Origin of the sequence: uncultured Shimia sp. (assembly GCF_947498095.1) — a bacterium.
In the GTDB taxonomy this organism is placed as follows: Bacteria; Pseudomonadota; Alphaproteobacteria; order Rhodobacterales; family Rhodobacteraceae; genus Shimia.
Genome location: NZ_CANMJE010000005.1, coordinates 114712 through 169749 on the forward strand (window position 1 = coordinate 114712; position 55038 = coordinate 169749).

General features: G+C 57.3%; 60 protein-coding genes and 1 pseudogene (2 of these 61 cut by a window edge). 25 read left to right on the top strand and 36 right to left on the bottom strand.

Translation table 11 applies throughout. From position 1 onward, the window contains the following. Positions 1-731: the 3' portion of a bifunctional sulfate adenylyltransferase/adenylylsulfate kinase gene (locus tag Q0932_RS10705; RefSeq protein WP_299352268.1), read on the top strand. It extends 1345 nt beyond the left edge of the window; only the last 731 of its 2076 coding nucleotides appear in the window; its start codon lies beyond the left edge, outside the window; it ends in the stop codon at positions 729-731. Between the two features lie 78 nt (positions 732-809). Here Q0932_RS10705 and Q0932_RS10710 read toward each other — a convergent pair whose 3' ends face one another. Beyond that, the gene (locus Q0932_RS10710) at positions 810-1037 is read right to left on the bottom strand and encodes a DUF1150 family protein (RefSeq protein WP_299352271.1); all 228 of its coding nucleotides are present in this window, start codon (positions 1035-1037) and stop codon (positions 810-812) included. Positions 1038-1040: 3 nt separating this feature from the next. Next, positions 1041-1454: an Hsp20 family protein gene (locus tag Q0932_RS10715; RefSeq protein ID WP_299352273.1), complete on the bottom strand. Its 414-nt coding sequence runs from the start codon at positions 1452-1454 to the stop codon at positions 1041-1043. A gap of 161 nt (positions 1455-1615) precedes the next feature. On the opposite strand from Q0932_RS10715, the gene Q0932_RS10720 reads away from it, so the two are divergent. The 3 genes from Q0932_RS10720 to Q0932_RS10730 all read left to right on the top strand — a co-directional run bounded on the left by Q0932_RS10720 (position 1616) and on the right by Q0932_RS10730 (position 3493). Then, on the top strand, positions 1616-1840 hold the full coding sequence (locus Q0932_RS10720) for a DUF465 domain-containing protein (protein WP_299352651.1): 225 nt from the start codon (positions 1616-1618) through the stop codon (positions 1838-1840). Between the two features lie 95 nt (positions 1841-1935). Continuing rightward, positions 1936-2424 (top strand): 5-(carboxyamino)imidazole ribonucleotide mutase, encoded by a 489-nt coding sequence (purE, locus tag Q0932_RS10725; RefSeq protein ID WP_299352276.1) that lies wholly within the window; start codon positions 1936-1938, stop codon positions 2422-2424. Further along, the gene (locus tag Q0932_RS10730) at positions 2417-3493 is read left to right on the top strand and encodes a 5-(carboxyamino)imidazole ribonucleotide synthase (protein ID WP_299352279.1); all 1077 of its coding nucleotides are present in this window, start codon (positions 2417-2419) and stop codon (positions 3491-3493) included. The genes purE and Q0932_RS10730 overlap by 8 nt, the downstream gene beginning before the upstream one ends. A gap of 77 nt (positions 3494-3570) precedes the next feature. On the opposite strand, the gene Q0932_RS10735 is transcribed toward Q0932_RS10730, so the two are convergent. The 9 genes from Q0932_RS10735 to Q0932_RS10775 form a co-directional block, all read right to left on the bottom strand. After that, a complete protein-coding gene (locus Q0932_RS10735; RefSeq protein WP_299352282.1) occupies positions 3571-4710 on the bottom strand; it encodes an alpha-D-ribose 1-methylphosphonate 5-triphosphate diphosphatase in 1140 nt (379 codons plus the stop codon). Beyond that, complete coding sequence (locus Q0932_RS10740) at positions 4691-5425, bottom strand: alpha/beta hydrolase (protein WP_299352285.1); 735 nt, start codon at positions 5423-5425, stop codon at positions 4691-4693. Before Q0932_RS10740 ends, Q0932_RS10735 begins: the two co-directional genes overlap by 20 nt. 170 nt (positions 5426-5595) lie before the next feature. Continuing rightward, a complete protein-coding gene (locus tag Q0932_RS10745; RefSeq protein WP_299352288.1) occupies positions 5596-6063 on the bottom strand; it encodes an N-acetyltransferase in 468 nt (155 codons plus the stop codon). 36 nt (positions 6064-6099) lie between these two features. Continuing rightward, positions 6100-6930, bottom strand: a complete 831-nt coding sequence (locus Q0932_RS10750; protein ID WP_299352291.1) for a DMT family transporter — start codon at positions 6928-6930, stop codon at positions 6100-6102. Between the two features lie 61 nt (positions 6931-6991). Then, positions 6992-8257 carry a hypothetical protein gene (locus Q0932_RS10755; protein ID WP_299352293.1) on the bottom strand — a complete coding sequence of 422 codons (1266 nt, stop codon included), beginning with the start codon at positions 8255-8257 and terminating at the stop codon, positions 6992-6994. A 119-nt stretch (positions 8258-8376) separates the two neighbouring features. Next, positions 8377-10023, bottom strand: a complete 1647-nt coding sequence (gene groL / locus Q0932_RS10760) for a chaperonin GroEL (RefSeq protein ID WP_299352296.1) — start codon at positions 10021-10023, stop codon at positions 8377-8379. A 38-nt stretch (positions 10024-10061) separates the two neighbouring features. Beyond that, the gene (locus Q0932_RS10765; RefSeq protein ID WP_299352299.1) at positions 10062-10349 is read right to left on the bottom strand and encodes a co-chaperone GroES; all 288 of its coding nucleotides are present in this window, start codon (positions 10347-10349) and stop codon (positions 10062-10064) included. Positions 10350-10495: 146 nt separating this feature from the next. Continuing rightward, positions 10496-11269, bottom strand: coding sequence for a potassium channel family protein (locus Q0932_RS10770; RefSeq protein ID WP_299352302.1), 774 nt, complete (start codon positions 11267-11269; stop codon positions 10496-10498). Further along, the gene (locus tag Q0932_RS10775; protein ID WP_299352654.1) at positions 11269-11931 is read right to left on the bottom strand and encodes a DUF2161 family putative PD-(D/E)XK-type phosphodiesterase; all 663 of its coding nucleotides are present in this window, start codon (positions 11929-11931) and stop codon (positions 11269-11271) included. Before Q0932_RS10775 ends, Q0932_RS10770 begins: the two co-directional genes overlap by 1 nt. 97 nt (positions 11932-12028) lie before the next feature. On the opposite strand from Q0932_RS10775, the gene Q0932_RS10780 reads away from it, so the two are divergent. Both Q0932_RS10780 and Q0932_RS10785 read left to right on the top strand, forming a co-directional pair. Then, entirely contained in the window at positions 12029-13036 is a 1008-nt protein-coding gene (locus Q0932_RS10780) for a TraB/GumN family protein (protein ID WP_299352305.1), read from the top strand. A gap of 144 nt (positions 13037-13180) precedes the next feature. After that, the gene (locus Q0932_RS10785; RefSeq protein ID WP_299352308.1) at positions 13181-14095 is read left to right on the top strand and encodes a manganese-dependent inorganic pyrophosphatase; all 915 of its coding nucleotides are present in this window, start codon (positions 13181-13183) and stop codon (positions 14093-14095) included. A 47-nt stretch (positions 14096-14142) separates the two neighbouring features. Here Q0932_RS10785 and Q0932_RS10790 read toward each other — a convergent pair whose 3' ends face one another. Both Q0932_RS10790 and Q0932_RS10795 read right to left on the bottom strand, forming a co-directional pair. Next, positions 14143-15039 carry an alpha/beta fold hydrolase gene (locus Q0932_RS10790; RefSeq protein ID WP_299352311.1) on the bottom strand — a complete coding sequence of 299 codons (897 nt, stop codon included), beginning with the start codon at positions 15037-15039 and terminating at the stop codon, positions 14143-14145. Further along, positions 15036-15494: a MarR family transcriptional regulator gene (locus tag Q0932_RS10795; protein WP_299352314.1), complete on the bottom strand. Its 459-nt coding sequence runs from the start codon at positions 15492-15494 to the stop codon at positions 15036-15038. Before Q0932_RS10795 ends, Q0932_RS10790 begins: the two co-directional genes overlap by 4 nt. 164 nt (positions 15495-15658) lie before the next feature. On the opposite strand from Q0932_RS10795, the gene Q0932_RS10800 reads away from it, so the two are divergent. Both Q0932_RS10800 and Q0932_RS10805 read left to right on the top strand, forming a co-directional pair. Further along, a complete protein-coding gene (locus Q0932_RS10800; RefSeq protein WP_299352317.1) occupies positions 15659-16534 on the top strand; it encodes a TIGR01459 family HAD-type hydrolase in 876 nt (291 codons plus the stop codon). A gap of 102 nt (positions 16535-16636) precedes the next feature. Continuing rightward, positions 16637-17080: a MaoC family dehydratase gene (locus Q0932_RS10805; protein ID WP_299352320.1), complete on the top strand. Its 444-nt coding sequence runs from the start codon at positions 16637-16639 to the stop codon at positions 17078-17080. 64 nt (positions 17081-17144) lie between these two features. Here the strand turns inward: Q0932_RS10805 and Q0932_RS10810 are convergent, their stop codons facing one another. Continuing rightward, on the bottom strand, positions 17145-17915 hold the full coding sequence (locus tag Q0932_RS10810) for a nuclear transport factor 2 family protein (protein ID WP_299352323.1): 771 nt from the start codon (positions 17913-17915) through the stop codon (positions 17145-17147). Positions 17916-18010: 95 nt separating this feature from the next. Here Q0932_RS10810 and Q0932_RS10815 point away from each other — a divergent pair, with 95 nt between their 5' ends. From Q0932_RS10815 to Q0932_RS10845, 7 genes and pseudogenes are all read left to right on the top strand, one after another. Next, the gene (locus Q0932_RS10815) at positions 18011-18379 is read left to right on the top strand and encodes a helix-turn-helix domain-containing protein (RefSeq protein ID WP_299352326.1); all 369 of its coding nucleotides are present in this window, start codon (positions 18011-18013) and stop codon (positions 18377-18379) included. 137 nt (positions 18380-18516) lie between these two features. Then, on the top strand, positions 18517-19467 hold the full coding sequence (locus Q0932_RS10820; RefSeq protein WP_299352328.1) for a hypothetical protein: 951 nt from the start codon (positions 18517-18519) through the stop codon (positions 19465-19467). Beyond that, a pseudogene (locus tag Q0932_RS10825) lies at positions 19406-20038 on the top strand (NAD-dependent epimerase/dehydratase family protein); the annotation flags it as partial. The gene Q0932_RS10820 and the pseudogene Q0932_RS10825, both read left to right, overlap by 62 nt. Before the next feature lie 21 nt (positions 20039-20059). Continuing rightward, positions 20060-20323 (top strand): hypothetical protein, encoded by a 264-nt coding sequence (locus Q0932_RS10830; RefSeq protein WP_299352676.1) that lies wholly within the window; start codon positions 20060-20062, stop codon positions 20321-20323. 72 nt (positions 20324-20395) lie between these two features. Next, a complete protein-coding gene (locus tag Q0932_RS10835; RefSeq protein ID WP_299352331.1) occupies positions 20396-21328 on the top strand; it encodes a bifunctional riboflavin kinase/FAD synthetase in 933 nt (310 codons plus the stop codon). Next, entirely contained in the window at positions 21325-21801 is a 477-nt protein-coding gene (locus Q0932_RS10840; RefSeq protein WP_299352333.1) for a YcgN family cysteine cluster protein, read from the top strand. Before Q0932_RS10835 ends, Q0932_RS10840 begins: the two co-directional genes overlap by 4 nt. Continuing rightward, complete coding sequence (locus tag Q0932_RS10845) at positions 21801-22847, top strand: beta-eliminating lyase-related protein (protein WP_299352336.1); 1047 nt, start codon at positions 21801-21803, stop codon at positions 22845-22847. The genes Q0932_RS10840 and Q0932_RS10845 overlap by 1 nt, the downstream gene beginning before the upstream one ends. A gap of 82 nt (positions 22848-22929) precedes the next feature. Here Q0932_RS10845 and Q0932_RS10850 read toward each other — a convergent pair whose 3' ends face one another. Continuing rightward, positions 22930-23709: an alpha/beta hydrolase gene (locus Q0932_RS10850; RefSeq protein ID WP_299352339.1), complete on the bottom strand. Its 780-nt coding sequence runs from the start codon at positions 23707-23709 to the stop codon at positions 22930-22932. A gap of 20 nt (positions 23710-23729) precedes the next feature. Then, entirely contained in the window at positions 23730-24329 is a 600-nt protein-coding gene (locus Q0932_RS10855; protein WP_299352342.1) for a 2-hydroxychromene-2-carboxylate isomerase, read from the bottom strand. 116 nt (positions 24330-24445) lie between these two features. Between Q0932_RS10855 and Q0932_RS10860 the strand changes: the two genes are divergently transcribed. Continuing rightward, on the top strand, positions 24446-25465 hold the full coding sequence (locus tag Q0932_RS10860) for a ribose-phosphate pyrophosphokinase (RefSeq protein ID WP_299352345.1): 1020 nt from the start codon (positions 24446-24448) through the stop codon (positions 25463-25465). A 65-nt stretch (positions 25466-25530) separates the two neighbouring features. Here the strand turns inward: Q0932_RS10860 and Q0932_RS10865 are convergent, their stop codons facing one another. The 7 genes from Q0932_RS10865 to Q0932_RS10895 form a co-directional block, all read right to left on the bottom strand. Next, positions 25531-25881, bottom strand: coding sequence for an H-type lectin domain-containing protein (locus Q0932_RS10865; protein ID WP_299352348.1), 351 nt, complete (start codon positions 25879-25881; stop codon positions 25531-25533). Between the two features lie 155 nt (positions 25882-26036). Beyond that, positions 26037-26435: a F0F1 ATP synthase subunit epsilon gene (locus tag Q0932_RS10870; protein ID WP_299352351.1), complete on the bottom strand. Its 399-nt coding sequence runs from the start codon at positions 26433-26435 to the stop codon at positions 26037-26039. 11 nt (positions 26436-26446) lie between these two features. Continuing rightward, on the bottom strand, positions 26447-27871 hold the full coding sequence (gene atpD / locus Q0932_RS10875) for a F0F1 ATP synthase subunit beta (protein WP_299352355.1): 1425 nt from the start codon (positions 27869-27871) through the stop codon (positions 26447-26449). Positions 27872-27887: 16 nt separating this feature from the next. After that, positions 27888-28763 carry a F0F1 ATP synthase subunit gamma gene (locus Q0932_RS10880; protein ID WP_299352358.1) on the bottom strand — a complete coding sequence of 292 codons (876 nt, stop codon included), beginning with the start codon at positions 28761-28763 and terminating at the stop codon, positions 27888-27890. A gap of 12 nt (positions 28764-28775) precedes the next feature. Beyond that, complete coding sequence (gene atpA, locus Q0932_RS10885; RefSeq protein ID WP_299352360.1) at positions 28776-30314, bottom strand: F0F1 ATP synthase subunit alpha; 1539 nt, start codon at positions 30312-30314, stop codon at positions 28776-28778. Then, complete coding sequence (locus Q0932_RS10890) at positions 30314-30874, bottom strand: F0F1 ATP synthase subunit delta (RefSeq protein ID WP_299352363.1); 561 nt, start codon at positions 30872-30874, stop codon at positions 30314-30316. The genes atpA and Q0932_RS10890 overlap by 1 nt, the downstream gene beginning before the upstream one ends. A gap of 351 nt (positions 30875-31225) precedes the next feature. Continuing rightward, positions 31226-31966, bottom strand: coding sequence for a methyltransferase domain-containing protein (locus tag Q0932_RS10895; protein ID WP_299352657.1), 741 nt, complete (start codon positions 31964-31966; stop codon positions 31226-31228). A 61-nt stretch (positions 31967-32027) separates the two neighbouring features. On the opposite strand from Q0932_RS10895, the gene gloB reads away from it, so the two are divergent. The 3 genes from gloB to Q0932_RS10910 all read left to right on the top strand — a co-directional run bounded on the left by gloB (position 32028) and on the right by Q0932_RS10910 (position 36255). Further along, on the top strand, positions 32028-32795 hold the full coding sequence (gloB, locus tag Q0932_RS10900; protein WP_299352366.1) for a hydroxyacylglutathione hydrolase: 768 nt from the start codon (positions 32028-32030) through the stop codon (positions 32793-32795). Between the two features lie 167 nt (positions 32796-32962). Beyond that, complete coding sequence (gene clpA / locus Q0932_RS10905; RefSeq protein ID WP_299352369.1) at positions 32963-35287, top strand: ATP-dependent Clp protease ATP-binding subunit ClpA; 2325 nt, start codon at positions 32963-32965, stop codon at positions 35285-35287. Beyond that, positions 35287-36255, top strand: coding sequence for a M23 family metallopeptidase (locus Q0932_RS10910; RefSeq protein ID WP_299352372.1), 969 nt, complete (start codon positions 35287-35289; stop codon positions 36253-36255). The genes clpA and Q0932_RS10910 overlap by 1 nt, the downstream gene beginning before the upstream one ends. On the opposite strand, the gene Q0932_RS10915 is transcribed toward Q0932_RS10910, so the two are convergent. From Q0932_RS10915 to Q0932_RS10925, 3 genes are all read right to left on the bottom strand, one after another. After that, entirely contained in the window at positions 36256-38193 is a 1938-nt protein-coding gene (locus Q0932_RS10915; protein ID WP_299352375.1) for a peptidoglycan -binding protein, read from the bottom strand. A gap of 2 nt (positions 38194-38195) precedes the next feature. Beyond that, the gene (locus Q0932_RS10920) at positions 38196-39416 is read right to left on the bottom strand and encodes a biopolymer transporter ExbB (protein WP_299352378.1); all 1221 of its coding nucleotides are present in this window, start codon (positions 39414-39416) and stop codon (positions 38196-38198) included. A gap of 87 nt (positions 39417-39503) precedes the next feature. Beyond that, positions 39504-40043, bottom strand: a complete 540-nt coding sequence (locus Q0932_RS10925; RefSeq protein WP_299352381.1) for a gamma-glutamylcyclotransferase — start codon at positions 40041-40043, stop codon at positions 39504-39506. 66 nt (positions 40044-40109) lie between these two features. On the opposite strand from Q0932_RS10925, the gene Q0932_RS10930 reads away from it, so the two are divergent. Beyond that, positions 40110-41105, top strand: a complete 996-nt coding sequence (locus tag Q0932_RS10930) for a DUF2125 domain-containing protein (RefSeq protein ID WP_299352384.1) — start codon at positions 40110-40112, stop codon at positions 41103-41105. Here Q0932_RS10930 and Q0932_RS10935 read toward each other — a convergent pair. From Q0932_RS10935 to hisC, 3 genes are read right to left on the bottom strand one after another with little or no spacing between them, the layout of a single operon-like run. Beyond that, the gene (locus tag Q0932_RS10935; protein WP_366141410.1) at positions 41102-41959 is read right to left on the bottom strand and encodes an extensin family protein; all 858 of its coding nucleotides are present in this window, start codon (positions 41957-41959) and stop codon (positions 41102-41104) included. The two genes, Q0932_RS10930 and Q0932_RS10935, sit on opposite strands and share 4 nt — an antisense overlap. Continuing rightward, the gene (locus tag Q0932_RS10940; RefSeq protein WP_299352387.1) at positions 41956-42882 is read right to left on the bottom strand and encodes a prephenate/arogenate dehydrogenase family protein; all 927 of its coding nucleotides are present in this window, start codon (positions 42880-42882) and stop codon (positions 41956-41958) included. The genes Q0932_RS10935 and Q0932_RS10940 overlap by 4 nt, the downstream gene beginning before the upstream one ends. Further along, positions 42879-43964, bottom strand: coding sequence for a histidinol-phosphate transaminase (gene hisC / locus Q0932_RS10945; RefSeq protein WP_299352390.1), 1086 nt, complete (start codon positions 43962-43964; stop codon positions 42879-42881). Before hisC ends, Q0932_RS10940 begins: the two co-directional genes overlap by 4 nt. 218 nt (positions 43965-44182) lie before the next feature. Between hisC and Q0932_RS10950 the strand changes: the two genes are divergently transcribed. The 3 genes from Q0932_RS10950 (at position 44183) to Q0932_RS10960 (ending at position 45907) form a co-directional block, all read left to right on the top strand. Further along, on the top strand, positions 44183-44482 hold the full coding sequence (locus tag Q0932_RS10950) for a hypothetical protein (RefSeq protein ID WP_299352393.1): 300 nt from the start codon (positions 44183-44185) through the stop codon (positions 44480-44482). A 3-nt stretch (positions 44483-44485) separates the two neighbouring features. Beyond that, positions 44486-44872 (top strand): AMP-binding protein, encoded by a 387-nt coding sequence (locus Q0932_RS10955; protein ID WP_299352396.1) that lies wholly within the window; start codon positions 44486-44488, stop codon positions 44870-44872. A 138-nt stretch (positions 44873-45010) separates the two neighbouring features. After that, positions 45011-45907 carry an AMP-binding protein gene (locus Q0932_RS10960; protein ID WP_299352399.1) on the top strand — a complete coding sequence of 299 codons (897 nt, stop codon included), beginning with the start codon at positions 45011-45013 and terminating at the stop codon, positions 45905-45907. Positions 45908-45981: 74 nt separating this feature from the next. On the opposite strand, the gene Q0932_RS10965 is transcribed toward Q0932_RS10960, so the two are convergent. From Q0932_RS10965 to Q0932_RS10980, 4 genes are all read right to left on the bottom strand, one after another. Then, positions 45982-46509, bottom strand: coding sequence for a porin family protein (locus Q0932_RS10965; protein WP_299352402.1), 528 nt, complete (start codon positions 46507-46509; stop codon positions 45982-45984). A 204-nt stretch (positions 46510-46713) separates the two neighbouring features. Then, positions 46714-47334 (bottom strand): 30S ribosomal protein S4, encoded by a 621-nt coding sequence (gene rpsD / locus Q0932_RS10970; RefSeq protein WP_299352405.1) that lies wholly within the window; start codon positions 47332-47334, stop codon positions 46714-46716. 295 nt (positions 47335-47629) lie between these two features. Continuing rightward, positions 47630-48691 carry a Hint domain-containing protein gene (locus Q0932_RS10975; RefSeq protein WP_299352408.1) on the bottom strand — a complete coding sequence of 354 codons (1062 nt, stop codon included), beginning with the start codon at positions 48689-48691 and terminating at the stop codon, positions 47630-47632. Positions 48692-48916: 225 nt separating this feature from the next. After that, positions 48917-51196: an adenosylcobalamin-dependent ribonucleoside-diphosphate reductase gene (locus tag Q0932_RS10980; protein WP_299352410.1), complete on the bottom strand. Its 2280-nt coding sequence runs from the start codon at positions 51194-51196 to the stop codon at positions 48917-48919. 175 nt (positions 51197-51371) lie between these two features. Here Q0932_RS10980 and Q0932_RS10985 point away from each other — a divergent pair, with 175 nt between their 5' ends. Together Q0932_RS10985 and Q0932_RS10990 are read left to right on the top strand one after the other, a co-directional pair. Then, positions 51372-51803 (top strand): DUF1489 domain-containing protein, encoded by a 432-nt coding sequence (locus Q0932_RS10985; protein WP_299352413.1) that lies wholly within the window; start codon positions 51372-51374, stop codon positions 51801-51803. Positions 51804-51913: 110 nt separating this feature from the next. Continuing rightward, on the top strand, positions 51914-52372 hold the full coding sequence (locus Q0932_RS10990) for a cupin domain-containing protein (RefSeq protein ID WP_299352416.1): 459 nt from the start codon (positions 51914-51916) through the stop codon (positions 52370-52372). A 3-nt stretch (positions 52373-52375) separates the two neighbouring features. On the opposite strand, the gene hisG is transcribed toward Q0932_RS10990, so the two are convergent. The 3 genes in view from hisG to hisS are tightly spaced (each overlapping or abutting the next) and all read right to left on the bottom strand, a layout consistent with a single transcriptional unit that may run on beyond the window. Further along, a complete protein-coding gene (gene hisG / locus Q0932_RS10995; protein ID WP_299352419.1) occupies positions 52376-53065 on the bottom strand; it encodes an ATP phosphoribosyltransferase in 690 nt (229 codons plus the stop codon). After that, the gene (locus Q0932_RS11000; RefSeq protein WP_299352422.1) at positions 53062-54147 is read right to left on the bottom strand and encodes an ATP phosphoribosyltransferase regulatory subunit; all 1086 of its coding nucleotides are present in this window, start codon (positions 54145-54147) and stop codon (positions 53062-53064) included. The genes hisG and Q0932_RS11000 overlap by 4 nt, the downstream gene beginning before the upstream one ends. Further along, on the bottom strand, positions 54147-55038 hold the 3' portion of the coding sequence (gene hisS, locus Q0932_RS11005; protein WP_299352425.1) for a histidine--tRNA ligase. The gene runs 599 nt beyond the window's last position; the window shows 892 of its 1491 coding nt (coding positions 600-1491); the start codon falls outside the window, past its right edge; the stop codon is at positions 54147-54149. The genes Q0932_RS11000 and hisS overlap by 1 nt, the downstream gene beginning before the upstream one ends.

The window sequence follows — 55038 nt, forward strand, 5'->3', positions numbered from 1 at the left end:
ATATGGTCTGGGTGCAGGAACGCGCGCAATACGAGCCGATGGACGAGATCAAGGACAAGGATGACGTCACCATCCTGAACATCTCGGGCACCGAACTGCGCCGCCGTCTGGCCGAAGGTCTGGAAATCCCCGAGTGGTTCTCGTTCCCCGAAGTGGTCAAGGAACTGCGTAAGACCAAGCCGCCGCGTTCAAAGCAAGGCTTTACCGTGTTCTTCACCGGCTTCTCTGGGTCGGGCAAGTCCACCATCGCCAACGCTTTGATGGTCAAGCTGATGGAGATGGGCGGTCGCCCGGTGACATTGCTGGATGGGGACATCGTTCGTAAGAACTTGTCGAGCGAGCTGGGCTTTTCGAAAGAGCACCGCGATCTCAACATTCGCCGCATCGGTTATGTGGCCTCTGAGATCACTAAGAACGGCGGTATCGCCATCTGTGCGCCAATTGCGCCCTATGCAACGACCCGCCGTGCCGTTCGCGAAGACATTGAGCAATTTGGTGCCTTCATTGAAGTCCACGTTGCGACTTCAATCGAAGAGTGCGAGCGCCGCGATCGCAAAGGCCTTTATAAGTTGGCCCGCGAAGGTAAAATCAAAGAGTTTACTGGCATTTCAGACCCTTATGATGTGCCTGCCGATCCAGAGCTGCGGGTTGAAACCGAAAATGTCGAAGTCGACAACTGCGCGCATCAGGTCATCCTGAAGCTCGAGAGCATGGGGCTTATCGCTGGGTAATGCGCTCAGAAAACCAAACAAAAAGGCCGCTCAATCGGGCGGCCTTTTTCGTTCTGTTACGATCAGTTCAACGCAAGGTCAGTGAACGGTCACAGGGTCAAAATCATGTTCGCGGGCAAGAATAAACGCCAACGTGCGTTCTTTGACCAACGCAAGCCGCTCACCGTCTGCACGATGGACAGCATAGAGCGTTTTGGTGCCTTCAACCTGATCCTGTACGTCTTGCGGCAGATCCGAGACTGCGACCTCACGCACATAGACGATGCGGTTTTCCGTTTCAGGACCGAAATCATAGGGTGCATGCATCTCTTATCCTTTCTTTATCTCAATCGTTTGCACGACCGTTTCAGGCCGCGAGCGCGTCAGGTCGACATGCAACAGGCCATTTTCCATAACCGCCTCACCGACATCGACTCCATCTGCCAGAACAAAGGAGCGCTGAAACTGGCGCGCCGCGATTCCACGGTGCAAAAAGATCCGGTCGGCACTGTCATCTTGCTGACGGCCTCGGATCACCAGCTGGCGGTCTTCAACGGTGATCGACAGGTCTTCTTCGCGAAATCCGGCCACGGCCAAAGTAATGCGATAAGAATGGTCAGAGGTTTGTTCGATATTGAATGGGGGATACCCTTCGTTGCCCGATTTCGCGGTGCGTTCCAGAAGGCGTTCCAGTTGCTCAAAGCCCAGCATATGCGGGTAAGAGCCCAAAGTCAGTTTTGTCATCGACACGTCCTTGGCTTAAGCGACAGTCCATTTGTGGGCCCCGTTCTGGCGACCCGCTCATTTAGGAATATGGGAAAGACCTTGTCCGAGTGCAAGAGCTTTGCATGACGCGTCGCGACTCGCTATCTTTGAAGAAAGAGTCGTTAAGGAACAAAGCCAAAATGAATGCCCCACGCGACCTGTCGATGAAGACCGATGAAGTTCTGCGGGTAGAGCTTGAAGTTTTCAAGCAAGAACACCGTGATCTCGACGACGCGATCCGCGCGTTAGTCGAGCGCGCAACAGGTGATCAATTGACGATTCAGCGCCTAAAAAAGCAAAAGCTTCGCCTCAAGGACATGATCGCCCTGATCGAAGACCGCCTGACCCCGGATATCATCGCCTGAGCACGGCATTCCCCTGAAAAACAAAGCCACCGCGCCGCATTGCGGAAATTTTGCAATGCTCTATAAACCGGGCTTCAGTTCTGGCAGAGGCAAACATGACAGACATAAAAGTTGGCATCATTATGGGCAGTCAGTCTGACTGGCCCACCATGAAACTGGCAGCGGATATCCTGGACGAACTGGGCATTGCCTATGAGTCTAAGATCGTGTCGGCGCATCGTACGCCTGACCGCCTCTGGACTTACGGCAAGGAGGCCGCAGGGCGCGGTTTACAGGTGATCATTGCTGGCGCAGGCGGTTCCGCACATCTGCCCGGCATGATGGCCTCAAAAACCCGCATCCCCGTCGTTGGCGTACCGGTCCAAACGCGCGCCTTGTCGGGTGTTGATAGCCTCTATTCCATCGTGCAGATGCCCAAGGGCTTTCCTGTTGCCACAATGGCCATTGGTGCAGCCGGGGCTTCCAACGCTGGCCTGATGGCAGCAGGCATTCTTGCGTTGCAGGACCCTGACCTTGCAGAGCGGTTGGATGCCTGGCGCGATACCCTGTCTGCTTCAATCCCGGATGAGCCCCAAGATGACTGATATGCTTGCTCCCGGCGCGACGATTGGCATTCTGGGCGGCGGCCAATTGGGTCGCATGCTCTCGGTTGCGGCCTCGCGCATTGGCTATGTGACGCACATCTTTGAGCCCGGTGCCAATCCACCCGCCGGACAGGTCGCAGATCGCGTTACAACCGCGTCCTATGATGACGAGGCCGCGCTAAAGGCTTTTGCCGCGACAGTGGATGTCATCACCTACGAATTTGAGAACATTCCGACATCCGCGCTCGACATCCTCGAAGCGCATCGCCCAATCCGTCCCGGCCGCGAAGCCTTGCGGGTCAGCCAAGACCGTTTGGTCGAAAAAGAGTTTCTGCAAGGCCTGGGTCTGAAAACGGCCCCCTTTGCCGACATAAAAAATCGCGATGATCTGGCGGCGGCAGTTGAAACCATCGGCACGCCTTCGATCCTCAAGACCCGGCGTTTTGGCTATGACGGCAAAGGCCAGTCGCGCTTGAAGTCATCTGACGACATCGACACCGCGATGGCCGATATGTCGGGAGCTCCTGCCATTCTCGAAGGGTTCATCGACTTCACCCACGAGGTGTCGGTCATTGCGGCACGCGGCCTGACCGGCGAAGTCGCCTGTTTTGACCCCGGTGAAAACATCCACCGCGACGGCATCCTGCACACAACCACGGTGCCTGCGACCCTGACCGCAGCCCAACGTATGGACGCCGTTTTGCTGGCCGCCCGCATTCTGAACGAACTGGATTACGTCGGTGTCCTCGGCGTCGAACTGTTCGTGACCCCGCAAGGATTGATCGTGAACGAGATTGCCCCGCGTGTGCACAACTCGGGTCACTGGACGCAAAATGGCTGTGCCATCGACCAGTTCGAACAGCATATCCGCGCCGTAACCGGCCTGCCCCTTGGCGACGGCAAACGCCAGAATGATGTCGTGATGGAGAACCTGATCGGCGCCGATATGGACCGCGTGCCGGACATCCTGAGCGAACCCGCTAGCGCCTTGCACCTTTACGGCAAGGCCGAGGTTAAACCGGGCCGCAAAATGGGCCACGTGAACCGCATCCAGCTCAAAACCGTCTGAGCCTTCATTTGGCAAAAAATTCCCTCGGGGGCGAAGTGCCCCTAGGGGCAAGATGGGGCACAAAGCCCCCTAACGCGCTACTGTGCTGCCAAAAAGCGCGCGGCAACCTCACCAGCCATGTGACTGATCCGGCCGCCACAAATCGTGGCGCCGATGCGACCGGTTTCAGGCTCCATGACCACAAGATCAGCTCGCAGACCCGGCACCAATTGCCCCCGATCACCCAATCCCAGAATGCGTGCAGGAGTTTCCGAAACCAGCTTCCAGGCCCCGGCAAAATCAAGCACGCCCTCTGCCACGAGCCGCATCATCGCCTGCCGAATGGCCGGATAGTGGTAGTCAGACGCCAACGCATCGCCAACTCCTGCCTGCAACAACTCTGCCGCACTGACATTGCCGGAATGCGATCCGCCCCGCACAACGTTCGGCGCGCCCAGAACGACCGGATCACCCGCCTCATGGGCCGCCTGTGCTGCAGCTTTCGTTTCCGGAAACTCGGACATCTTCACGCCAATGCTGCGCCATGCGAGGCGGGCTTCGGCTGTTCGATCATCATGGCTGCCCAACAAGACGCGCTTGGCCGCCAAACGTGTGGCTAGCTTTGAGACGGCCTCGGGCACTTCATCAGACCGGCGGTGCAAGTCTTGCAGGAAGGCTAAATGCGCATCGGGACTGCGACCACTTTTAAGTGCCTGTCCTGTCAGACGCGGCGGTCGCTTGCCCTTGGAAAGGGCATCATGCGGCACATGATCGTTGAACACCACAACCCGAGCCCCGCTCTCAGCGACCAGCGCTTCAAAGCGGTCGTAGTCGTCCAAAAGATGGGTCTCAAACCGCAGCTGTAAATGCATGTCTGTCAGCAAGGACGCTCGCGCCTCGGCTAGCGCCATACAAAACCGCTCGGCAAAGTCCCGGCCACGCATGCCGCCTTCCCAACTGAAGAATTGCGCCAGCATGGCGGTCGTGATGCCATTGGCCGCCAGTTCGGCATCCACCGACATCAGCCCCTGCCCCAAGTCACGCATCACCCCTCGCCTTGGGGCGATATGGCGCTCAAAGCCATCACCATGCATGTCGATGATGCCGGGCAAAACGCGATATCCTGACAAATCCACCACAGGCCCACCAGATTGCTCTGCGATCACGCCACCAACCAGCGACACAGGCCGCTGGTCGAATCCCTCGGGGTATAGAACCTCAGCGCCCTTCAGTTTCAACGTCTGTCTCGCCGAATTTCACAATGTCAGAAAAGCTCATTTTTCCGTGGAAGTGGCCGTGCCGCAAAAAGTAAAGCGACTCGGCGATGACTTCGGGATTGTTCATCATAAAAGTATGCGTCACCGGTCGCACCAGATGATCCCGCATGCCCTGAGCTTTGGTCGAATTCACCGAGACCTTACCGTCATCATCTCCATCGATCAGGGCTGAATAAAACGGATTAAGTGACCGGTTTCCGGCAATGACGCCCAGCTCGAAATCAACAGGTGGCAAATGAGATGGCAACCCATCGGTACCCAACTGCGATCCAGCCGGACCGTTGATCCACTCAAAAGCCTCGATTTCACCCAGAACATCCACCAGTTCACTGCCCTGATTGGGTGGCCCAAGCATTACAACACGACCCATGTTGTCAGGTTTGTTGTCCCCCAACCAGGCGCGCAAGAGGATGCCACCCATCGAATGCGTGATGAAGTGTACTGTCTGATCTCCACAAGATTCGATCGCTTCAGGTAATGTGGGATCAATCAGTTCTTCAACTGATTCCTTGGTCGACGCGTATCCGGGGCGTACAACATCAAAGCCTTCGTTCTCCAACGCGGCTTCCATCAAAACAAAGGATTGTTCTGTTCGGGCCAGACCATGAAGCAGCACAACGCAATCAGCCAAAGCCGGTAGGGGAAAAATCAAAAGGGCTACAGTCAGTAGGCGCATGCCGTGCACATAAGTTGGATTGAGCCATGTGAAAAGAGGTCACCTCTCCACGTCACTTGGCATCGGCTTGTTCTCGCAAGGCAATCTTGCCAGTCACAGCGTCTTTTAAGGGCAAAATTGTTCTACCTGTCAACACCGATGAATCTAGAGGCCCAAACGCTCCACTTTTGTTATGACATGAAGGGCTCTGCATAGTTTAGGGTTTGCTCGGACGGTGGCTGTGTCCCCTCTGGTAGGTATAAGCCCGTATGCTCTACAGGGAATGGCGATGTAAGCGCACCGGTTTGCTCAAACACAAACCCAAAACGGCTGTAATAGTGGCGGTCTCCCAAAACCACGACGGGCGCATTGGCATAGTCCAACGCCATCTGGCATAGCACGCTGCCGATGCCTTTGCCTTGTTGCTTTGGGTCGGCGCAGAGTGGCGCCAATGCCAGCCAGCCCTTGGGGGCCTGCAGACGGGACAGGGCAACGTGGCCAAGGATCTTCTTGCGCGATTCCGCCACAAGTTCGAGGGCCATGTCCCCAGTCTCACGCAAGGCTTGCACCAGATCAGCCTCATCCGGCTGACCAAAGGCGCGTGTGAGCAGATCGCGCACGGCGCGGCCGTCAGAGTTCGTATATCCACGGATGATCATGGCGCGACCTTAGGTTTCGCAGACCGCGCCGACAAGTCAGGTTTTGCGCAAGGATATGACCACTCCGGCGATGACCAACGTGGCAGCCAAGGCAAATCGCAGTGTCAAAGCTTCGTTCAGGAAGACCATGCCCCCAGCCAGAGCAATAACCGGCACGCTGAGTTGCGCCACTGCAGCCCGGCTGGCGCCCAGCTCTGGCAGGATGCGATACCAGAGAGCGTATCCCAATCCAGACGTGACCACACCCGACAGAATAGCCAAGGAAGCGCCATAGGCAGGTACCGAGAGATCGCCGGACACGGCGGTCAACACGAGACCAACAGGAGCCGCCAAAATGAAGTTCATCGCCGTGGCCTGCAGCGGGTCTTTTGCGCCGCGCCCCAACAGTGAGTAGATCCCCCACCCGACACCGGCAAATGCCATTGCCAGCACGTGCAAACCCGAGGCCGTCGTGCCATCGACTGGCCACAACAGCCAGGCCAGCCCCCCCATCGCTAGGACCGCTCCGATCCAACGTGTAACGGGCATCGCGTCGCGAGACAGTAGTGCCCCGGCGAACATCGTCACTTGTACGACACCAAACAGAATGAGCGCACCAAATCCCGGGTCCAGCACGTCATACGCCAGCGAAAAGCCAAAGAGATAGGTCAATAATGCGGCGACCGCCCAAACACGCCCCCGCCCACCCAGCGCAAAGCCGCGCCGTTGCAGCAAAACCAACAGCGCCAGCGCAAAGGCGCCACTCACCAATCGGATAACGCCAAAAGACACGACATCCATATCCCCCGACGCCAAAGCCATCCGGTTCAGCACCGAGTTGGCGGCAAAGGCAATCATGGTAAGAACGGTCAGAAGGAAAAGGCGCATAAAGCTCTTTGACACGGCAGGTTTTGCGCCACAACGCACAATACTGTCAGGGCGGTCAGGCTCAGTGCAAATCTACACCCTTGGCAGATCCATTCGCCCGGGTGACAATCCACAAGTTCAGGCGCCAAATACCCCACGCCAGTGGGATCGCAGCCAGACCGCCTATGACATAGGCCAAGGGTTCACTGTAAAAACTCTCGAAAACCTGCGTGTATCCGTGAATGCCCGCAAAAGTCAGCGCCGTATTGAACAAGCCGCGCCGATTCCCGTGCGTAGACCACGCAATAATAACTGCTAGGGCCATGGCCCAAATGATCGCATAGACCTGTTCAGACACAATCAAGGTTGTTCCCCGGAACGCCTCTTGTGCTGCGCTCCAGTCTTCCCAACTCATGTCCCGACTTCGTCTCCATGAACCCGGGCCCCAAATGGTCTCTCCGACCACATCACCCCAGATCGACCCGACCAACGCACAGAGATTGGCCACAATGAACGCCATCACCGCCAGAACGACCGCATGGCGCGAAGACCGCTCTGGCAGGCGCAACGCAAGCCAAAGACAGAGACCTATCAGCGCTGACATCTGCAAGATCGACAGGGTCGCTTCCGGGGAATAGAAAACATAGGCCGCGGTAAAATAGTAAGTTCCGGTATCCAGAACCTGCGCAAATGGTGCAATCGCCAGCGCAGTCACCAACCTGACATCTGTCACCCAACCTGCTGCAATCAACGCGCCAGTGACATAGAGGTAGAACAAACTCATCAAGGGGCCGGAGATTTGTTCCTGATGAAGAAGAAAACCGACACCAAAGATATGCATGGCAACCCCCATCAAAAGAATTGCCCCAGTCACAAACCGCGTTGATGTCGCCTTGAATACGTAGCTTGCGCCGGTGATCACGGCGATCAGCGCGCCCAACAGGGCCATGCCCAGTCCCGCAACCGGCTCATATTTGTCCAGCAACTCGACACTGGCACCACCGATGAGCATTCCGGCCCCTATCAGGGTCGAAGCGTTACCGAACATCCGAAACATCTCGCCACCGCGAAACAGGATAAACAAGCCAAGCCCCAGCGCGATACCCCCACTCACCGCAACGGCCAGTGCGCTTGCCAGAAAAAGGATGAGGCCCGCGGTGGCCGCGACGATGCCAGAGCATAAAAGGGCATTGATTGCGAGCTGAACCATGCTGTCACGCGCGCGCGCTTCAATCTCTGCGGCTTGTGACGCGGTGATAATCCCGTCTGCAACCAGTTTATCGGTATCGGCTATGGCCTGCATGATCGTACCCACTTCGTCACTTCGACAAAGTTCTACATCAAACATCTGAGCAGCGCGAGAAAATCAACCAGAAGGCGGCATCGTATCTGCTGGCAAGCCTACTGTTTCAACAAAAAGGGGCCGCCCAAAGGCGACCCCAAATTCTTCCGGATGGAAGGCGTGACTTACATCATGCCGCCCATGCCGCCCATGCCGCCCATGTCGGGCATGCCGCCAGCAGCACCGCCGTCTTTGGCAGGCTTGTCAGCAACCATGGCTTCGGTGGTGATCAAGAGACCTGCAACCGAGGCAGCATCTTCCAGAGCGGTGCGAACCACTTTGGCCGGGTCGATCACGCCGAACGAGAACATGTCGCCATACTCTTCGGTCTGAGCGTTAAAACCGAACGATGCGTCGTCGCTTTCGCGGACTTTGCCTGCAACCACAGCACCGTCAACACCGGCGTTCTCAGCGATCTGGCGCAGAGGCGCTTCGATGGCTTTGCGAACGATGGTGATACCGGCGTTTTGGTCAGCATTGGCGCCTTCCAGCGATTCCAGTGCTTTGCCAGCCTGAACCAGAGCAACACCACCACCAACGATGACGCCTTCTTGGACGGCTGCGCGCGTGGCGTTCAGAGCATCGTCAACACGATCTTTACGCTCTTTCACTTCCACTTCGGTCATGCCGCCAACACGGATCACGGCAACACCGCCTGCCAGTTTGGCAACACGTTCTTGCAGCTTCTCACGGTCGTAGTCAGAGGTGGTTTCTTCGATCTGGGTGCGGATCTGAGCAACACGTGCTTCGATCTCGGCCTTCTCGCCATTGCCGTCCACGATGGTGGTTTCGTCTTTGGTGATCTCGATTTTCTTGGCGGTGCCGAGCATGTCCATGGTGACATTCTCGAGCTTCATGCCCAGATCTTCCGAGATAACCTGACCACCGGTCAGGATCGCGATGTCTTGCAGCATGGCTTTGCGGCGATCTCCGAAACCAGGTGCTTTGACAGCTGCGATTTTCAGGCCGCCGCGCAGTTTGTTGACAACCAGAGTTGCCAGCGCTTCGCCTTCGACGTCTTCAGCAATGATCAGCAGTGGCTTTTGCGACTGGATCACCGACTCGAGCAGTGGAACCATCGACTGCAGCGACGAGAGTTTTTTCTCGTGCAGCAGGATCATGCAGTCTTCGAGATCTGCAATCATCTTGTCAGCGTTGGTGACAAAGTAAGGCGACAGGTAACCGCGGTCGAACTGCATGCCTTCAACAACATCAGTCTGAGTTTCCAGACCTTTGTTCTCTTCAACAGTGATAACGCCTTCGTTGCCAACCTTCTGCATCGCGCCAGCAATTTGCTCGCCGATTTCAGTTTCGCCGTTGGACGAGATGGTGCCAACCTGTGCAACTTCAGCGCTGTCTTTAACTTCGCGTGCTGCGGCTTTGATGGCCTCAACAACATTCGAGGTCGCCAGATCGATACCGCGCTTGAGATCCATTGGGTTCAGGCCCGCTGCAACCTGCTTCAGACCTTCGCGAACGATCGCTTGGGCCAGAACGGTGGCAGTGGTGGTGCCGTCGCCGGCTTCGTCATTGGTGCGGCTGGCGACTTCTTTCACCATTTGCGCGCCCATGTTTTCGAACTTGTCTTCCAGTTCGATTTCTTTCGCAACCGAGACACCGTCTTTGGTGATACGTGGTGCGCCGAACGACTTGTCGAGGACCACGTTGCGACCTTTGGGGCCCAGGGTCACTTTTACAGCGTCGGCCAGAACGTTCACGCCACGCAGCATTGCGTTGCGGGCATCTGTGTCAAACTTGACGTCTTTTGCCATTTTGTTTGCTCCTATTCAGTAGATGTTCTTGGCGACAATCAGGCAATGATGCCCATGATGTCGGATTCTTTCATGATCAGCAGCTCTTCACCGTCGATGGTGATTTCGGTGCCAGACCACTTGCCAAACAGGACTTTGTCGCCTGCTTTGACGTCCAGTGCGATGCGATCGCCGTCGTCGTCACGCAGACCTGCGCCAACAGAAACGATCTCGCCTTCGGCGGGTTTTTCTTTTGCGCTATCGGGGATGATAAGGCCGCCTGCGGTTTTTTCTTCGCTTTCGGTGCGACGAACCACAACACGGTCGTGCAGAGGTGTAAATGCCATTGTCTAGGTTTCCCTAACTAGTTGTCTCCCTGACTCCTCAGCGGAGTCGTTATCACTCCCTACCGGCGAGTGCTAACAGCGCATAGCTAGAGAGTCCAAAACCCCGAGTCAACCAAGTGATAAGAAAAAATGAAATCAGGCGTGGATCAGGTGGCGCCGCCGGTTTCAATATGCACCACGGCACCACAGTGTTTGCAATGAACCGCGTCCGCATCATGACGCTCCAACCCGCAAGTTTTACAGAGATGCCGCACTTTGGACGGCATCACGATGGTTCGGGCCAGATGTACAAACAACGAGACACCAACGACCATGATCATTACGGCTGCCACCTTGCCGGTAATTGAAGTGGGCGTGATGTCCCCATACCCTGTCGTGGTGAGCGTCGTCACCGTGAAGTACAATGAGTCCACATAGCCTTCGATGCCGGATTCAACCTTGGCAAACAGGGTATAAACCGCGGATGTCGTGGTAAAGACGAACACCAACAAATTCAAACTGGCAACAATGGCATCCTCCCGGAGCCGGAAAAAGCTGCTCGAAGCCCGCAGATCCTGTAACAGATAAAACGAGTGCGCCAATCTAAGACCCCGCAGGATCCGTAAAAACGAGAGATCGACAGGTACAAACTGGTTAAGAAAGATCGCGAACAGCACGATCGCGTCCGCCCATACATAAATTCTCGACAGGTGCGCGCGCTTGTCCGGTGCAATCCACAGCCGCGCCAGGAAATCCAGCAGAATTACCATGGCGATGACTGCATTGATCGAACGGATCGTTTCGTTGGTTGGATAGATTGTGACGACAATAAAGTAGCTGATGGTCACAATATCAAAGGCAAACAACAGGTAGCGAAACCAGATCGAGCGCTTTGACGGCCCGGTGTAAAGGTCATTGATGGCTGTTTTGAAACCACTCATTAGGCACCACCTTGGCTGATTGCTGTCCGTCCCTGTGGACTCAGATCATAAACCCCAGTTTCGACTTTTTGAAACCACCCAAGATGGTCCTGGCGCATCATACGCGTCGCTTGAGCAACGCTTGAGCCCCTGGCGACAGCCGCCCCTTTAGACGGACCATGCTTGGCAAGGTAGGCCGCGCACCGCAGCATTTCCTGTTTGTAAGCGGTGGTGATCTGGCCGCAAGTGCCGCCTAGGTTAGGATCACCCTGCCGCCTATCAAACTCCTTGAGAAGCGCACCCTTGCGGGGCTTCGACTTTCGCGGACGGAACTCAACCGGATCACAATGAACCTGCACGTAACCATCCTTGAGCCGCACGGACAACACCCCGACGCCAAGCCGTTTGCACAAACCCACATTGCCTTTGAACGTTCGCCAGCCGCTTTTGCCTGCCCATCGTGGCACGGCGACATAGACCCAGTCCGACACACGTTGACGCGCCACAGCCTGTTGTAACAGGGTCAATGAAAACCCCGTCTTCAACTCGACGATCACTGGCTCTTCACCAGCCCGTCGCGCGACCACGTCTGCGGCTCCGACCTCAGCCTTAACCTCAAAGCCCTGATCTTCCAGCCACGCCTTTACCGGCGGGTACAGATCGGTTTCCTGTATCTTGCCCATATCCATGCATACCCTTTTGGCATGGGCCTGTGAATCCCTGCTTGCACCGGGCCGTTCCACATGTAACGCAAGAACAAATCTCAAAGGGAGAATACCGATGTGGCGCTTGATCGTCTGCCTGATTGTCACGGTGTCAGCGACCGCAGGTTGGGGCAATTGCACAGGGCCATCGACTTTCGACGCCCTGCCCGCTGCCGATCAGATGGCTCTGAAACAAAGCGCCGAGGAGGTCCCGCATGCCTCTGGTCTCTTGTGGCAGGTTGAGAAAAACGGTGTCACCTCGGTCCTTGTGGGCACGCTGCACTTTCCTGATCCACGCCTGAACGCCATCCGTACCCGTGTCGCGCCGCTCATGCGCGAAACTAAAAACCTGTTTCTGGAAATGACCCTTGCCGATGAGGGTAAATTCCAAAAACGCCTCACGTCAGATTCCTCTCTGTTCCTCATCAACGAAGGCCCCAGCCTGATTGACCGACTGGGGGAAGAGAACTGGGAGCAAGTCACAACCGCCCTAGAGCCATTGGGACTGCCGGGCTTTTCCGTGTCGCGCTACCAACCGTGGTTTCTGGGCCTGAATCTCTCGACCCCCCTTTGTGTATTGCAAGCTGCGCAAAGTGGTCGTTTGGGGTTAGACCGACGATTGGAACAAGAGGCCGTGGCTTTGGGCCTGCCGACGCGTTCCCTAGACACAGTTGATGGCATAATCTCAGCCTTGGCCTCCGATCCTCTGGACGTTCAAGTCACCCAATTGGAAGACGCCATCGAGGCAGGCTTGCTGGGGCAAGATCCAGACCCACAGACCATCATCGACCTCTATTTCAAAGAGCAGACTCAGCTGATTTGGACTTACGAGTCCTTTAAGGCCCGCAACACCGCGACCCAAAGCGGCATGGATGCAGACAAAGTGATTGCCCACCTGCAAAAGGTCGAACAGGATTTGGTGACCTCACGCAACCATTCATGGATGACTGTTCTGACCGAGGAACTGGCCCGCGCACCCTCGACGGTCGCTGTCGGGGCGCTGCACCTGCCCGGTGAAAACGGATTGCTATCTCTCTTAATGGCCGAGGGCTTCACAGTCTCACGCCTGGAACTGACACCCTAAAAGGGTGAATTGCTGCATCGCAGCAACAAATCACCACATAGAGAATGACTCCTCGTCGCAGGCACTCGGCCAAGGCGTGACAAGCCAAGCGCAGCCGCCTATAAGGCGCGCAAATCCGAATAACCCGTGCAAGGAACCGCAGTCATGACCACCCTCGTTTTTGGACATAAATCTCCCGACACAGACTCCACCGGGTCACCAATCATCTGGGCCTGGTATTTGAACGAAGTTCTGGGCAACAAAGCCGAAGCCGTTTTGCTGGGTGAGCCTAACACCGAAGCGGCATGGATGCTGCAACGCTGGGACCTGCCCAAGCCCCGCATCATCGCGGACGTCGAAGACGATCAGGCTTGTGTCATTGTTGACACCAACAACCCTGCCGAACTGCCCGCCAACATCAACGGCGCCGACGTGCAAGCCATCATCGACCACCACAAGCTGGTTGGCGGTCTGGAAACCAAAGGTCCGATCGACATCACCATCCGTCCCGTGGCCTGCACCGCAACCATCATGCACGATCTGATGGGCGATCTGGACATGCCGGAAGCCATCAAAGGCGCGATGCTGACCTGCATCCTCTCAGATACGCTGGAATACCGCTCGCCCACCACCACCGAGCACGACAAAGCCGTGGCAGAGAAACTGGCCGCCGATCTGGGTGTAAACGTTGGCGAATACGCCGCCGAAATGTTCGCCGCCAAATCGGACGTCTCGTCATTCTCGGATGCCGAACTCTTGCGCATGGATTCGAAAGAATACGAAGTCGACGGCACCAAGTTCCGCGTGTCGGTTCTGGAAACCACCGCTCCGGCCATCGTGCTGGACCGCAAGGCCTCGCTGATGGACAGCATGACTTCGGTTGCGACCGAAGACGGTGTCGATCAGGTGCTGCTGTTCGTCGTCGACATCCTGAACGAAGAAGCCACTCTGCTCGTGCCCAACGATCTGGTGAAAACCGTCGCGGCCAAGTCGTTTGACGCCTCGGTCGACGGAGACAGCGTTGTCCTGCCCGGTGTGATGTCACGCAAAAAGCAGATCATCCCGAACCTCAAGGTCTGATCTGCCCCTCAGAATGTGTTGCAAGGCGGCCCTCGTGGCCGCCTTTTTCATGTCTCTCGGTCAATCTTTTGTTGGTTTTCAGTTAGATGGCCGTCGACCAGCCAGCCCCACAACTCATCCCACAAAGGTTCCAAACCTCGACGAAACGCTCCGGCATGACCAATGCTGCGCTGACCATAGTCCGCAGGGCGGCGGTCGATCAAAGTCGCAGGAGCCGCTGGGTACCATGACAGCACGTCTCGCGCGGCCTGCTTGGTCGCGATCCCGTCATCGCTGAACACCCAGGACGCCATCGGCACCGACAGCGTGTCAAACTGGTGCGGCCAGCGACCTTCCGCCAGTTCTAGCAGCAAATATGACCGGCGCGAGCTCCAGCGGCGCCACAAGCGGAATACTCCTTCCGGCAACGGCTCCCAACTCAGGCCCAATGGCTTGAAATACCCCCAGCGCCATAGTGAAAACGACCCAAGGAGCCACCAGAAATACATCTCAAGTGGCCATTGCAAGGGTTTGTGTACGCCCCAGTACCCGCTGCCCACACAGACCAGAGCATTGCGCGCGATCTTATCCGCGTTTGGCATAAAGCCCGTAAACTGCCCACCGACGCTGTGTCCCAAATGGGTTAACGGCAAACCGGGCGCTGCCTCGGCCAGAACCTCGAGTGCGGCAGCCATGTCAAACCGGCCCCAATCAGGGTATTCGATGCCCGAGGTCGCAAGGTTCTCGGACCCCGAGTCCCCGATGCCGCGATAGTCAAAGGTCAGCACCACAGCCCCACGCGCGGCCAGATCAGCGGCGATATGGCGGTAGAAACGGCGTGGAAAGCCGGTGCCGGCGGTGATCATCACGGCAATTCTAGGGTCGCGGCCCCGAAAAAGATCACCCGTGAGCTCCCAGCCATCTTCGGCGACAAAGGTCATGGTGTCTGATGTCACATCGGTCATCGCGCACGACCCTGTTGGGCGGCGTCTTCGATGATTGCCTCGGCATTATCGGCCACATGCGACAGGAATCGCCCAATCACCTCTTGCTCGGCGCTGTCAAACGGCGCCAGCAAAGCCCGGTTGGCCCCCTGCACCAGCGGGGCAAGACTTTGCGCCGCTTCCCGTCCACGCGGCGTGGCAAAGACCAGAACTCCCCTACCATCTGTGGGGTCAGTTTCACGCCGCACCAAGCCGCTTGCGCTCATGCGGTCGATCAGCCCGCTCAGGCTGGACTTTCCGAGCGAGAGGGTGCGGGCAAGGTCCGTTACTGTAGCGCCCTCCCCTGATTTCAACAGGAACAACACGCCCTGCTGTACCATTGAAAGACCATGGTCTTGCCGGGTGCGCCGATCCGATGCTCGGGTCAGGGCTGCATGCGCTTTGTGAATCAGAAAGAAAATACGCGGTTGCGCCATGAGATCATCTCTTGTTTGAGAATTTAGTTCGTATACGAACCTTTTTAATCCGACAACGGTGACGTGGGGTCGTCGTCCCGAACCGTCGCGCCTGTCTTTTTACTGGCAACCGTCTGCGGCCTTTGCCATACCCGGCACAACCTTTGCCTATGCAGGACTGCGCAATGACCCAGATCGTCACCCACCTCCATGAAATCTCAGACGGCTATCAGGCCTTGTTCGTGGACCTTTGGGGCTGCGTTCACAATGGCGTTCAGGCCTTCCCCGACGCAGTGACAGCGCTTCAGGCCTATAGAAAACGCGGCGGGATCGTCGTTTTGGTCACCAATTCTCCCAAGCCGCGCGCTGGGGTTGCCGTTCAGCTAGAAACTTTTGGCGTACCCAAAGATGCCTATGACACCATTGCGACCTCCGGCGATTCAGCACGTGCTGCGATGTTCACAGGAGCAGTGGGCGAAAAGGTTTACTTCATGGGCGAGTGGCGCCGCGACGAAGATTTTTTCAAACCGCTGGAAGTGATCGCAAACCCAGTCGAGATCACCCGCGTACCTTTGCAAGAGGCTGAGGGCATCATTTGTTGCGGCCCTTTCGATCCGATGGCCGATCCATCCGTCAACCGGTCGGATTTTCTGTATGCCAAAACCAAGGGCATGAAGCTCTTGTGCGCCAACCCCGACATCGTGGTGGACCGGGGCGAAACCCGCGAATGGTGCGCTGGGGCGTTGGCCAAACTCTATACCGAGATGGGGGGAGAGAGCCTCTATTTTGGCAAACCCCATCCGCCAATCTACGATCTGGCCCGCCGCCGCCTGATGGCTTTGGGCATGGACATCCCTGACAGCGCGATTCTGGCCATCGGCGATGGCGTGTTGACGGACATCGCAGGCGCCGTGGGGGAGGATATCGATTCCCTCTTCATTTCCGGCGGTCTGGCAGCATCGGAAACAAAAACTGGCTACAGCCCGGACCCTGACGCCCTAAGTAATTACCTTTCAAAAGAAAATTCCTCTCCGACCTTCACGATTGGCCAGTTGCGCTGACAAATTAGGGCTTGATTTTCTGCAGTTGCAAAGTAATAAAGTTGCCGAACGCCCAGCTTGGGTATCGTAAAGTTGCTCAGTCACTGTATGCCGGAGGGTATAATGTTGGATAACATGCCACGCGGAACGATCTGCATCGAAGATATCGAGATGGGGATGTCGCGCCATTTGCGTAAGATTGTAACCGACGAAGACATCCGCATGTTCGCCGAAGTTTCGACCGACCATAACCCGGTTCATATGGATGAGGACTATGCCAACGACACGATTTTTCAGGGCCGCATCGCACATGGCATGCTAACCGCCGGACTGATTTCCGCCGTCATCGGAGAACAGCTTCCGGGCCACGGCACAGTCTACATGGGCCAAACCCTGAAATTTCTGGCGCCGGTCCGCCCCGGAGACATGGTCTATGCCGAGGTCAAAGTGATCGACATCGACCACGCCAAACGTCGGGTCAGGCTCGAGTGTCACTGTGCCGTGGACGGTAAAAAAGTTCTGATCGGTGAGGCCACTGTGCTGGCACCCTCACGCAAGTTCGACTGACGCCGACCCGCAATTCCAATTCACAGGCCGCCCCGCTGGGCGGCCTTTTCTTTAGGCGACTGGATCAGAACTTACCGTTGTCATGCGCCATCTCAGCCGGGATCGCCGACACCGTGTCCCAGTGCTCCACGATTTTGCCGTTCTCAACCCGGAACAGGTCAAAAAACGCAGTAGGTACATCGCCCAGCACGCCTTCTGACGCCGTGAAGACAAAGTTGCCTTCGGCCACAACCATATGAGTGGCGTCATAGCGCATGGTCAGACCCTGCTCTTGCATCATCGCCAGCGCAGCACCCAACCCCTCCAAGCCATCAGCGATCTGGGGATTGTGCTGAAGATAGGTGTCGGACGAGACATAGGTCGCGATGTTCTGCGGCGCCTTGCCATGCAGAACATCCGTGACAAAAGACTGCACCAGCGCTTTGTTCTCGGCGGTCTTGTCCAAATCCGTGATCTCGGTTGCGCCATCAACCATGCTGCGCCCTGACGGGTTCGGTTGCGCCAGCGGCTGCAGGTTGTCCCAATGCTCAATCACCTTGCCGTTTTTCACGCGGAACACGTCAAAGGCGACCATGTGCTCTCCTCCAAAGGCCTGCGCATTGCCAAATGTCGTGTGCAAGACCACCAGATCCCCTTCGGCGATCACCCGATGCGTGGTCGCGGTCACCCCATTGGCCTTCAGAACCGGGATAAAGCTCAGGATGGCTTCGGCCCCGGTGGGAATGGCCGGGTTGTGTTGAATATAGCCGGGGTCCAGCAACTCCCGAGCTGCGTCGGGGTCAAATTGGACAAAGATCGCGCTTACGGCGTTCAGGACGATTTCTTTCACGGACATGCGAATGCTCCTTTTCGAATCACGTTGTAAATCACATGAGCAAGAGGTATTCATTTCATACCAAGTATCAATTACGCACCTAAAAGGAACCTGGTATGCTCAAGGTAACCGCCCTCACCAAGGAGGAGGCCGAGAACTGCCCGATCCGCAGCGTTTTGGCCAAGGTCACTGGTAAATGGCAGTTGCTAATCCTGCTGACACTGTCGAACGAACCGTACCGTTTTGGTGCGCTGAAACGCATGATCGGCGACATCACCCAAAGGGTCCTGACCGAAAATCTGCGCACGTTGGAAAACGATGGCCACCTGACGCGCACGGTCCACGCAGGCCCACCGATTGCCGTGACCTATGCCCTGACAGAACAAGGCCACGACCTGATCGGTGTGCTGAAGCCCTTGGCCAAATGGGCGGCTGACAACTATTCGGCCATACAACAGGTGCGTGAAGCAGGTAAATCAACCTGAAACACAAGATTTCTCTGACATCCTGCCGATCAAACCTTGCAGGTGACGTAACCCTGCCTTGTTCTTCACCGTGCCGCTGCCTAGTGTTGTTCAAGACCGCCCGACTGATGGTGTCATTTTCAGATCAAGGCGAGTAAATGCCCCCCGAAAGAGTGTCCGTTCTGCGCGAGTTCGAGATGATCGAACAGCCCTGCACGGGGCAGGAGACTTTGGTCTTTGAAAGCCGTACCCATACCGAAAAGTTTGGGTTCACGCGCTTTGTGCGGGAAATCAAAAACACCGACAGACCGTGGACAGACACGGTGATCCTCAGAGACGAAGGTCAGGTCATTGGCAGTGGTGAAGATCCACGACCGTTTATCTGGCGGGGCAGCCCTTGCGCCATCGCGACGACCTTCAGTCCGAAGCATGGGCCGATCCATAAGATTTACGTCCAGACCCTGAACAAATGGATTCTGTTGATCCCACCGCGCAGCATCGCCACCGGAAAAAACTGGGCGCCGTTTGTTGCGGATGACAACCTCTTTTTTGTCCATGCTATGTCGCCCTTTCGCATCCTGAAAGCCCGTTTCATCTCGGAACACGACGACTTTATGGTGTTGGATGTAGTTGCTGAGCACCCTATGCGTACACCCAAATCTTCGGACGGGTTTTCACAGTTTCGCGGCGGCTCAAACGCCCTGCAGTTTGGGGATAGAATCCTTGGTATTGGCCATGCCAACCAACGACCAGACCGCAAAGATCCTGCCTCGATGATCCACCGCCCATTTGTCTATGATTACCGTCCCGGCAAAAGTGTCAGCTACTACAGCTTTGATTTCGACTTTGAGGACACATATCGCATTGTCGACCCAACCTCGCTGTACCAAAAGGATGGCATAACATACCTTGTGACCAGCGAGACCGAACAGGTCTGGCACCTGACACCGCAAATGGGCAGAACCTGCCTGTATTCTTTGGGAAGAATTGAGGAAAACCATGAAGAAGGCTTTGGTATTGGGCGCAGGCGGCTTCATCGGTGGTCACATGGTCAAGCGTCTGCAATCCGAAGGTTTTTGGGTGCGCGGAGTCGACATCAAAGCCCATGAACACGAAGCCTCGCGCGCTGATGAGTTTGTTCTAGGTAACTTGACAGATCAGTCCCTAGCCCGGTCCGTTTTTGACCAATCGTTTGACGAGGTATATCAGTTTGCCGCCGACATGGGCGGTGCCGGCTACATATTCACCGGCAATCATGACGCTGAGATCATGCACAACTCGGCTCTCGTGAACCTCAACGTCGCAAAGGAGGCTCAGCGCAGCGGTGCCAAAGCCGTCCTCTATTCCTCGTCGGCCTGTATTTATCCTCAGGAAAACCAACAGGAACCCGACAATCCAAATTGCGAGGAATCCAGTGCATACCCGGCCAATCCAGACAGTGAATATGGGTGGGAAAAACTGTTCTCGGAACGTCTCTATCTGAACTTCAAACGGCAATACGGTCTGAACGCCAGTGTTGTACGCTATCACAACATTTTTGGCCCTCTTGGCACCTAGCAGGGCGGCCGGGAAAAGGCTCCGGCAGCAATCTGTCGGAAAGTTGCCGAATGCCCGGACGGAGGTGAGATTGAAATCTGGGGCGACGGTCTGCAGACTCGGTCCTTCCTTTTCATTGACGAATGTATCGAAGCCACTGTCCGCATGCAGCGCTCAGACTTCGAAGGTCCTGTAAACATCGGCTCAGAAGAGATGATTTCGATCAATGGTCTGGCAGAAATGGCGATGGAGATTGCCGGCAAATCTCTGACCCTAAATCACATCCCCGGCCCGCAAGGCGTGCGCGGCCGCATATCCGACAGCACTTTGCTGCGCGCTAAACTGGGCTACGCCCCCAGCGCGCCTTTGCGCGACGGCATGGCCAAAACCTATGCTTGGATCGTGGAAGAGATCGCAAAGCGCGCCTAAAATCACGCTGCGCGTAAACAGGTTCCGTGACGCCCTCTTGAAAGCATCAGCGCAAAGGGCTACCCCGCTTTTATGCGGATTATCAGAGACTATCAGTTTGTGAATCAGGATGACCGTGGCGCCAGCGCCGCGATTGGCAATTTTGATGGCGTGCATCTTGGTCACCAGTCGGTGATTGATCTTGCGCGCAAGGCCGGAAACGACGCGCCGTTGGGCATCGTGACATTTGAACCCCATCCACGCGAGTTCTTTGCTCCGGACGCCCCGCCCTTTCGTCTGACCAGTTCTGATACGCGCGCGCACCGCTTGGAAAAGCTGGGCGTTGAACGGCTTTATGAACTGCCTTTCAACGCAACTTTGTCGGGTCTGACCCCAGAAGAGTTTGCCCGCGACGTGATTGCCGAAGGCCTGGGCCTCAGCCACGTGGTGATCGGTGCCGATTTCTGCTTTGGCAAAGGACGTGCCGGCAATGCCGAAGACTTGAAGCGCTTTGGCGACGAGATGGGTTTTGGTGTGACCATTGCCCCCTTGGTAAAAGGAGGCGACGTTCAGGTTTCCTCAACAGCGATCCGTTCCGCCCTTAGCGATGGACGCCCTCGCGACGCCGCTGCGATGCTGGGTCATTGGCATCGCATAGATGGGCCCGTTATTGGCGGCGACCAACGCGGTCGAGATCTGGGATTTCCCACGGCCAACATGTCTATTGATGGGCTGCACCCGCCAAAGTTCGGGGTCTATGCGGTGTTGGTCGACGTACTCGAAGGCCCGCATCAGGGCAGCTATAAGGGCGCTGCCTCAGTTGGCGTGCGCCCGATGTTTGGCGTCAACAAAGCCAATATCGAAACTTTCCTCTTCGACTTCTCCGGCGACCTCTACGGCACGCCTTTGTCGATTGCGCTGGTCGACTTCCTGCGCCCGGAATGGAAATTCGATGGCCTCGATGCGTTGATCGCTCAAATCGATGCCGACTGCGCCCAATGTCGCGACATATTGGACGGCCTATGATCCGCCGCGATCCGATTGAGCGCACCGGGTTTGCCAACCGCTTCTGGGAAAAGAAGCCGCTGTCCAAACTCAACCCGCGCGAATGGGAAGCGCTGTGCGATGGCTGTGGCAAATGCTGCCTCAACAAGCTGGAAGATGGCGACACCGGAGAAGTCGCCCTGACCCGCGTCGCCTGCCGCCTTCTGGACGACGAAACCTGTCGGTGCACACAATATGACATCCGCCATCAGTTCGTGCCGGAATGCATCGTGTTGAAACCGTCCAACATCGACGATCACGCCTATTGGATGCCGCAAACCTGCGCCTATCGCCTGTTGTGGGAAGGCAAGCCGCTGTTTGACTGGCACCCGCTGATTTCCGGCACGGCCGACAGCGTTCACGCCGCTGGCGTCTCAGTACAGGACAAGACAGTGTCTGAATTTGAAACCCCCGAAGACGAGTGGGAAGACCACATAATCGAGGAGCCCATCTGATGTATTTTGCTTCTGACAACGCCGGCCCGGCGCATCCGGCCATCGTGGATGCCATTGCACGCGCCAATCAGGGTTACGCGATGCCTTATGGGGCCGACACAATCATGGACGAGGTGCGCGCACAGATCCGCGATCTCTTTGAGGCCCCCGAGGCCGCCGTTTACCTCGTCGCGACCGGGACCGCTGCCAATGTTCTGGCGCTTTCGACTTACTGGCAACCCTTCGAGACCGCGTTTTGTTCGCCCGTCGCCCACATCCACGAAGACGAGTGCAACGCGCCCGAGTTCTTTGCCGGTGGCGCCAAGCTAACCCTCGTCGGTGAGGGTGACAAGATGACCCCCGACGCCTTGCGCGCTGCCATTGCCAAAGAAGAAACCCGCGATGTGCATGGCCCAAAACGCGGCCCTGTGTCGATCACACAGGTGACCGAGCGCGGCTCGGTTTACTCTCTCGAAGAGCTGAACGCCCTTTGTGCGGTCGCCAAGAGTTTTGACCTGCCCGTCCATCTTGACGGTGCGCGCTTTAGCAATGCACTGGTCGCGCTGGGCTGCACCCCGGCCGAGATGACATGGAAAGCCGGCGTTGATGTTGTTAGTTTTGGCGGCACCAAGAACGGCTGTGTCGGCGTCGAAGCGGTCGTCATGTTCGACCCGCAAAAAGCACGAGAGTTCGAGTTGCGCCGCAAGCGTGGCGCGCATCTGTTCTCCAAGCACCGGTATCTTTCCGCACAGATGCACGCCTATCTAACCGGCGACCTTTGGCGTGAAAGCGCAGCCCACGCCAATGCCAACTGTGCGCGTCTTGCAGCAGGGCTGGACTCCATCGCAGATGCCTCATTCATGTACCAGCCTCAGGCCAACATGATCTTTTGCAGTTTCCCGCGCGCCGCTCACCAACGGCTGCATGACGCAGGTGCGGTGTATTACATCTGGTCCGGTGAACTTGACGGCGACGACCCGCAAGAACACTTGCAGGCGCGCCTTGTCTGCGACTGGTCCATATCTGAAGCCGAGATCGATCAGTTCATTGCGCTGGTCCGCGGCTAGGGCATCACGCCAAACCTTCGTATTGCCAAATACACTCCGGGGTGAATGGACGCCTGTTCAGGTGCCCAGAGGGGCAGCGCGCCTACCCCGCCTCGGCCAGTGTCACCGCAATTTCCCGCGCCACGTCACTGGCATGGGTGATCGGCCCCATGTGCGCTTGCCCGGCAAAGGTCACGCGGCGTGCATTCGGTATGCGCGCGGCAATGCCATCCTGCACCACTTTCATCAACGGTGGTGACTCACCGCCATCCATCAAGACCGTGGGGACAGAGATACGACCAAGCCGCGGGATGATATGCCCGTTGTCTTCGTCAATACCGGGGCGACTTGAGGCGATGAACCCAATCCGGCGCGTAGAGCCTTCCCGCAAATCCCGAGGCAGATCAGCCCAACGCCGACCGTCACCCCAGACCCTCATAAAGATCCGCGCCCCGGCTTCCGGGTCACCCCGGGCAATCTGGTCTCCAACGTCTCGCATCAATGCGTCGTTCCATGCAGCTTCTCTGGGGCCATCCTCGCGCGCGATAGCCATCAGAACAGGCTCAAACAAGGACAGGCTGCGCACCATCTCCGGACGCTCCAGCGCCAGCCGCAGACAGACCACGCCACCAAAACTGTGACCAATCAAATCAACCGGCTCTGTCAGATGTGGCAACAGGGCATCGACCGTCATCTGGGTCAGGTCCTCTGGCCCCTGCCAGTCCGGACTTTTACCGTGGCTTGGCAGGTCAAATGCCCGGATGGTCAGCATCTCCGACAGGCACTGGGCCACGCGTTTCCACGCCCCGGAATGTGCCAAAGAGCAATGCAAAGCGATCGCCTTGCGGGGACCGGTTCCGAAGTCCTGAGAAAAGAGTTCCATATGCGCGGTGCCCAGCCTTGTCAGAGTTTACCTGCAAGAACGAGATCAAGATCTTCGAGCTTGTCCTGCCCCCAAAAACGATCCCCGGCGTCCGTAACATAAAACGGCGATCCAAAAACTCCGGCCGCAGCGGCCTCTTCCAGGTTGGCGGCATAGGTCTCGGCACCTGCCAGCAAGCCACTATCGGCCAAAGAGGGGTCAAAACCGGCAGCCGCAAGACATCCCTTGATCACAGCATCTTCGGCGATGTCCTTCTGATCGACAAAACAGGTCCGCATGAGCCCATGCACAAGCCCACCCAGATCACCGCCGCCAGCGTTTTGCGCTGCGATAATCGCATAAGAAGACGGTGCTTGATTGGTGGGCCAATGCGCAGGTTGCAAGTTGAACTCCATTCCAAGCCGACGCGCCTGACGCGGCAAGTCCATCGCACGGTATTCCTGCCGCGAGACATGGCGTTCTTTGGGGGAAACACCGCCGGTGCGTCCAAACAATGCCAAGATATCAAGCGGCTTGTAAGTGATCGTCGCGGCGTGTTTTGCGGCAATTTCCTCAAGTCGCGTTCCCGCGAGATAAGCAAACGGCGAAATTGTCGAAAAATAGTAGTTAATATGTGCCATTTGGTCCCTCCGCGCGTTGGCATCACTTTGCCAGACGTTAGGGCCATGTTAAGCGGTGTGCAACGTCACGAATCTGTCATCTGCCACTTGTCGAAAGCACCCTGGGGACCTCTGACATGCCAACCATCCAAGAACCAAAACTGATCACTGGCACCGCCAACAAACCGCTGGCCAGCGCCATTGCTCGTCGCATGTCGATGCAGCGAGGAGCCGCCCTCGGGCTGGTCGAAGCGCGGGTTGAGCGTTTCAACGATCAAGAGATCTTTGTCGAGGTCTACGAGAACGTCCGCGGCGAGGATATGTTCATTATCCAACCCACTTCGAACCCGGCCAACGACAACCTGATGGAACTGTTGATCATGGCCGATGCGCTGCGCCGCTCGTCAGCTGCGCGCATCACCGCAGTGATCCCCTATTTCGGCTATGCCCGACAGGATCGTCGCACCAAAGCCCGCACCCCGATCACCGCCAAAATGGTCGCCAACATGATTGTTGGCACGGGTATTGAGCGGGTTCTGACGATGGACCTGCATGCCACACAAATTCAGGGCTTTTTCGACATCCCCGTCGACAACCTCTATGCCTCGCCAATTTTCGCGCTTGATATTCTGCATCACTTTAAGGGCGACGCCCTGAAAGACGTGATGGTGGTCTCTCCGGACGTAGGCGGCGTGGCCCGTGCCCGCGAATTGGCAAAACGTATTAACGCCCCTCTATCGATCGTTGACAAACGCCGCGAGAAACCCGGCGAAATTGCGGAAATGACCGTGATCGGGAATGTCGAAGGCAAGAAGTGCATCATCGTAGACGACATCTGCGACACCGCCGGTACGCTCTGTAAGGCGGCCGAAGTTCTGATGGAACATGGCGCGACCGAAGTGCACTCGTACATCACGCATGGGGTGTTGTCGGGCCCTGCCGTTGAACGCATCACCAATTCGGTCATGAAATCTTTGGTCATCACCGACTCGATTGAGCCAACCCAACCGGTTCTCGCGGCAAAGAACATTCGCATCGTTCCAACCGCCCCAATGTTCGCTCAAGCCATCCAGAATATCTGGAACGGCACATCCGTTTCGTCGCTGTTTGAAACGGAAACACTGGAACCTGCCTACGAAGGTCTGTTCAACGTCTAAGAACAGACGTTGATGAGAAAAGAAAGGCGCCTCACGGGGCGCCTTTTGTGTTCGGGGATCAGTCCTTAATCGACAATCCAATCATCTTCGTCGGCCAATTCACCAATGGCCAGCCAAGCCACGCGCACGCGAGCCACGCGGGTATCACCCCATGTCCGGAACACCAGTTCAAAAGTTTTGCGACCGATCTTTTCTGCAACAACTTCGGCGCGATGGTGGGGGCCGCTATCCATATCTGATAGCGACAGGCTCACCTGTACCGTCGGCGGTTTTCGGTATTCCTGCGAAAATCTGATCCGCTTGCGGCGCTCCCGCGGGCCGGTCCCGGTCCACATGGCACCGCCGTCCTCGAAATCCGCAAACAGGGGCACATCGCCCTGATCCACGCCGATAAGATGGTTTCTAAGTCGTTTCATGCGAAGTTCCAGTTGCGGGTTGGAAATAGCGAACTTGACACATCAGATGCAAATGAATTTTGGCGGATACACTGTTTCCACCTGAAAAATGAGATTTTAATGCAAAAAGCCCCACCTTGAAGGGCGGGGCTTTTCTAATTCCTATCCGATCACTCTCAGACGTTGAGCGCAGCGCGCAGCGCCTCGAGATCGGCCACCGTCTTGTCAGCGGCGTCTTTGGCCTCTGGCGTGGCATTGGCTGCCGCGTCCGAAGCCTGAGCGATCAGCGCGTCCATGTCGGCAGCGGTTACTTCCGCCACGGGCATCGCCTTTTCAGCCAAAACCGAAGTGCCTTCTGCCGAGATTTCCGCAAACCCACCGGTCACCGCGTATTGCGATGCGCCATCAGTTGCTTCAACCGTCAGAACACCCGGACGCAGCGTGGTGATGGTCGGAGCATGATCCGGCATTGCGGTCATGTCGCCATCGGCGCCTGGAATCTGGACTGCCGTTGCCTCGAGCGAAGCAAGGCTCCGCTCAGGGCTGACAAGGTCAAATTGCATCGTGTTTGCCATTTCGGGCCTCCTTAGGCCGCTTCAGCGGCCATCTTTTCGGCGCGTGCAATCACTTCGTCGATGCCGCCAACCATGTAGAAGGCTGCTTCGGGCAGGTGATCGTATTCGCCAGCCACAACGGCTTTGAACGACGCGATGGTATCTTCCAGCGGAACCTGAACACCGTCCGAGCCGGTGAACACTTTCGCAACGTCAAACGGCTGCGACAGGAAACGTTCGATCTTACGCGCACGGGCCACGGCCAGTTTGTCTTCTTCCGACAGTTCGTCCATGCCGAGAATGGCGATGATGTCTTGCAGCGACTTGTAGCGTTGCAGGATTTGCTGAACGTCCGAGGCCACTTTGTAGTGCTCTTCACCGATGATCAGCGGATCCAGCAGACGCGAGGTCGAGCCCAGCGGGTCCACAGCAGGGTAGATACCCTTTTCCGAGATCGCACGATCCAGAACGGTTGTTGCGTCGAGGTGCGCAAACGAGGTCGCAGGCGCAGGGTCAGTAAGGTCATCCGCAGGTACGTAAACGGCTTGCACCGAGGTAATCGAACCCGATTTGGTCGATGTAATCCGTTCCTGCATCGCACCCATGTCGGTTGCCAGTGTTGGCTGGTAGCCCACAGCCGAAGGAATACGGCCCAGAAGCGCCGAAACCTCGGAACCCGCTTGGGTAAAGCGGAAGATGTTGTCGACGAAGAACAGAACGTCAGCACCGGTTTCGTCACGGAACTGTTCCGCCAGGGTCAGACCCGACAGAGCAACACGCATACGCGCACCGGGAGGCTCGTTCATCTGGCCGTAAACCAGAGCAATTTTCGACTCGGTCAGGTTCTCAGGAACGATAACGCCGGATTCGATCATCTCGTGGTAAAGGTCGTTACCTTCACGAGTCCGCTCGCCAACACCCGCGAACACGGACACACCCGAGTGCACCTTGGCGATGTTGTTGATGAGTTCCATGATGAGAACGGTTTTACCAACGCCCGCACCACCGAACAGACCAATTTTACCACCCTTGGTGTAGGGGGCCAGCAGGTCGATCACTTTGATGCCGGTGGTCAGGATTTCCGTGGCCGTCGACTGCTCTTCAAAAGCAGGCGCATCGCCGTGGATCGCACGAGTGCCGGTCGATTCTACCGGACCCTTTTCGTCAACCGGGTCACCGGTCACGTTCAGGATGCGGCCCAGCGTACCGGTGCCGACGGGGACCGCGATGGGTTCGCCGGTGTCTTCTACCGATTGTCCGCGGACCAGACCTTCGGTCGCGTCCATCGCGATGGTACGTACGGTGTTTTCACCAAGGTGCTGGGCAACTTCCAGAACCAGTTTTTTACCGTTGTTTTCCGTGGTTAGTGCGTTGAGGATTTCCGGAAGGGCGTCCTCGAACTGTACGTCCACAACGGCGCCAATGACCGCGGTCACTTTGCCTTTTGCGTTTGCCATGTTTCGTCTCCGGTTCTTAGAGCGCTTCAGCGCCCGAGATAATTTCAATAAGCTCGTTGGTGATCACAGCCTGGCGCGAGCGGTTGAACTGAATGGTCAGCTTGTCGATCATTTCGCCAGCGTTGCGGGTTGCGTTGTCCATTGCAGACATCCGCGAGCCCTGCTCCGATGCGCCGTTTTCCAGCAAGGCTGCAAAAATCTGCGTTGCGACACCGCGCGGCAGCAGGTCAGCCAGAATGGCCTCTTCGCTGGGCTCGTAGTCGTACAGAGTGCTTTCGCCTGCATCTTCGGTCTCTTCAAACGAGGCCGGGATGACTTGCTGGGCCGTGGGGATTTGGGTCACAACGTTGACGAACTTCGAATAGAAGATCGTGCAGACGTCGAACTCTTCCCCGTCAAACCGTGCCAGAAGATCACGTGCAATATCCTGCGCGTTCTCATAGCCGACACGTTTCACTTCGGTCAGGTCAACGTGGCCAACGAAGGTGTCACCAAGATCACGCTTGATGCTGTCACGGCCTTTCTTGCCGACCGTGATAATCTTCACTGTTTTGCCCTGTGCCAGCAGTTCCTGCGCCCGCGCACGGCCAAGCTTGGCAATGTTCGAGTTGAAACCGCCACACAGACCGCGTTCAGCCGTCATGATGACCAAAAGATGAACGTCATCCTTGCCTGTGCCGCTCAGCAGCTTGGGCGCGGATGCCGATCCACCAACAGAGGCCGCCAGCCCACCCATCACGGCGTTGAACCGCTCAGTATAGGGACGTGACTGCTCTGCAGCTTCCTGCGCGCGGCGAAGTTTCGCCGCGGCAACCATTTGCATGGCTTTTGTGATCTTCCGAGTGTTCTTTACACTCTCGATCCTGTTTTTGAGATCCTTAAGATTTGGCATCTGTCAGGCCCCTTACGCGAAATCAGCGGCGTATTCGTCGAGTGCTGCTTTCACTTTATCTGCGGCGTCGCCTTTGATCTTGGGATCTTCGTCGGTGATCCACTGCAGAAGGTCAGCGTGCTTGCCACGCAGGTGCTGCAGCAGGCCTTGCTCGAAGCGGCCCACATCCGACACGTCGATCTTGTCGAGGTAGCCGTTTACGCCTGCGAAGATGACACAGACGATTTCCGAGTTTGTCAGCGGCGAATACTGTGCCTGCTTCATCAGCTCGGTCAAACGTGCACCGCGGTTCAGAAGCTGCTGAGTAGCGGCATCAAGATCGGAACCAAACTGAGCAAACGCAGCCATCTCACGATACTGAGCCAGTGACAGTTTTACAGGACCCGCAACCGACGACATCGCCGAGGTTTGAGCCGAGGAGCCAACGCGCGACACCGACAGACCGGTGTTCACAGCAGGGCGGATACCTTGGTAGAACAGTTCGGTCTCAAGGAAGATCTGACCGTCGGTGATCGAAATCACGTTGGTCGGAATAAACGCCGAAACGTCACCACCTTGGGTTTCAATCACGGGCAGCGCGGTCAGCGAGCCTGCGCCAAAGTCTTCGTTCAGCTTGGCCGAACGCTCCAGCAGACGCGAGTGAAGATAGAAAACGTCACCCGGATAGGCTTCACGTCCGGGTGGACGACGCAGCAGCAGCGACATCTGACGATACGACACAGCCTGTTTCGAAAGGTCATCATAGATGATCAGCGCGTGACGGCCGTTGTCGCGGAAGAATTCCGCCATCGCAGTCGCGGCGTAAGGCGCCAGGAACTGCATCGGTGCAGGATCAGAGGCAGTGGCTGCAACCACGATCGAATACTCAATCGCGCCGCTTTCTTCCAGCTTCTTAACCAGCTGAGCAACAGTCGAACGCTTTTGACCGATTGCAACGTACACACAGTACAGTTTCTTGCTCTCGTCGTCGCCAGCGGCGTCGTTGTACGATTTCTGGTTCAGGATCGCGTCCAGAGCAACGGCAGTTTTACCGGTCTGACGGTCACCAATGATCAGCTCACGCTGGCCACGGCCAATCGGGATCATCGCGTCAACCGATTTCAGGCCGGTTGCCATCGGCTCGTGAACCGATTTACGCGGGATGATGCCCGGCGCTTTCACGTCGGCAATGCCGCGCTCGGTCGAGTCGATCGGACCCTTACCATCAATCGGGTTACCAAGACCGTCTACAACACGACCCAACAGGCCGTTGCCGATTGGCACGTCCACGATCGAGTTCGTACGCTTGACGACGTCGCCTTCTTTAATGTCACGGTCAGACCCGAAGATAACAACACCAACGTTGTCATTTTCAAGGTTGAGGGCCATGCCCTGAATTCCACCGGGGAATTCAACCATCTCACCGGCTTGAACATTGTCCAGGCCGTAGACGCGCGCAATACCGTCACCGACGGAAAGCACACGGCCGACTTCGGCCACTTCGGCCTCTTGGCCAAAGTTTTTGATCTGGTCCTTTAGGATCGCAGAGATTTCGGCTGCTTGGATACCCATTATCCGACCTCTTTCATTGCATTCTGGAGGGAAGAGAGCTTGGAGGCGATCGACGTATCGATCATCTTCGAGCCCACTTTAACGACAAGACCGCCGATGAGGGCTTCATCAACGGTCGCATTAATTTTGACATCTTTGCCAATACGGTCGGCAAGAGTCTTTGACAGTTTTTCGCTTTGCGTTTTGGTCAGGGCCTTGGCGGAAACCACCTCGGCGGTCACCTCACCCTTTTCAGCAGCAAGCATGGCGCGCAGCTGGTCAACCAACTGCGGCAGAACAAACAGGCGGCGCTTCTCGGCCATCAGGCCCAGAGTATTCTTCAGCACTGGCTGAAGACCCATTTTGTCTGCAATTGCGGCAATGGCCTTGCCTTGCTCTTCGCGGCTAATCACCGGCGAAGAATTCAGCTCGCGCAATTCAGCGCTTTCGGCCAATGCGGCGCTGAGGTCATCAAGACCGCCTTCCAGTTCGGCAAGCGTCTTGGTCTCTTTTGCGATCTCAAAGACCGCGGTGGCATAGCGCTCGGCAATGCCGGAGGAGATCGAAGCTGGTTCGGACACGTCCACCCTTCCGCTTTCTGGCCCAACTCACTGCATACAATTGTATGCAACTTGCAGGGACGTTTCATCGCCCCGTTGGATCGGGGCAGTAAAATCCGTCGCGGGTGTAGCAGAGGCTTGGCCACCTAGCAACATGGTTTGAAATATTCTGTGACGCGCCGAAAGCCCTTATTTCTAAGGTGTTGGTGCAGGTGCGACCCTTTGACTGTGACAGGACGTGAAAAAAATGCCTGCGAAATCCCTCATTTTCGCGATTCCCGAGAAAAAATCACCCCACACTGTTAGCGTAAACAGCCCGGTTTTCGAAAATCTGACGCCTAGGCGACTCGCTGGCGCAGAGAGCCTTTAGGGCTAAACCGGTGCTGTCTCAGGCTTAGGCGCCAGAACACCCAGCGGTTTTTTCACCGCCTCTCGCAAGCCAGGCCCGCTGGGCGCATGTACGCGCTTGCTGGCTTCGACCATCAGAACACTGCCAGCCACCACGGGCGACACGGTTTTGCCCAAGCTTTCCCACATCGCGCCGGTCTTGCGCCAAAAGCGTTTTTGCGAAGGGGGCTGATACAACGTGGTCCGGTGACGTTCCGGCATAAACCCATGCTGGCGCAACTGCGCCTCAAGCTGCGTGGTCGTATATGGGCGACCATATCCAAACGGTGTCTTGTCACTGCGGGTCCACATACCTGCACGATGCGGCACGATGAACAGCGCCCGCCCACCGGGGCCCAGCGCACGGTAAGCTTCGTTCAAAAGGTCCGAAGGCCGCTCGCAAGTTTCCAGCCCGTGCATCATCACCAGCCGGTCCACACGTCCGGTTTCAATCGGCCAGAGGGTTTCCTCTGACAGAACCGACACGTTGGGCATCCCCGCAGGCCAAGGCATCACGCCTTGTGGCGCAGGCATCAACCCGATCACCCGGCGCGCGTCACCCAGATAGGGTCTGAGCAGTGGCACGGCAAAGCCAAAACCAACGACCGTCTGGCCTTTGGCCTCGGGCCACAGTTCCAGCACTTCATCGCGCACAGCCTTTTGCGCGGCCCGCCCCAGCGTGCTGCGATAGTAAAAGTTCCGCAAGTCTTGCACATCAAGATGCATTGCAACCGCCCGTCTGATCGGCAAAGCTGGTCCCAACATAACAATCACAAAGCGAAAATCCATGCCTCTCGACATCGTCACCCTGCCCTGCCTGTCAGATAACTACGCTTTCCTGATCCACGACGCTGCAAGCGGCGAGACCGCAGTGGTGGACGTGCCGGAATCCGGAGTGATCTCTGAAGCGCTGACCTCTCGCGGCTGGACCCTCAGCCACGTGTTGCTCACCCACCACCATTGGGATCACATTGACGGGCTGACCGCTCTGTTAGAGGCCCACCCGGCCAAGGTCATTGGCGCGGCTGCCGATGCGCACCGCCTGCCCCCGCTGGATCACGCTGTTTCCGAGGGCGACAGTTTTGACTTTGGCGGTGAAACGATGGAGGTCATTGATGTCTCAGGGCATACAGTGGGTCATATCGCCTTTTACTTACCGCAGACTGGCGCAGTCTTTACTGCTGACAGCCTGATGGCTTTGGGATGTGGGCGCCTGTTCGAAGGGGATCCCGACATGATGTGGACCTCGCTGTCAAAACTCGCAACCCTACCTGCCGAGACGATTGTTTGCTCTGGCCACGAATACACCGAGGCCAATGCCCGCTTTGCCATCACCGTTGACCCGGAGAACCCCGCGCTCAAAGCCCGGATCACTGACATCACCGCAGCACGCGCTAAGGGCCAGCCGACGGTCCCCTCAACAATGGCCGAAGAACTGGCCACAAACCCGTTCCTAAGGGCGGTTTCACCGGATGTTCAGCGGTTTTTGGGAATGACAGGCGCCCCTCCGGCGCAAGTCTTCGCTGAAATTCGCCAGCGCAAAGACAACTTCTGACAGTCCCGAAAAACGCCAAAATTGGTCAATTCAGGCTTTTGTGAAGGGAAAAGTGCAAAAAGTCCTTGAAGACCGGCCCAGATAGACCAAACTTTAATGTCATGAGGCCATGGTTGTGTGGGGTCTCGTATCCCTGCAACCCCGAAACCAGAAGGAGCACCAGAGCAGTGCCTTCATTCTCGACGACGCTTGAACAGGCAATCCATGCGGCGCTGGCGCAGGCCAACGAACGCCAGCATGAGTTTGCCACCCTGGAACATTTACTCTTCGCCCTTTTGGACGAACCCGATGCCATACGCGTGATGCAGGCCTGCAGCGTTGACCTTGATGAGCTGCGCGCCACGCTGGTGACTTTCATTGATGATGATCTGTCGAACCTCGTGACGGACATTGAAGGCTCCGAAGCGGTGCCAACGGCGGCCTTCCAGCGCGTGATCCAACGCGCGGCCATTCACGTTCAATCCTCGGGTCGGACCGAGGTGACCGGGGCCAACGTGCTGGTCGCAATCTTTGCCGAGCGGGAATCCAACGCCGCCTATTTCCTGCAAGAACAGGATATGACCCGCTATGATGCGGTCAATTTCATCGCGCATGGCGTGGCCAAGGATCCGGCCTTTGGCGAAAGCCGCCCGGTTTCCGGCGCCGACGGAGAAGACGATGCAACCGTCGAAGCGGTCGAAGGTGAAAACAAGGAAAGCGCACTGGCCAAGTATTGCGTCGATCTGAACGCCAAGGCCATCAAGGGCGACATTGATCCGTTGATTGGTCGCGACTCTGAAGTTGAGCGCTGTATTCAGGTGCTGTGCCGCCGTCGTAAGAACAACCCGCTTTTGGTGGGGGATCCCGGCGTCGGTAAAACCGCAATTGCCGAAGGTCTCGCGCATCAGATCGTCAAGGGCGACACGCCCGAAGTTCTGGCCAACACCACCATTTTTTCGCTCGACATGGGCGCCTTGTTGGCAGGCACCCGCTATCGCGGTGATTTTGAAGAACGTCTCAAGGCTGTTGTGACCGAACTGGAAGAGCATCCGGACGGTGTTCTGTTCATCGACGAAATTCACACTGTCATCGGTGCGGGCGCTACGTCAGGCGGCGCAATGGACGCGTCCAACCTGCTGAAACCTGCGTTGCAGGGCGGCAAGCTGCGCACAATGGGGTCGACCACCTACAAAGAATTCCGCCAGCACTTTGAAAAGGATCGCGCGCTGAGCCGTCGATTCCAGAAAATCGACGTGGCAGAGCCTTCGGTAGAGGACACGATCAAGATCCTGCGCGGGCTCAAACCCTATTTCGAAGAGCATCACGGCGTGAAATTCACGGCTGATGCGATCAAGACCGCAGTGGAACTTTCCGCGCGCTACATGAACGACCGCAAACTGCCCGACAAAGCCATCGACGTCATTGACGAAGCTGGCGCGGCGCAGCATCTCGTGGCCGCCTCAAAACGGCGCAAGACCATCGGCGTGAAAGAAATTGAGGCTGTCGTGGCCAAGATCGCCCGCATCCCGCCCAAGAACGTGTCAAAAAACGATGCCGAGGTGCTGAAAGACCTCGAACGCTCGCTGAAACGCGTGGTGTTTGGTCAGGACAACGCCATCGAGGCCCTCTCCAGCGCCATCAAACTGGCCCGCGCCGGCTTGCGTGAACCTGAAAAACCCATCGGCAACTATCTGTTTGCCGGACCGACCGGCGTCGGTAAGACCGAAGTCGCCAAGCAATTGGCCGACACTCTGGGTGTGGAACTGTTGCGCTTTGACATGTCGGAATACATGGAGAAACACGCAGTCTCCCGTCTGATTGGCGCGCCTCCGGGCTATGTCGGCTTCGATCAGGGTGGCCAGCTGACCGACGGCGTCGATCAGCACCCGCATTGCGTGCTCTTGCTTGATGAGATCGAAAAGGCCCACCCGGATGTCTACAACATCCTTCTGCAGGTGATGGATCACGGCACGCTCACCGACCACAACGGGCGCACCGTTGATTTCCGCAACGTGATCCTGATCATGACCTCGAACGCCGGGGCTATGGAGCAGGCCAAGTCGGCGATCGGCTTTGGTCGCGACCGTCGCGAGGGTGAAGACACCGCTGCGATCGAGCGCACGTTTACGCCGGAATTCCGCAATCGTCTGGACGCGGTGATCTCATTTGCGCCGCTGCCCAAGGCCGTCATCATGCAAGTGGTTGAAAAGTTCGTTCTGCAACTCGAAGCGCAGCTGATGGATCGCAACGTCACCATCGAACTCACGCCCAAAGCCGCAGCCTGGCTGGGCGACCGGGGGTATGACGACAAGATGGGCGCGCGCCCATTGGCCCGTGTCATTCAGGAGCACATCAAAAAGCCCCTGGCCGAAGAACTGCTGTTTGGTGAGCTGGCCAAAGGTGGTGTGGTCAAAGTGACCGTCAAGGCGGGTGAGTTGAAACTCGAACTCAGCGGACCGGACAAACCCCGCATCACGGGTAAGAAGAAACCTCCGCTTTTGACCGCGGAATAATGCTTGTCCGCACCGCGGCTCTGATATCTGCGCTCGCAGCCTTCCCGGCTGCGGGCGCACCCGTTTTAGAGCAGCCCATCGACTGCGTTCTGGGTGAAACCTGTTACATCCAAAACTACGTCGACAGTGACCCGTCTGAGAAATGGTCGGATTTTGCCTGTGGCGGCCTGAGTTATGATGGCCATAAGGGCACGGATTTTGCCCTGCCTACGCACAGTGACATACAGCGCGGCGTTGATGTTCTGGCTGCCGCGGCTGGCACCGTTGTCGGAACGCGTGACGGCATGGCCGACGCAATCCTGACGCCGGATCAGTTAGACAGCGTCAACGGCCGCGAATGCGGCAATGGGGTGGCGATCGATCATGGCGACGGCTGGGTCACGCAGTACTGTCACATGAAACGCGGCAGCATCTTGGTTACCAAGGGCGACAGCGTGGCTACGGGCGCTCCGTTGGGCCAGGTTGGGCTGAGTGGCAAAACCCAATTCCCGCATGTGCACATGTCTTTGCGCCACGATGGACAGGTGATTGACCCCTTCGCGCCCACGCGCTCTGGCGCCGACTGCAGCACTGAGCCGCAAGAAACCTTGTGGAAGGATGATCCGGGCTATGTTGCCGGGGGTATTATCCGCTTGGGATTTGCAACCGAGGTGCCAAGTTTTGATGATGTAAAGTCCGGCGCAGCAGGCATGGACAGCCTCAGCGAGGATGATCCGGCCTTGGTTCTTTTTGTCCAAGCCTTTGGCAGCCGAACGGTTGACGAGATCAGCATTGAAATCAACGGCCCAGATGGGTTTCGCGTCACGTACCTGGGAGACGTTGAAAAACCAAAGGTGCTGTATTTTCGCGCCGCCGGAAAAAAACGCCCGCCAAATGGCTGGGCCCGTGGCACGTATCGAGGGGCAGTAACCCTAATCCGAGATGGCCAAGCCTACGCCACAGAGGAAAAAACCCTCAAACGGAATTGATTACCGTTCTGTCAGCTTGATCTCGATGCGGCGGTTCTTGGCCCGCGCTTCAGGTGTATCTGCGGGATCGAGGGGCTGGAACTCGCCAAATCCATTGGCCGACAAACGCCCCGGTGGAATCCCCAGATCGTCGGACATAAAGCGCACCACGGACAGCGCGCGCCCCTGACTGAGCTCCCAATTGTCCGAGTACTTACCGGGGCTAAAGAAGGCCTGATTGTCGGTGTGGCCATCAACCCGGATGATCCAGTCGATACCTTCGGGAATGTCATCAGAGACTCGCTGAAGGATGGCTGCAACCTTGGCAATCTCGCGCTCGCCATCTGCCGAGAGATCGGCGCTGCCGATGTCGAACAGCACTTCGGACGAAAACACAAACCTGTCGCCGACAATTCGAACGCCTTCCTGATTGGCCAATACTTCGCGCAGGCGCCCAAAGAATTCGGACCGGAACTTTTCTAGATCCTTGGCTTCGGCCTCCAGCCGTTTGCGCTCGGCCTCTTCCAACTCACGGCGTTTGCGCTCTTCGGCAGCGGCACGGGCCAACGCGGTATTGAGGTCTGATCCCAAGGACTGAAGCTGTATCTGCGCCGCCGCATCACGCACTTTGGCGTCATCCAACAAGGCTTGCAGGCTGGAAAGCTGTGTCCGCAAAGAGGCGACCTGCTGATTCAGCAAGGCCACGTCACGTTGGCTGCCGGCAGAACGGGCCTCTTGCTCTGCAAGCGCCTGATTGGCCGCTGCCAACAGGGTCGCGCGTTCTTCCGCCGACGTCAGCGCATCATCGGCCGATTGTTCCGCAGCAAGTTTGGCGGCCAGTGCCTGAGCCAATTGACGTTGAATGTCTTCGGCCTCTGAGAATTTCGCGTTCACCTCAGATTGCGCTGTGTCCAAAGCCAGTTGCAGTGCGGCCATTTCGGCCAATTGACGGGCCAGATCATCGTCTTTCTGCGCCAATTGGGTTTGCGATTGGTCAAGATCGCTCATCGCGGCCTCAAGCGTCGCCAGTGTCTTGGCTAAATCCGCTTCGGCAGTCTCTCCGGACAGCAACGCCGCAGCCAGTTTGGCGGTCAAATCGCTGCGTGCGGCATCGGCGGCGGCCAACATCGTCAGGGTTTCTTCGGCGCGTTTGCGTTGCGCTTCCAAGGCCAACGTCATCGCGGTCAACTCGGCATCCGCATCCTGCAACTTCTGGCGCAGCGCCTCGGCGGCGGCGGCCTCGGCCAGACGCGCAATTTCTTCTTCGCTCAGCGCGGCCTGCAACTCGGTCACACGATCCGTCAACGCGGCATTGGCTGCATCACGATCCGCCTGCTCCCGGTTAAGGTCGGCAATCATCGCTTCGAGAGCTTCGCGACGCGCGGCGGCCAGACGCGCGGCCTCGGTCTGGGCATCGATCTCGGAACGCGCCGACGCCAAAGCCAGGTTCAGGGCATCCTGTTCGCTCAAAAGCTGGTCGCGCAGTTGCTCAAGCGTTTCGCGCTGCCCTTCAAGATCGGCAATCGTGCCCAAGGCCGTATCACGCTCAGACAAAAGCGCTGCGACCTGCGCCTCAAAACTTGTGATCCGGGTGCGCGCCTGGGCCAGCTCACTTTCACGCGTTGCCAGGTTTGTGGTCAGGGTGGCGATAAGGGCAGATTGGCGAACAGCCTCGGCGCGCTCATCTGCCAGCGTGGCACGCAAACCACCAACTTGGGTTTCTAAGGTCGCCGTGCGGTCCCGCTCTAATCCAAGGGCCTGCGCCAAGGCGGCAACCTCGGTGGAAAGAGCATCCAACTCACTTTCCTGACCTGTAATGGTTTCGCGCAGTACAAACTGCATCACCATAAAGATGGTCAGCACGAACATCAGCACCAGCAAGAGGCCAGTCATCGCATCGACAAAGCCGGGCCAGATTGAGGCCTGGAACCGCTGTCCTGTGCGCCGTGAAAGGGCCATGCTCAGCCCCCCTCGCCGCCCGTATCAGGGGGACGTTTCTTGCCGCCGGCATCTTTGCGCGCGTCCCGCAAGGATTGCTTTAGCATCCGGGTCATGGCGGCCAGATCGGTTCGCAGTTCGGCCATGCTTTCTTGGCGCCCAGCCGAAATCTCCTCGAGAATACGCAACATTTGAACATCAATAGACCGCAGACGCATCCGGCTTTCGGCGTCAATGCCATGTTCACCTTCATCTCGCAGTTCCAGAGCGTGGATCAGCCGTTCCTGTCCTTCCGCGACACGCAACAGCGCCTGCGTCGTTGGCGCCTGCGTTTCCATGCGGTCCGTCATCCCCTGCAATGCCGTCACGAGGCTTTCTAGCTTGCTGTCAAGCTCAGCACCACGCGCATCAGATTGCGTGAACATCGATTGCAGACCCTGCATCTGCTGGGTCATGTGATCCAGGACATTGGCCATTGCCGAATGCTCGATCCCACCATCGCCATCACCAGTCGAAAAACTCAGGCGCGTGATGGTACTCAACCACTCTTCCAGCTCGCGGTAGAACCGGTTTTGCCCGTGGCCCGCGAACAGCTCCAGCAGGCCAACTATCAGCGATCCCGCCAACCCCAGTAAGGACGAGGCAAAGGCGATGCCCATGCCCCCCAGCTGGCTTTTCAGCCCCGTTATCAGGCGCGAAAACACCTCTTCCCCGCCTTCGCCTTCTTTCGGGGCAAGGCTCCCAATGGTGTCCACCAATGCAGGAACCGTTGTTGCCAAGCCGTAAAAAGTTCCCAAAAGGCCTAAGAAAATCAACATGTTGACCAGATATCGCGTGATTTCCCGGCTTTCTTCAATCCGGGTGGCGACTGAATCCAGAATAGACCGAGTCGAGGTTGCACCAATTTGGGACCGCGCTGACCGCGACCGCAACATCGCCGCCAAAGGCGCCAGCAAAGATGGGGCGCTGGACACATCTCCACCCTCACGGCCTGCGGCAAAATCCTCGATCCAACGCACCGAATTGATCAGAGAGAACACCTGTCCAAAACAGGCCAGAACACCGATCACAAAAACCATGGCAATAAAGCCATTGAGATATGGGTTCGCTTGGAACACCGGCATCACACTTGGCAGGGCAAAATACCCAAGTGCCCCGGTCAGCCCCAAAACGATCAACATCATCATGATCTGGCGGAACGGATGAGAGAAATGCGGCTCGACTTCGCGGTCCGGCTGGTCCATTGGGACAGCTCCTGACACATTGTTTTTTCTGGGGCTACCCTACTGTTTCAACAGGCAGGTGCCAAGAACTTATCAAGCATGGCGATTTCAGTCAGCGGAACCGGCTGTTAGGGTTTGAACGCGTTTGGACAACCAATCCAGATCGCTGTCTTCGATGCCCAACTCAAACAGGTGGCTGGCGGTGTTGTGAAGGTACTCGGTGTTCGGTCCTCGCCCGCCCACGGCGGTTGAGATGATTTGAGCCTGCTCTTCCAGTTCCAGATGGCAATATTGCACATGATGCGGGTCAATCACGTAGGTCACGGCTTCAACCCGACGCCCATCGGCCAGATCAACATGCAGCATTTTCTCCAGATAGGCCGAAGACACCAGTTCCCGCTCTCGCAACTCGGCAAGTGTCTGGTCTTCATGGCCATCTTCAACCAGCAGGGCCAATCCCTGACAATGGGCGCGCTCATCCGCATCCAGCGCCAGCACAAGGCCGGGATCTTCTTCGGTGCCACGATGATGGATTGAGCGCATGCAAAAGCTGCGGTGCCACCCCGGCAGGGTCGCAACTTTCTTTTCGCGATACGCAAAGCCCGGATTCCACAAAAGCGATCCGTATCCGAACACCCACATCGTCATGTCTCTGGCCCTTCAGGTTTTGCGCGTTTAAACACCAATCAGTGATCGGGGAAAAGGGCCTGTGTAATGAAACGACTGCTGATTGTGATCCTTGTCGCGGCTTTGGGCTGGTCGACCTATTGGTTCATCGGAGCGAGCGGTGTGAAATCGGGATTTGTTGCATGGTTCGAGGCACGACAATCTGAGGGCTGGCAGGCGGAAACCAGCGACATCACCGTTGCTGGATATCCCAACCGATTTGATACGACACTCAGCGATATCGCGCTTGCCGATCCGGAAACCGGTGTTGCGTGGAATGCAGATTTCTTTCAGGTCTTCACTCTCAGCTACAAACCCAATCACGTCATTGCCGTCTGGCCCAACGCGCAGACCGTCGCGTTCCCCGATCAAACGGTTCAGGTGTCCAGCACTGACATGAGGGCCTCATTGGTTCTGGGCGCAAGCACGGACCTGCCACTTGAGCGCACGAACTATGTGGTCAAAGATTTGACCCTGACCTCTACAGCGGACTGGACGCTCAAGGCCGAGACTTTGCAAGTGGCCCTGCATCGACTGGAAGAACAGGACAACGGCTATCGTTTCGCCCTGACCGCCAATGGATTTGCTCCGCAGTTTGCACAAAAGGCGCCCGCGGGTCAGTCTCTGCCGCAGGCATTCCAAGTCATTCAGGCCGACATTCTTGCAGGGTTCGATGCGCCTTGGGATCGTCATGCTTTGGAAGATGCCCGTCCTCAGCCGACGTGGATCGAGGTCCGCACAATGCAGCTCGCATGGGGAGAACTGGAACTTCAGGCGGCGGGCAAGGTCACGGTCGACAACACCGGCTATCCGACCGGAGATCTCACCATCCGTGCCACCAATTGGCGCGATATCGTCGCGGTGGCACGCCAGTCAGGCGCGATCCCCAAGGGAGTTCTGGATGGGATAGAACGGGGGCTGGAGTTTCTTGCCGGCGTGTCAGGCAACGCCAAATCGCTCGATATTCCGTTGAATTTCAAGAATGGCGCCACACGGTTGGGTCCGATCCCCATTGGCCCCGCTCCGCGTCTCGTTCTGCGCTAGCGGCAATAGGGTCCGCCACGGTGTTTGGCGATGTCAAAATGAAAGTGGTCCCGGTGATAACGGTCGGCATTGGGGCCCAGTACCGTGCCAAACGGTCCGCAGGCTTTTTTGTGCATATTCTTTAGAATACGCCCCTTTTTCCCTTTGCCCCAGTCATTCAGCACGCTGATTGTGTCGCCGTTCTTGAGCTTAAAAGCAGAGATATCAATCGCCCGCCCTTTGCCATGCTCTGAGATTTTTGCACCGGGTCGGTTGTTGCGCGTGCGGCAGGCAAACCCCGCTGCAACCTTAAGCTCAACGACACCGCGTCCATATCGCCCAACGGATTTGTCCATACCGCCGTCGACCCATTTCTTAAGAGCGCGGGCCGTGTCACATTCCATCACTGCAGGCGTGCTCAGGCGCACCCCGGAGACCGAGTGCAGTTTGATCGCGCCTTTTTTGATGCCGCAACCGCCCAGTCTGCCTGGCACGTTGCCAACCTCGGTGCCTTGCAAGTCCCGGTCACGACACAGTTTGCCCACGCGGGTACTGCTGGCAGCCCGACGTTTTGCTTTAGGTTCTGGCTCGCCATCTCTGGCCGAACTTGTTTGGGGCGCCGGTTTCAGCACCGGATCTCCACGCGCTTCAGCAGCCGCCACAGCACTGGCGGCACTGGCCGCGCTCGCTCGGTTGCCCCCACCAGCCAGGGTCTTAGGACGCAACTTGGGACGTAAAGAGCGATCAGGCGCGGCGCTTGGCAACGCCGGTGGAAACACGTCTTCGCGGGCGACCGGGCGCAAGGATGACTTGGGCGCATTGGCCTGCGCGACACCCGCGACAAGCAACAGGGCTATGCCCAACCGCCGGATCACTTGGGCTTTGCGCCGCGACCAAAATCGGGGGCGTCCGTGTCCTGCCCGGCTTCGATAATGCCGCGGCGAATGTCACGTGTGTGGGTGAAATAATCAAAAAGGTGCTCACCATCCCCCGTCCGGATGGCCCGCTGTAACGCAAACAATTCTTCTGTAAACCGCCCCAGAATTTCCAAGGTGGCATCTTTGTTGTTCAAAAACACATCGCGCCACATCGTCGGATCGGACGCCGCGATGCGGGTAAAATCACGAAAACCGGCGGCGGAATACTTGATGACTTCGCTGTCCGTCACCCGGCGCAGATCGTCGGCCACACCGACCATCGTATAAGCGATCAGGTGTGGCGCGTGGCTGGTCACCGCCAACACCAAATCGTGGTGGTCGGCATCCATCTCGTCGACATTGGCGCCCATCCCCTCCCACAAGGCGCGCAGGCGGGCCACGGCCTCTGGGTCAGTGTCGTCCTGCGCCGGAACAATGAGACACCAGCGATTGTCATAAAGTTCGGCAAATCCGGATTCAGGCCCTGAATGCTCGGTTCCAGCCAAAGGGTGCGCCGGCACAAAATGTACAGTATCAGGTAAATGCGGCGCCACCGCCGTAATGACAGCGCGCTTCACTGAACCCACATCCGATACCGTCGCGCCAGGCTTAAGCACAGGACCAATCTCGGCAGCGACGGCCCCCATGGCACCAACCGGAACGCAAAGCACAACCAGATCAGCACCTTCCGCGGCCTCGGCCGCGCTGTCGCAGACGCGGTCACATAGGCCAATTCGGCGAGCGGTATCGCGGGTTTCTTCCGAGCGAGCAAACCCGGTCACTTCTTTTGCCAAACCACCACGCTTGATGGCCCAGAACATGGACGAGGCGATCAACCCCAGCCCGATCAGAGCAATTCGGTCATAAACCGGTGCCCTCATCTTGCACCTGCCTTGAACTGCCCCACGGCATGGGCAACACGGCGACAACTGGATTCATCACCAACGGTGATCCGCAGGCAATTGGGCAGGCCATAACCCGCAACACGCCGTACGATCAGCCCTTGGGTCTTGAGGTATTCATCGCAGCTTTCGGCTTCGGCCTGATCGGCAAATCGCGCCAGGATAAAGTTGGCACAGGATGTGTCGGACGGAACGCCCAGTTCGGCCAGCGCTTCGGCCAGCCAGGCCCGCATGCGCGCATTGTCGGCACGGCATTTCTGCACAAAGGCCTGATCACGGATCGCGGCCTCGGCGACCGACAATTGTACGGTCGACAGGTTGAATGGTTGGCGCACACGGTTCAGCACATCGATGATGGCTTGCGGCGCATAGCCCCAACCGATCCGCAGACCGCCCAACCCATATATCTTGGAGAAGGTGCGGGTCATGATGACGTTGTCACGCGCATTGACCAGCGCAGCGCCGCCATCAAAGCTTTCGACAAACTCTGCGTAGGCCCCGTCCTGCACCAGAATGCAGCCCTCAGGCAGCTGATCCGCCAGACGTGCCATTTCATTGCCACCGACCATTGTTCCGGTCGGGTTGGCTGGATTGGCGATGAACACGATGCGGGTTTTATCTGTGCAAGCCGCCAAAATGGCATCTACGTCCACCACACGCTCGCGCTCAGCCACTTTCACAGGGGTCGCCCCGACCGCATGCGCAAGGATCGGATACATGGAAAATCCGTGTTCGGTATAAACCAACTCGTCACCCGGACCGGCATAACACTGCGCGATGAACTGCAAAATCTCGTCAGAACCGGCACCACAAATAATCTGGTCCGGGTTCAGCCCGTGGATCTCACCAATCGCCTCACGCAGAGGCTGATGGTCCGTCGTCGGATAACGATGCAGGTTCAGGCCTGACTTGGCGTGCGCTTCTTTTGCGGCATCGGAACAGCCATAGGGGTTTTCGTTGGACGAAAGCTTTACAATGTCTGACACGCCTTCAATCGTGGCCTTGCCACCGACATAAAGTTCAATCTCCATGATGCCGGGTTGCGGTGTAATCGGGGACATACTCAAATACTCCTACTTCGCTCAAGCTTCTATCGCTGGCACGAAGGCTTTGAAAGATCATTGATACATTGGCAGACCAATTGCGCCTTTGGGGTCACGGAAAAGCGACAACCACATAAGCCAGCCAACGATGCCGCCAATTTTTTGGCACGTAATTATTGACACAAAACGGCTCAACCGCCTTGCTTGTTAGATAGGACAAGAAAAGGCGCATTACCATGACCAAGCTTTATCACGTAGCAATCGCAGCTTCATTTGTCGCCAGTGCGACGACAGCGCAGCAGTTTACCGTAGGCAAAACGCTGTCGGTGGGCGGTGCAGAGTTTAACGAGACCAGCTCGATTTATGACGGCAGCCAATCTATTTCCGATCTTTATCTCGGTACAGAATTGGACGTGAACGAAACGGCCGCGTTGCAGGCCGAGGTAGAATTGTCGTCTTTGTCCATCGACGGCTGTCGCTCCTATGACCCTGCGGCTATGAACAGCGCCACACAGGATAGCGTCGTTATATTCTAATCAATGCCGCTCAATCAATGGTTCGATCACGTCGTTGAGAAACACGCGTCGAAACCTGCCGTTCACACGCATGATGGCCAGAGCATCTCATTTTCCAGACTTTCCGAAGCCGCCGACCAAATCTCGGCGGCTTTGGGCAACAAAGGCGTACGCGAGAACAGCAATGTCATCTCGACGATGGACCACCTTGCGTTAAACATTGCTTTCTGGCTGGCGGTTTGGAGATTGGGCGGAAACGTTCTAGCCAGCAAATCCACCACTTCATTTGAAACCGCGGGCGTGTCCGTGGATGCGATGCTGGCTGCACCGGGTCAGGACCCTGTGACTGGCACGCAAGTGTTGGTGTTTTCACCAGACATTCTGGCTCACCCGGTCCCCAAGAGACCCTAAAAACCAACAGGCTCAACATTTTTCCCGACCATAAACTCGACGCGAATGCTCGGTATCCTTAGAGAGTCTCCGGATCAAATCCTTGCGGATTCACATCGCTACACTGATCTGCTGGGACCTCCATCGGGCTCGATTTTTATGACGACTGCGCTGGATAGCATGCGCGCGTTTCGCGACATCGTCCGCGCGTTTTCTCATGGGGTTGCCGTCATTGGCCCGGATATGCCGATCGCAGACTACTGGTCAAAGATCATTCAGCATGGGGTGACCGAATTGTTCCTCACGCCTTTGATGCTGCACCGTTTGCTAAACTGCGATCACCGCCCTGCAGACACCAGCAACATAAAACGAATCTTTGTTGCGAGTGGCACGGCGCAGAACTCGCTGTTGCAAGAGGCTCATCAAGTCTTTGGCCCGGTCATTGAACTCGCTGCGGGCACTCCAGAAACCAGCATCTTTGCTTTCAAGAAATATGATCCTGCCAACCATCAACAGGGTGACATCGGCCCTGCAGTGGGCGGGATAACGGTCCGGATTCAGGATGAGAATGACTGCGACCTGCCGGCAAATGCAGTCGGGCGCCTAAGATTGACGGTCCCGCAAGATCAACGCTTTGAGGGATACCTCGGTGGGGCATCTGCCTATGACGCGTACGGAGGTGTGTACCCGGGCTTTCTCGCGTCGCTCAGCCCTGACGGGCAGATGACCAAACATGGGCGCACCGACGACCGATTGAGCCTTGGAGGCACGCGGTATTTTAGCGGGTTAATCGAAACTGCGTTGGAAAAACTGCCGACTGTTGAGCGGGTTTGCGCGCTGCGAGTCTTTGCTTCGGACGGGTCCGAGGCGCTGGGACTGGCCATCAAACCCGCAACGGGATTCAAGGCAACCGATATCCAGAAATTGGCCAAACGCTCTCTACCTGGAATTGGTGATGTGATTGTGCGGGTCTGTGCATCCTTCCCGGTTGGCAAAGAAGGCCTCCCTGACAGGGAGGCCTTAGAGCAATGGTGGCAACGAAAGAACGAGTTGTAGCATTCCGACTGTGCCCCGCCCGAAATGCCCACCGAATAAGGGTGGGCCTTTGGAATAGGTCTCTAGACGGTGACTCAAAAACGGAAGGCGGCCCGTATCTGAATGGTCGTCGCATCAACGTCGATGCCGGTTCCATTGAAATTGCCGAACTCGTGGTAGAGCAGTTCACCACCAATGCTGAACGAGTCATTGATGCGGTGCTCATAACCAGCCCCAAGGAACCAGCCACCGTCGCTGCCCAAGGTGTCCGTACTTGCATCCGCATAACCGCCGACACCATATACCAGACCCTGATTCACCTTGTAACCGGCGCGCGCTTTCAGACGCCAAACCTCTTCCAACGTGGCCGCCCCGGAAAGATCCGTGCTGGACCAGTCATAGTCGAACCCAGCACCAACGACCCAAGTGCCCAAATCCAGATCATAGCCCGCGACAAGACCACCGATCACATCCGAGCCATCAACGCCGGCCAGACTCGTATCAACGCTCGCGTTACCGATTTGTCCGCCGATGTAGAACCCGGACCAGTCGGGGGTGCTTTGTGCACTTGCAACCCCGGCTGCAAGGCCCATCCCAAGCGACAGTGCCATCATTCGAACCATAGTGTTTCCCTTCTCGATTTGGCGCAACATCCTGCGCGGTTCGAAAGGGCTACGCACTCAGGCGTGTAACCGGATCATTTGAGGGCAATCAACTCCGCACACATCGCCGTGAACACGCACACGGGGCAAGGATCTGGGATCCCGAAACAAGAAAACCCGCAGCGCCAGGGCTGCGGGTTTCCAAAATCTTCTGCGGCGAAAACCTTAGTTTTTCGCGTAGAATTCGACCACGAGGTTCGGTTCCATGACGACCGGGTAAGGGACGTCCGACAAACCGGGGGTACGCACGAAGGTGGCGGTCATTTTCGAGTGATCGACGTCCATATAGTCCGGCACATCACGCTCGGGCAGCTGGACAGCTTCCAGAACAACAGCCAGTTGCTTGGACTTGTCGCGCACTTCGATGACGTCGCCTTCTTTAACGCGGTACGAAGGGATGTTGACCTTCTTGCCGTTCACTTTGACGTGGCCGTGGTTCACGAACTGACGGGCAGCAAATACGGTGGCCACGAACTTGGCGCGGTAAACAACGGCGTCAAGGCGGCGCTCCAGCAGACCAATCAGGTTTTCACCGGTGTCGCCTTTGACACGCTCGGCTTCACCATAGATGCGGCGGAACTGTTTCTCGGTCAGGTCGCCGTAGTAACCTTTCAGCTTTTGCTTGGCGCGCAGCTGAATACCAAAGTCGGACAGCTTGCCCTTGCGGCGCTGACCGTGCTGGCCGGGGCCATATTCACGACGGTTAACGGGGGATTTGGGGCGACCCCAAATGTTTTCGCCCATGCGGCGATCGATTTTGTACTTGGCAGACGTGCGTTTTGTCACGGCTGATCTCCTTCGTTTAGGTTTCGAAGGGCGTTGTCCTCTTGCCGGATTTGGCCGACATGACAGGCATTCTCTTACGAGGGCCACCAACACCAATGAAGCCGCGCGTATAAACGAGTCGCGCGGGGAGTCAAGTCGTTACCGGGATGAATAGCCCCTTAGCCCGTCAATGGTGCCAACAGGGCGTTTCGAAATGTCACGTCCAAGCGCCTTCCATGGCGCTTATACACAAACTCAGAGGTGCGCACACAAGGCATTTCGAAATGCCTTGTGTGCTTGCTTCAAAGATGGCGCGTCAGGCCGCGTCGTGCAACAGGATAGCCGCCTCGCTCGCACTCAGATTGCGACGCGCATAATGACCGTATGTGTTGGGGTCGTACTTCAACTCGGGCAACATCCGCAAAAGCCGCGCGCGATCCTTGTCTTCCAAAGACGACATCGCTGCATTGGCCGGATGATAGCTTTCGGTTTCGACACCGTTCGCCCAGAGAATCTGATGACGAGGCAACAAGAGGTGGATATAGGTCACTTCCCGCACGGTGTAGTCGACCGCAATTGTTGAGTTGTTGACCAGATCACCCGCAGACACCAACACTTCGGGCGTGTTGAACAGCGAGCGAGCCGCGTGGCCCTTGACCAACATCCGATGCTCGGGTGAGACGAGAAACTCCTGGTCTGGACGTTCAATTCCCAAGGCCCCCGTCTTGATCCGGATCGGGCGCAGCTTGGGCATGGCAAACAGACGAGCACCGCTCATCCGGCGGCTGCCGATCCAACAAATCTCCTCGTCACCATTGTCTTTGGTCTGAACCTTGTCGCCTTCGCGCAGGTCTTCAACCCGTCGTGGACCTTGCGGCGTCGCGATCATCGTTCCAGGTGTGAAACAAATCACACCGCCGCTCGAGGGCACCATTGGATTACTCTCGATCGGATCCATTTTGTGATGCACCACCCAGAGATCGGTGTCTTTGGGGGGCATTTCGTCAAGGAACATCAACAGAGGTTTGCCACCTTCAACGTCGATCACCGTCACAGAATAACTTTGCGCCCCATTGGTCACAACAAAACCGCCCTCAAGGAGCGGCTCGTCCACGTCAATGTCTTCTGGTCTGCGGGTGGTATCTACCGCTGCCCCAACCAGCCGACGCACCATGCGCGCCGCCCGTTTACGGATGTTTGCCTCTCCTTCAGCCTGATCCAGACGCAATAGCTCAGTGGGGCCGTCCACACGGACGGCATCCCCATGCCATGACCACGCCACGCCTGTTTGCAGCGCTTCTATGGGTGCGGGCCCAACATTATCTAACTCTGTCTGTGACCAGGAGATGACAAACGTGCCACGAAAGCCCGTTTTCATTGCCTGATTACCTGCCTTTTATTTTTTTATTAACGATAGGTTAACAGAGGTGATTCGATGTGAAAAGAGTCCTGTTCGATTTTTAGGCAGCTGTGTCAGAATTTCACATCTATCCAGATGAAGGCCCTAGCATGAACCTGAAAATGACCGGCCGCCAGATTATTCTGACGGCCAGCATCGTTTCTCAGATCAAAACTAGATCAACGCTCGCCCGGCGCAGCGGCCTTACCCACATTTGGAATGACCGCACGAGCCGCAGGTCATGCAGCCTTCGATCATGCGCATGTCGAACTGACCACAGGACGGGCAGGATTTGCCCCGAGGAGCTTCGCCCACGGCCATGACCTCGGCCTGAGGATCGGTCTTGAGCCCCATGCCTTCGCCTTCGATGAAGCCGATGGAAATCATGTGACGCTCGATTACGCCGCCAATCGCGGCGAGGATCGACGGGATGTATTTGCCTTCCATCCATGCACCGCCACGCGGATCAAACACGGCCTTCAGCTCTTCGACCACGAACGACACGTCTCCGCCACGGCGGAACACCGCGGAAATCATCCGGGTGAGGGCCAGTGTCCAGGCGTAGTGCTCCATGTTCTTGGAGTTGATGAAAACTTCGAACGGGCGACGGTGGCCGTTGATAAGGGTGTCATTCACCGTCAGGTATATCGCGTGCTCGCTGTCTGGCCATTTGAGCTTGTAAGTGGCGCCTTCCAGGGACTGCGGACGTTCCAGCGGTTCGGACATGTAAATGACTTCGCCATCAGCCACGTGATCGGCAGGCTGTTCGCCGGGGGCCGCTTCAGAGGTTTCCGACACGGCCAGAACCGATCCGGTGACGTCATTCGGACGGTAGGTGGTGCAGCCTTTGCAGCCTGTATCCCAGGCCTGCATATAGACGTCTTTGAAAGCCTCAAAGTCGATGTCTTCAGGGCAGTTGATGGTCTTGGAAATCGAACTGTCGATCCACTTTTGCGCAGCGGCCTGCATGCGCACATGGGCGCCAGGGTCCAGCGTCTGGGCGTTGACGAAATAGTCGGGCAACTCTTTGTCACCAAACTTGTCGCGCCACATCTGCACGGCGTAATCCACCACTTCTTCTTCAGTCCGCGAGCCATCTTTCTGCAGCACCTTGCGGGTGTAGGCATAAGCAAAGACCGGCTCGATCCCCGAAGACACGTTGCCGGCATAAAGGCTGATCGTGCCGGTGGGGGCGATCGAGGTTAGCAAAGCGTTGCGGATGCCATGCTCGGCAATGGCGGCTTTGACGTCCTCGTCCATCTCCGCGACCAGCCCGCCGGAAAGATACTTGTCCTTGTCGAACAGCGGGAAAGCCCCCTTTTCCTTGGCAAGGTTGGCTGACGCCAGATAAGACGCCCGCGCGATGGCTTTCATCCACGCCTCGGTCTGGGCGGCAGCCTCTTCCGTTCCGTATTGCAGGCCCAGCATCAGCAGCGCATCCGCCAGCCCGGTCACACCCAACCCAATGCGGCGCTTGGCCTGCGCCTCTTGTGCTTGCGCCTCAAGCGGAAAGCGCGAGGCATCCACCACATTGTCCATCATCCGCACGGCGGTGGCGACGAGATCATCCAACTCGCCCTGGTTCAGCTCAGCATTGGCCTCAAACGGGTTTGACACCAACCGTGCGAGGTTGATCGACCCCAACAGACAGGCGCCATAAGGTGGCAGGGGCTGTTCACCGCAGGGATTGGTGGCGGCGATGGTCTCAACATAGCTGAGGTTGTTCATCTGGTTGATGCGGTCGATGAAAATCACGCCTGGTTCGGCATAGTCATAGGTCGACTGCATGATCTTGTTCCACAGATCACGGGCATCGACGGTGTGATAGACCTTGTCCTTGAACTTCAGCTCCCACGGGCCATCCGCTTTGACCGCTTCCATAAAGGCATCCGTGACCAGCACCGACATATTGAACATGCGCAGGCGGGCGGGGTCGGATTTGGCGGTGATGAAGGATTCAATGTCAGGGTGATCACAGCGCATGGTGGCCATCATGGCCCCCCGGCGCGATCCGGCAGACATGATTGTACGACACATGGAATCCCACACATCCATAAAGCTGAGCGGCCCCGAGGCATCTGCCGCCACACCCAGCACATCTGCCCCACGCGGGCGTATGGTCGAGAAATCATAGCCGATACCACCACCCTGCTGCATGGTCAGCGCGGCCTCTTTCAGCATGTCGAAAATACCAGACATGCTGTCGGGGATCGTGCCCATGACAAAACAGTTGAACAGGGTCACGTTGCGCGCCGTGCCAGCGCCTGCGGTGATACGGCCTGCGGGCAGATACTTGAAATCTTCAAGCGCTGCGTAGAATTTGTCTTCCCAGTCTTCCGGTGACTTTTCGACCTTGGCCAGATCACGCGCAATACGGCGCCAGGAATCTTCGACTGTCAGATCTATCGGTTTGCCGTCCGCCTTTTTAAAGCGGTACTTCATGTCCCAGATGGACTCAGCAATTGGGGCGGCAAAACGGCTCATCGTGTGATTCCCAGATTTATCTGTCTTTGAAAGAGGGTCCCACACTAGCCCAGACTATCCTGCCGGGGAACCCACTCTGCGACATTTCACGGAACAAAAAACACAACTGCTTGCTGTCGAGCCACACCGAACTACAATATAAAGGGTCACCTTGGGACGAATCTGTGAGTAACCTGTGGATAAATTCATCAATCTGGTAAAGCTGTCTGTCGGATCTGAAAGCGTCGACTCAATGTCCACGTGGCAAGCGACTCGCCGCGCTCAGACCGATGATGGTTTGCCACGTCACGTGACCCGTATGTGGCCCAAACGCGAGGCCGAGATCCTGGCTGGCGGATCGATCTACTGGGTCATCAAGGGGGCGATCCAATGCCGCCAAAAGATCTTACGACTGGATGAGGTGATCGGCTCGGATGGCATCCGCCGCTGCGCCATCGTACTCGATCCAACCGTCCACCGCACGGCAACGGCCCTACGCCGCCCCTTTCAAGGCTGGCGTTACCTGAAACCCGAGGACAGCCCCGCAGACCTGCGTGATCAAACCGCGTCCGAGGACGACCTGCCCGTTGAACTGGCTACGGCGCTGGCAGAAATCGGCGTGCGTTAAACCACAAACTGCGACCAAGTTTTCTCACATGCACAGACCCTGTGCACCCATCGGCCTTATGCCGCCAATTAGTGTCTCTTACTTTGCAGCCCAGCAACAGGAGGCCACTCATGACCCCAATCCACACAGACTATGCATCCGCCGACACTCTGGATTTTCCCGGTGCCATCACGCTCAAAATCCTGCTGACCGGATCGCAGTCCGGCGGCACTCTGGAAATCTTTGAAGACATCGTTCAGCCGGGCGTCGGGCCGGGGCGGCACATTCATCATGATCAGGACGAGACCTTCCTCTTTCTTGATGGTGATTTTGATGTGGAAATCGATGGCACCCTGCATCACATGTCGCCGGGCGATGTGGCTTTTGTACCGCGAGGCACAGCGCACGCTTTCAAGAACGTCGGCAACAAACCGGGACGCCTGCGCTATATCTTTTCACCCGCGCTAAAGATGGAAGCCATGTTTCGTGCCCTGCATGGCGCCTTAGGCACAAAATCTGAATTGACGATGCACGATATGGAACAGATCGCCACAGAGCACGGGCAAACCTTTGTCGGCCCGCCTCTCTGAGCGCTACGCCAGTTTGTCGAGAAGCGCGTTCAAAACGACCCGATCATTGTCGTCATAAGACGCCACACGGCTGCGCCACAGTGTGGCCTGTGATTTCAGCATCAGCCCATCGCTCATGATCTTGAGGTGATTGGCCCGCAGCGTTTCACCGGTTGAAGTGATATCAGCGATCGCCTCAGCGGTTTCGTTCTTGACCACGCCCTCAGTCGCGCCCTGACTGTCGACCAGCTGGTAATCCGCGACGCCGTTTTGCTGCAGAAACTCACGTGCCAGACGGTGATATTTGGTGGCGATCCGCAGGCGGAACCCATGCCGCGCCCGGAATGCCGCGGCGGCGGCATCCAGATCATCCAGCGTGTCGACATCGACCCAGCAATTCGGCACCGCAAGGATCAGGTCTGCCTGACCAAAGCCCAAAGGCGCCACCTCTTCAACCTGCTGCTCCCAGCGGGCCAGCTTTTCGCGCACCAGATCGGTGCCGGTTACGCCCAGATGAATGCGTCCCGCCGCCAGTTCCCGCGGAATCTCTCCGGCCGACAGCAACACCAGCTCAACACCTTCGATGCCGTCAACGGCCCCGGCATATTCGCGATCAGATCCGGTACGCGACAGCGACACGCCACGTGCGCCAAACCAATCAAAGGTCTTGTCCATCAGCCGCCCTTTGGACGGGACACCCAGCTTGATGGTCATAGTGCGCCCTCCAATTCCAAAAGCAGGCGGGGGCGAATGACCCCACCCACCGCCGGGATTTCACGCCCCTGCCCCAAAACCCGCGTCAGCGCGTCGTAGCGCCCACCCGTGGCCACCGGGGGCAAATCCGGGCGACCCTCGGCGTAAAAACCAAAGACAAACCCGTCGTAATACTCCATCGAGGTGCGCCCATAGCTTGCCTCAAACTCAAGCGTCTCAATATCAACATCTCTCGCCTGCAAGGCGGCAATGCGGTCCTGCAGACAATACACCGCCTCAGTGATCGCGGGCATATCCACGGCGATGTCGCGCAAATGCTCCAACGCATAGGGCAGCTTTTCGCGAACGTTCAGGATGGCCTCAATCAGTTCCACCTCGCCTCCCGAGATTGGCGCGGCCTCTGCGTCCTCGCGCAGCGCCTCGATCCGGGCCGCCACTTCACTGTCCAACCGCAGACCGATACGCGCAAAGTCATGTGCCATCGGATCCGCAGCCGCCAGCAAGGCCGTGCGGCTGGCAGGCACCGGGCTACGACCCGAAAACCGATCAAGCAACGCCCGGAACCGGCGTGGGCGCCAGATATGGCGCAACAACGCGTCTTTGCGCCGCTCCGTCGTGGACAGCCCGGAAACTGCGGCTTTCAGAACACCAATGTCCCCGGTTGCCGCGCGCAGGCCAAGATTTCCCAAACCCTTGCGGATCACCGCAAACACTTCGGCATCTGCCGCAGCGGGGTTTTCGCGGTCAAACACCTCATAGCCCACTTGCGTGTATTCATTGGGCTTGTCGGGATCATCCTCTTGCCGCCGGAACACCTCGCCCGCGTAAGTGTAGCGTGCAGGTTCCGCGCCGTGATCCATGTGCATCTGCACAACTGGTACCGTAAAGTCCGGCCGCAGCATTTGTTCACCACGCACCGCGTCCGAGGTCATATAGGCGCGGGCGCGAATGTCTTCGCCATAGAGGTCCAGCAGCACTTCGGCAGGCTGCAGCAAAGACGTCTCAACCGGGCTGGCACCCGCCGCTTCAAATAGCGCGCGTAACTCGGCAGCGCGAGCGCGAATTCTGGCCTTGTTTGGCATCAGTCGTCCTGACCCTCAAGAATCTCGCGCACCTTTGAGACCAATTGGTCGCGCGGCACTTCGAACTGGCTGGGGCGTTCTTTCCACTCTTCATGGGTCGCGCTCTCGGCGATCTTGGCGCCAAGGATCAGGTCCTTGATCTGCACCACGTCGTTGGCCTTTTCATCACCACCTTCGATCACGGCAATGGGGCTGCCCCGACGATCCGCATATTTCAGCTGATTGCCAAAGTTCTTGGGGTTGCCCAGATAAACCTCGGCGCGAATGCCTGCATTGCGCAGCTCGGCCACCATCGTCTGATAGTCGACCATGCGGTCACGATCCATTACGGTGACAACCACCGGCCCTTCGACACGGCCCCCGATCCGACCCTTTTCGCGCAACGCCGCCAACAGGCGATCAACGCCGATCGATACACCGGTCGCAGGCACAGATTGTCCTGTGAACCGTTTGACCAGATCGTCATAGCGCCCACCCCCGGCAACCGAACCGAATTGGCGCTTGCGACCCTTTTCGTCAAAGATTTCAAAGGTCAGCTCGGCCTCATAAACTGGCCCGGTGTAGTATCCCAGACCACGGACCACGGAGGGGTCAATCTCAATCCGGTCGGCACCATAACCGCCCGCAGCCAACAGTTCACCGATCTGTTCCAACTCGGCAATGCCCTCGGCCCCGATGGTTGATCCACCGACCGCGCCGCGCAGGTTCTCAAATGTCTTGGCAACGTCATCTGCCTTAGAAGTCAAAAAGGCGAGCACAGGTTCGGCCTGATCGTCGCTCAGGCCCACGCCATCGATGAAAGCCCCCGAGGCATCCAGACGCCCCTTAGTCAGCAATTCGCGCACGCCCGCTTCGCCGACTTTATCAAACTTGTCGATGGTCCGCAGAACG

Excerpts from the sequence above, each read along its gene's own strand:
- Q0932_RS10780 (WP_299352305.1), top strand. The coding sequence starts at position 12,029 with ATGTGGCGCTTGATCGTCTGCCTGATTGTCACGGTGTCAGCGACCGCA.
- groL (WP_299352296.1), bottom strand. The coding sequence starts at position 10,023 with ATGGCAAAAGACGTCAAGTTTGACACAGATGCCCGCAACGCAATGCTG.
- Q0932_RS10765 (WP_299352299.1), bottom strand. The coding sequence starts at position 10,349 with ATGGCATTTACACCTCTGCACGACCGTGTTGTGGTTCGTCGCACCGAA.
- Q0932_RS10720 (WP_299352651.1), top strand. The coding sequence starts at position 1,616 with ATGAATGCCCCACGCGACCTGTCGATGAAGACCGATGAAGTTCTGCGG.
- Q0932_RS10840 (WP_299352333.1), top strand. The coding sequence starts at position 21,325 with ATGATCCGCCGCGATCCGATTGAGCGCACCGGGTTTGCCAACCGCTTC.
- Q0932_RS10880 (WP_299352358.1), bottom strand. The coding sequence starts at position 28,763 with ATGCCAAATCTTAAGGATCTCAAAAACAGGATCGAGAGTGTAAAGAAC.
- Q0932_RS10835 (WP_299352331.1), top strand. The coding sequence starts at position 20,396 with ATGCGGATTATCAGAGACTATCAGTTTGTGAATCAGGATGACCGTGGC.
- Q0932_RS10950 (WP_299352393.1), top strand. The coding sequence starts at position 44,183 with ATGACCAAGCTTTATCACGTAGCAATCGCAGCTTCATTTGTCGCCAGT.
- Q0932_RS10805 (WP_299352320.1), top strand. The coding sequence starts at position 16,637 with ATGTTGGATAACATGCCACGCGGAACGATCTGCATCGAAGATATCGAG.
- Q0932_RS10930 (WP_299352384.1), top strand. The coding sequence starts at position 40,110 with ATGAAACGACTGCTGATTGTGATCCTTGTCGCGGCTTTGGGCTGGTCG.
- Q0932_RS10755 (WP_299352293.1), bottom strand. The coding sequence starts at position 8,257 with ATGTTTGATGTAGAACTTTGTCGAAGTGACGAAGTGGGTACGATCATG.
- Q0932_RS10870 (WP_299352351.1), bottom strand. The coding sequence starts at position 26,435 with ATGGCAAACACGATGCAATTTGACCTTGTCAGCCCTGAGCGGAGCCTT.
- Q0932_RS10820 (WP_299352328.1), top strand. The coding sequence starts at position 18,517 with ATGCCCCCCGAAAGAGTGTCCGTTCTGCGCGAGTTCGAGATGATCGAA.
- Q0932_RS10815 (WP_299352326.1), top strand. The coding sequence starts at position 18,011 with ATGCTCAAGGTAACCGCCCTCACCAAGGAGGAGGCCGAGAACTGCCCG.
- Q0932_RS10740 (WP_299352285.1), bottom strand. The coding sequence starts at position 5,425 with ATGCGCCTACTGACTGTAGCCCTTTTGATTTTTCCCCTACCGGCTTTG.
- purE (WP_299352276.1), top strand. The coding sequence starts at position 1,936 with ATGACAGACATAAAAGTTGGCATCATTATGGGCAGTCAGTCTGACTGG.
- Q0932_RS10800 (WP_299352317.1), top strand. The coding sequence starts at position 15,659 with ATGACCCAGATCGTCACCCACCTCCATGAAATCTCAGACGGCTATCAG.
- Q0932_RS10960 (WP_299352399.1), top strand. The coding sequence starts at position 45,011 with ATGACGACTGCGCTGGATAGCATGCGCGCGTTTCGCGACATCGTCCGC.
- Q0932_RS10980 (WP_299352410.1), bottom strand. The coding sequence starts at position 51,196 with ATGAGCCGTTTTGCCGCCCCAATTGCTGAGTCCATCTGGGACATGAAG.
- Q0932_RS10710 (WP_299352271.1), bottom strand. The coding sequence starts at position 1,037 with ATGCATGCACCCTATGATTTCGGTCCTGAAACGGAAAACCGCATCGTC.
- Q0932_RS10715 (WP_299352273.1), bottom strand. The coding sequence starts at position 1,454 with ATGACAAAACTGACTTTGGGCTCTTACCCGCATATGCTGGGCTTTGAG.
- Q0932_RS10810 (WP_299352323.1), bottom strand. The coding sequence starts at position 17,915 with ATGTCCGTGAAAGAAATCGTCCTGAACGCCGTAAGCGCGATCTTTGTC.
- hisC (WP_299352390.1), bottom strand. The coding sequence starts at position 43,964 with ATGTCCCCGATTACACCGCAACCCGGCATCATGGAGATTGAACTTTAT.
- Q0932_RS10850 (WP_299352339.1), bottom strand. The coding sequence starts at position 23,709 with ATGGAACTCTTTTCTCAGGACTTCGGAACCGGTCCCCGCAAGGCGATC.
- Q0932_RS10895 (WP_299352657.1), bottom strand. The coding sequence starts at position 31,966 with ATGCATCTTGATGTGCAAGACTTGCGGAACTTTTACTATCGCAGCACG.
- Q0932_RS10955 (WP_299352396.1), top strand. The coding sequence starts at position 44,486 with ATGCCGCTCAATCAATGGTTCGATCACGTCGTTGAGAAACACGCGTCG.
- Q0932_RS10965 (WP_299352402.1), bottom strand. The coding sequence starts at position 46,509 with ATGGTTCGAATGATGGCACTGTCGCTTGGGATGGGCCTTGCAGCCGGG.
- Q0932_RS10745 (WP_299352288.1), bottom strand. The coding sequence starts at position 6,063 with ATGATCATCCGTGGATATACGAACTCTGACGGCCGCGCCGTGCGCGAT.
- atpD (WP_299352355.1), bottom strand. The coding sequence starts at position 27,871 with ATGGCAAACGCAAAAGGCAAAGTGACCGCGGTCATTGGCGCCGTTGTG.
- Q0932_RS10750 (WP_299352291.1), bottom strand. The coding sequence starts at position 6,930 with ATGCGCCTTTTCCTTCTGACCGTTCTTACCATGATTGCCTTTGCCGCC.
- Q0932_RS10790 (WP_299352311.1), bottom strand. The coding sequence starts at position 15,039 with ATGACCGATGTGACATCAGACACCATGACCTTTGTCGCCGAAGATGGC.
- atpA (WP_299352360.1), bottom strand. The coding sequence starts at position 30,314 with ATGGGTATCCAAGCAGCCGAAATCTCTGCGATCCTAAAGGACCAGATC.
- Q0932_RS10910 (WP_299352372.1), top strand. The coding sequence starts at position 35,287 with ATGCTTGTCCGCACCGCGGCTCTGATATCTGCGCTCGCAGCCTTCCCG.
- Q0932_RS10990 (WP_299352416.1), top strand. The coding sequence starts at position 51,914 with ATGACCCCAATCCACACAGACTATGCATCCGCCGACACTCTGGATTTT.
- Q0932_RS10830 (WP_299352676.1), top strand. The coding sequence starts at position 20,060 with ATGCAGCGCTCAGACTTCGAAGGTCCTGTAAACATCGGCTCAGAAGAG.
- Q0932_RS10975 (WP_299352408.1), bottom strand. The coding sequence starts at position 48,691 with ATGAAAACGGGCTTTCGTGGCACGTTTGTCATCTCCTGGTCACAGACA.
- Q0932_RS10795 (WP_299352314.1), bottom strand. The coding sequence starts at position 15,494 with ATGGCGCAACCGCGTATTTTCTTTCTGATTCACAAAGCGCATGCAGCC.
- Q0932_RS10915 (WP_299352375.1), bottom strand. The coding sequence starts at position 38,193 with ATGGCCCTTTCACGGCGCACAGGACAGCGGTTCCAGGCCTCAATCTGG.
- Q0932_RS10940 (WP_299352387.1), bottom strand. The coding sequence starts at position 42,882 with ATGAGGGCACCGGTTTATGACCGAATTGCTCTGATCGGGCTGGGGTTG.
- Q0932_RS10860 (WP_299352345.1), top strand. The coding sequence starts at position 24,446 with ATGCCAACCATCCAAGAACCAAAACTGATCACTGGCACCGCCAACAAA.
- Q0932_RS10730 (WP_299352279.1), top strand. The coding sequence starts at position 2,417 with ATGACTGATATGCTTGCTCCCGGCGCGACGATTGGCATTCTGGGCGGC.
- Q0932_RS10770 (WP_299352302.1), bottom strand. The coding sequence starts at position 11,269 with ATGAGTGGTTTCAAAACAGCCATCAATGACCTTTACACCGGGCCGTCA.
- hisG (WP_299352419.1), bottom strand. The coding sequence starts at position 53,065 with ATGACCATCAAGCTGGGTGTCCCGTCCAAAGGGCGGCTGATGGACAAG.
- Q0932_RS10865 (WP_299352348.1), bottom strand. The coding sequence starts at position 25,881 with ATGAAACGACTTAGAAACCATCTTATCGGCGTGGATCAGGGCGATGTG.
- Q0932_RS10920 (WP_299352378.1), bottom strand. The coding sequence starts at position 39,416 with ATGGACCAGCCGGACCGCGAAGTCGAGCCGCATTTCTCTCATCCGTTC.
- Q0932_RS10925 (WP_299352381.1), bottom strand. The coding sequence starts at position 40,043 with ATGACGATGTGGGTGTTCGGATACGGATCGCTTTTGTGGAATCCGGGC.
- Q0932_RS10775 (WP_299352654.1), bottom strand. The coding sequence starts at position 11,931 with ATGGGCAAGATACAGGAAACCGATCTGTACCCGCCGGTAAAGGCGTGG.
- Q0932_RS10855 (WP_299352342.1), bottom strand. The coding sequence starts at position 24,329 with ATGGCACATATTAACTACTATTTTTCGACAATTTCGCCGTTTGCTTAT.
- Q0932_RS10845 (WP_299352336.1), top strand. The coding sequence starts at position 21,801 with ATGTATTTTGCTTCTGACAACGCCGGCCCGGCGCATCCGGCCATCGTG.
- Q0932_RS10785 (WP_299352308.1), top strand. The coding sequence starts at position 13,181 with ATGACCACCCTCGTTTTTGGACATAAATCTCCCGACACAGACTCCACC.
- gloB (WP_299352366.1), top strand. The coding sequence starts at position 32,028 with ATGCCTCTCGACATCGTCACCCTGCCCTGCCTGTCAGATAACTACGCT.
- Q0932_RS11000 (WP_299352422.1), bottom strand. The coding sequence starts at position 54,147 with ATGCCAAACAAGGCCAGAATTCGCGCTCGCGCTGCCGAGTTACGCGCG.